This is a genomic window from Ruegeria sp. HKCCD7251 (assembly GCF_013031165.1).
Classification (GTDB): Bacteria; Pseudomonadota; Alphaproteobacteria; order Rhodobacterales; family Rhodobacteraceae; genus Ruegeria.
In genome coordinates, this window is record NZ_WPZC01000002.1 from 115,344 (window position 1) to 171,799 (window position 56,456).

Sequence of the window (56,456 nt, forward strand, 5' to 3'; positions counted from 1 at the left end):
CCAGAACTTATGGCGAGATCGCGAAAGAGTTGGGGCAACCACCTCAACCGGTTGGGCAAGCCTGCGGTGCGAACCCGATTCCGGTGATCATCCCCTGTCATCGTGTGCTGGCGGCAAACGGGCTTGGTGGGTTCTCAGGTGAGGGTGGAGTTGAGACCAAGGTCGCTTTGCTGCGCCATGAACGGGCCGCCGGTTTGCTGATCTAAGGGACGGATTTCTGTTGCAATCCCGGTGCTTGAGGCCCAACTTGTATCAGATAGAGATTCAAAGGACCGAATGGTATGACTGCTCAATCAGACTCGGCTGCCCGCAAGAAGGCAATTATCGACCGCCTGATGTCGCTGGAAGCGCAGGAGCTTGCGACTGCGCAGGCGCATTATGACGCGTTTCTGAAAGATTCGCAGTTGGACGACCGCGAAGGGCACGACAAGGATGATATTGCGGCATCGCGAGAGAATGCGGACTTGGCCGCGGCTTTTGACGCGCCGGTGCATGCCCATCATGCCAAGATTGATGTGATCGAAAATACCGATTTCAGCGTGACGGATACGGTGCAACCCGGCGCTGTTGTCAAATTCAACAACCGTCGTTTCGTGGTGTGTGTCTCAACCACTCGTTTTGATGTCGATGGCAAGACTTATATGGGGATTTCGACCCAAAGCCCGATTTATCTGGCAATGACCGGGCTTCAGCAGGGCGATGTGTTCACCCATAACGGGACTGAATTCGAGGTTCAGGAAGTCTTGTAGTCTCGACTTCTGCGCGGCGGGACCACCTGCTGCGCAATGCCTGCTGAGACCAGATATAAACTTGTTACGACCAGCCCCCAGTGCGCCCAGCTTTCGGGGTGGAAGTCTACCCATGCGGCCCAGCCGGCAAAAAACGTCCATGCAAAGGCCATTGGCAGGGTCACGCCGCGCCAGCGCTCGGTCCTTACGGGGTGTACGAATTTGAGCGGCAGGAACATGGCCAGTGACAGCAGCGAAACCATGAGAAGGATGACCCAGAAATTGGGTTCGAGCGCGAAGATCACGATGACGAACATGTTCCAGCAGCCGGGGAAGCCGGAGAACGAATTGTCCTTGGTCTTCATCCGCGTATCTGCAAAATACATGGCGCTGGCAAAGGTTATGACAATGATCGCGAACCAGCCGGTCCAGCCGTCCATCAGACCGGATTTGAACAAGGCAAAGGCCGGGATGAATACGTAAGTCAGGTAGTCGATGATCAAATCCAGCAGCACGCCGTCAAACTCGGGGGCGTTTTTCTTGACGTGGTAGTGACGTGCCAGTGGGCCGTCGATGCCATCGACGATGAAGGACACCACAAGCCACAGATACATCAGGCTCCATTTTTCTTCGACGGCGGCCAACATGGCCAACATTGCGAAAACGGCGCCGGTCGCAGTGAACAGATGGACGGAGAGAGCTTTGAATCTGAGTGTCATGCGCGTGTCATGTACGATGCGTGGACAAGATGCAAAGCAAAACGCCCCATTTGTTGAAATTGCATTTGTGTCAGGCTTGGGGATGCGTGCGGTCGTAGACTTCCATCAACCGGGCGGTGTCAACTGCCGTATAGGTCTGTGTGGTCGATAACGAGGCGTGCCCCAGCAATTCCTGTATTGCCCGGAGATCGCCGCCCGCTGACAGCAGGTGGGTTGCGAAGCTGTGGCGCAGCGCATGAGGGGTAGCGGTCGCGGGCAGGCCCAGTTGTTGGCGGGCCTTGGCCATGACCGCCTGAATGGCGCGCGGGTTCAGTGCCCCGCCGCGCACGCCACGAAACAGCGGCTTGTCTTTGGCGCGCGGATGGGGGCAGAGCGTCAGGTAACGATCAACGGCGGCGCGGGCGGCGGGCAGGACTGGGACGATGCGTTCCTTATTGCCTTTGCCGACGATCCGCAGGGATTGCGGCAAGGGCGCATCTGCGCCGGTTAGTGAAAGCGCCTCGGATATCCGCAGCCCGCAGCCATAAAGCAATGTCACCACGGCGACGTCGCGGGCCGAAACCCAATCATTGGTCGATTGCAGGTCAACCGTTTCTATCAGGGCGCGCGCAGCGTCTTCGGCGACTGGGCGCGGGAGTTTCTTGGTGAATTTGGGCGCGCGGGTTGACAGGACTGCGGTCGGTTCGAAGCCTTCCCGCTCGGCCAGCCAACGGTAGAAGCTTTTTACCGCCGACAATTTTCGTGCCAGAGATCGCGCGCCGACACCAGAACCGCGTTGATCCGCCATCCAGGCCCGCATGTCCGACACACTGATACGTGCCAGTGCCGTCAGCCCCTGAGGCTGATTATGGTGCAGGGTCATGAAGGACAGGAATTCGGTCACGTCGCTGCGATAGGCGGCCTGAGTGTTTTCTGAACGCCCTGAGAGCGCCACGAGACCCTCCAGCCAGTGCTGCAACGCGTCGCGGCAGGCTGGAGAGATCAGGCTCATGACAGCCAGTTGCGCATGGACCGTTCAAAAACACCGGCGAAGAATGTCAGCAGATCGGTGCCCAGTTGTGGCGAGAAATGGTTTGGGTCCTTGGCGCTCATGATGATCATGCCGGGTAGTCGGCCTTCGCCCAAATCCAGCCTTAGACATGCCTCGGATCGCAGGTGGTCGGCTTGTTCGCCAAAAATGCGGTGCGTGGGATGAATGATCTCACGCAGGACCACTTCGCGGGCAGGGCCGCTGCGATCGAAGGTTAGGTAATTGTCGACAAAGCCGGGTTCAACGACAGTGAGAACGCCCCCTAGCTTTTCGATTGCCGGGTCTTGCTGGACCACGGTGGTTTCCAAAATCAAGGTGATGCGATCAACGCGCAATATCTCGGCGACTTCGGTGCCAAGCGCCTTGAGAAAATCCTCGAAATCCACTGGCTCCAGAAGGCGCAGGATGGCGCGGTGAACCTGATTGGTGCCTGCCAGATTTTCATAGGCTGCGGCGATAACAGACCTGTGCGTGTCCTCAAGCCTGTCCAGTCGGGCCTCAAGCCTTTGCATGGCAATGCCGCGCAGGTCGATGATGTTGTCTCCGCGCGCTTCCTCGTTGGCGGCGACGAGGGCCTGCATCAGGTCCTTGTCATCCAGCACGGCGTAAGGCTCGGCCAGAATCGCCTCGCGGAGAGTGTCCTTGAGTTTGGTGTTACTGCTCATGTCCTGTCCGGTCGTTTTTTATGTTTTGCCGCGTTATAACACGGCTTGGCGAATTTGCCTTGGGAAAAATGCCAACGTGACCGGATTTCGTGTGTTTGGGGAGAGAGCTCCCGCCTGCCGGGTCCTGATCAAAGATCAGGTCCAAGGCAGTTGGGCCGGGCGCGGCGCCTGTCGGCACCGCGCGGTCGCGCAAAGGATCAGAGGATTTTCTGACCGGTTTTAGCCCAGTCAGCAAGGAATGTTTCAAGGCCCTTGTCGGTCAGCGGGTGATCCGCCAACTTCTTGATCACGCCCGGAGGCGCGGTAATCACGTCGGCACCGATGCGGGCGCTGTCGGTCACGTGGTTCACCGTGCGGATCGAGGCAGCGAGGATTTCGGTCTCAAACCCGTAATTGTCATAGATCTGGCGGATATCCGCGATCAGGTCCATGCCATCAAGGTTGATATCGTCCAGACGTCCAATGAAGGGCGAAATGAAGGTTGCGCCCGCTTTGGCGGCCAGCAGCGCCTGATTGGCCGAAAAGCAGAGGGTCACGTTGACCATCTGGCCTTCGTCGCTGAGGGTTTTGCAGGTTTTCAGGCCGGCCCAGGTCAACGGAACCTTGACGGCGATGTTGGGGGCAATCTTGGCCAGCTTGCGGCCTTCGGCGATCATGTCGTCGGCCTCGGTGGCGACAACTTCGGCGGATACCGGGCCGTCGACCAGATCACAGATCTCTTTGGTGACTTCCAGAATATCGCGGCCCGATTTCAGGATCAGCGAGGGGTTGGTGGTCACACCGTCCACCATGCCCAGATCGTTCAGTTCGGCGATGGCGTCGATCTCGGCTGTGTCTACGAAGAATTTCATGAGGGCAGTCCTTTGATGGGTTGGCCTTGGTCGCGGATGCCTTTACCCCAATAACACCGATGCTGAAACCCCCGACCCGAGGAGATGCGGTGAGCGCGCAGGAGTATTTCGACCACGGTGAGCTGGTGGCGGTTCTGACCACGCAGCCCTTGGACCGGACGCTGGATTACAAAGCGCCCGAGGGCGGGTGTTTTCTGGGTGCGTTTGTCGAAGTGCCTTTAGGCCCGCGCAAGGTTCTGGGTGTGGTCTGGGGACCGGGGCAGGGCGGATTTGATCTGGCCAAGGCGCGATCGGTGATCCGGGTGCTTGAGGTTGCGCCGATGCGCGAAGAGATGCGGCTGTTTCTGGGCAAGGTGGCCGATTATACGCTGACGCCGATGCCCGCGATGTTGCGGCTGGCAACCCGCGCGCCGGGGCTGGGCGATCCGCCGTCGATGCGCAAGGTGTATCGGTTGGGCAGTGCAGAGCCCGACCGCATGACCGATGCGCGGTCCCGCGTGTTGGAGGTGCTGCGGGAATACGGTGGCTTGGCTTTTACCCTGAAGGAATTGGCCGAGCAGGCGGGGGTCACGTCCTCGGTCGTCAAAGGGCTGGTCAAGCAAGGCGCTGTGCGCGAGGAGGACAGCCCGCGTGATCTGCCCTATCCGCGTTTGGACCCTGACCTGCCGGGCAAGCAACTGACCGGGGATCAGGCGGCGGCGGTGGCGCGGTTGCAGGCCGGGCAGTGGACCGGGGATTATGGGACCACGCTGCTGAAAGGTGTGACCGGCTCAGGCAAGACCGAGGTCTATCTGGAAGCCGTGGCTGAGGCGTTGCGCTTGGGGCGGCAAGCGCTGGTTCTGCTGCCCGAGATCGCTCTGACAGCCGAATTCCTGACGCGGGTTGAGGCGCGTTTTGGAGCGCGCCCGGCGGAATGGCATTCGGGCGCGACAATGACCGAGCGTCGCCGTGTTTGGCGGATGGTTGGGCAGGGGGAGGCGCAATTGGTCGTCGGCGCGCGCTCGGCCTTGTTTCTGCCGTTCCGCGATCTGGGGCTGGTGGTGGTCGATGAGGAACACGATACGTCCTACAAACAAGAAGATGGCGTGCATTACAGCGCGCGGGATATGGCAGTGCTTCGCGCGTCGATCTGTGGCGCAAAGGTGATTCTGGCCAGCGCGACGCCCTCGCTGGAAAGCTGGGCCAATGCCGAGGCCGGGAAGTATGAGCGGGTGGACCTGACAGCGCGCTTTGGATCGGCGGTGCTGCCCGAGATGAAGCCCATCGACATGCGGGCCGAACAGATGCAGCCGGGGACATGGATTTCGCCGTCGCTGCGACAGGCGGTGCGACAGCGGATCGAACGCGGGGAACAGTCGCTGTTGTTCATCAACCGCCGCGGCTATGCGCCAGTGACGCTGTGCCGCGCGTGTGGCGAGCAGATTGCCTGTGACCATTGCGATGCGCGGATGGTCGAACACCGGTTTCTCAAGCGCCTGATGTGCCATCAATGTGGCGAGACGAAGCCGATGCCCGATACCTGCCCGTCCTGCGGGGTCGAAGGCAAGCTGGCTCCGGTCGGCCCCGGGATCGAACGTCTGGCGGAAGAGGCCGAGGCGACTTTCCCTGAGGCCAAGATCGCCATGCTCAGTTCCGACCTGTTCGGCTCGGCCCGCGCGCTGAAAGCGAAGATCGAGGAGATTGCGGAAGGCGATGCCGATATCGTCATCGGCACGCAGCTGGTGGCCAAGGGGCACAATTTCCCCAAGCTGACGCTGGTGGGGGTGATTGATGCGGACCTGTCGCTGCACGGGGCCGACCTGCGGGCAGCGGAGCGCACATTCCAGCTTATGCGGCAGGTTGCAGGCCGGGCGGGACGGGCGGACAAGCCGGGGCAGGCGCTGCTGCAGACGTTTCAGCCCGAACACCCGGTGATCCGCGCCATTCTGGCGGGCGATGAGGAAGGGTTCTGGAAGGCCGAGGCCGCTGGGCGTCAGGCCGCAGGTGTCCCGCCCTATGGGCGCATGGCCGGCATTGTGCTGTCAGGCCCCGAGGTTGGGCCGGTCTTTGACATCGGAAACGCGATGGCGCGCAACGATGCGCCTTTGCGCGCAATAGGCGCGCAGGTCTTTGGCCCTGCACCAGCCCCCATTGCGCGCATCAGGGGGCGGCATCGCATTCGCCTGCTGGTCAAGGCGCCCAAGGGCGCGCCGATTCAGGATGCTATCGCCCGGTGGATCGCGCCGTTGCGTCTAAAGGGGGATATCCGCCTGACTGTCGACATCGACCCCCAGAGTTTTTACTGACTTCTGCATTCGTGCAGGTCGGTTGTGCATCTGCCCCCTCGCCAAACGCTCAAAATGGGCGTAGAGCGATCCTATGCTGAAACCCATGCCGCTATCCGAGGCGCAGAAACTTCCGTTCTGGCGCCGCCCGATAACCCTGTTGTTCATGATGGCACTGACCATGCCCATCGCGTTCAACGGGTGGAGCGCGCTGCTCAACAACTTCGTCATCGAAGTGGCCGATTTCGACGGCGCGGATATCGGACTGCTGCACACAGTCCGTGAAATCCCCGGCTTCCTGGCCGTGGGGGTGATTGCGGTGATCATTTTCGTCCGCGAGCAGGTTCTGGCAATGATCTCATTGATCATGTTGGGTGTTGCGACCGCGGTGACAGCGTGGTTCCCCAGCCTTGGCGGGTTGCTGTTCGTGACGCTGTTCAGCTCAATCGGGTTTCATTATTACGAAACGGTCAACCAGTCGCTACAACTGCAATGGCTGCCAAAGGACCGCGCTCCGCAAATCCTGGGCTGGCTTGTGGCAATGGGGTCGGCGGCCACAGCCGTTGTTTATGGGCTGATCGTTCTGACGTGGGATCGGCTCGGGCTGTCCTACAACATGGTTTTCATGGCGACTGGGGGGGTAACCGCATTGTTGGCGGCGTTCTGTCTGTTCGCTTACCCGCAGTTCGATGCGCCCACACCGCAAACCAAGAAGTTGATACTGCGCCGCCGTTATTGGTTGTATTATGCCCTGCAATTCATGGCGGGCGCCCGCCGTCAGATTTTTGTTGTCTTTGCAGGCTTCATGATGGTTGAGAAGTTCGGGTTTGAAGTTCACGAACTCACAGGGCTTTATCTGATTAACCTGATGATCAACATGGCCGCCGCGCCGATGCTGGGCAAAGCGGTGTCGGTTTTCGGCGAACGCCGCACGCTTATTTTTGAGTATGCGGGCCTCGCCATCGTTTTTGCGGCATATGGCGGTATCTACTGGTTTGGGTGGGGCGTGGTGCTGGCCGCGATCCTCTATGTGATCGACCATGTTCTGTTCGCTCTGGCGCTTGCGTTGAAGACCTATTTCCAAAAAATCGCAGACCCGGCAGACATTGCGCCCACTGCTGCGGTGGCCTTTACGATCAACCATATCGCGGCGGTGTTTCTGCCCGCGCTTCTGGGACTGCTGTGGGTTGTCTCGCCCGGTGCCGTGTTCGGGCTGGCGGCTGCGATGGCCATGATCTCGCTTGCGTTGTCATTGTTGATCCCACGCCACCCGGAACCCGGAAACGAAACGATCCTGTCGAAATACGCTCCGGCCCCGGCGGAATAAGCCGGCGCTTGACCTTGGCGGCCTGTCGCCCTAGGCGCTGTGGCAACTGACACAGGAGGCTAAGATGCCCACATTCACCGCGCTGACCACTCTGACGGGAAAGAAAGCTGCCGAAGGTTTGGGCGAAGCCATGGAGCGTCTGGTGCCAGAACCCACCGGCGTCGGCGTGTTTGAGGTCGAAGACGGTTCGGGCCTGTGGGAAGTCGGCGGTTACTTCACCGAAACCCCGGATGAAACCGCACTGGCCGTGCTCGCCGCCGCGTTCGAAGCCAAGCCGTTCGTGGTTTCAGAATTACCGGAAACCGATTGGGTTGCCCACGTGCGCCGCGAATTGGCCCCCGTCGAGGCCGGACGTTTCTTTGTCTATGGAAGCCACGACGCAGACAAGCTGCCCGAAGGCCGCATCCCGCTGTTGATCGAGGCGGCAATGGCGTTTGGCACTGGTCATCACGGAACCACTCTGGGCTGTCTCAAGGCTTTGGACTACCTGCTGGACAATGGTTTTTCGGCAGACAAAGTGGCGGATATCGGATGTGGTACGGCAGTCTTGGCCATGGCCGCCGCGCGGGTTTGGGACGGGCAAATCATCGCAAGTGATATTGATCAGGTCGCCGTAGACGTCGCCGAGGCCAACCTGAAGGCAAATGGCATGTCCGGACAGTTTCAATGTGTCGAAGCGGCTGGTTTCGACCATCCCGATCTGAATTCCCTTGCGCCGTACGATTTGATTTTTGCGAATATTCTAAAAGGACCGTTGGTCGCCCTGTCGCCGGAAATCGCCGCGAATCTGCGCGTCGGCGGCTATGCAATCCTTTCGGGAATCCTCAACGAACAGGCGGATGACGTTGTTACTGTTTATCTCCAAAACGGATTTAATCTGGCCAATCGTTCGGAATTTGGTGAGTGGACGACGCTAATCTTAAGCAAACAGGGCTAAATTCGGGCCATTTACAGGAGTTTTCTAGATTTTCGCCACTTTTTTGGCGCAATCTCTTTCTACCTTGAAAAGATGCAACCTGGGGGCGGTTTTTGGAGGCTGCCATGACTGGAAAACAACTTGAATTTGATCAGCGCATTCATCGCCTGAGCAAAAAACATGCCAAGCTCAGCCGCGGCTATCGCGCGACCATGCGTAAGGATGGTCTTGTCGTGATGCGGCCGCAGCGCGTGCAGTCCGCCGTACCTGCAAAGGTTCTGCTGCTGTGTCTTGTGGGCTTGTTTGCCTTCAAAACATTCTTGCTGACCAGCCTGGGCGCGTCTGCTTATCAATATCGGGTCGATAGCCTGGCTGAAGGCACAGCGGTTGAAAAAGCCGGTGCCTGGGTGATGCAAATCGATCCCATCTCGGAACGTCTCTCTGCCCAGTTGGGTAAGTACCTGCACTGAGCATTTGTCCGCTTTGACGAGAAACGCCGCGCATTGAAAGATGCGCGGCGTTTTTTTTGCCCCCGAGGGAGGAGGAAGGGGCGAGTGAGTGGCAGGGTTGTGCTAATCCCTACCGGCGACCCTCCGCGACGACGTCAATGTCGCCCCGGCAAAGACCAATGTCTTCGAGTTCGCGGTTCGTCAGACGATTCAGCACGTTACGAGTAACGCGGGCATCGTTCCATTCGACAACGGCGGTCACTGCCGATGCAAAAAATGCGCCGATACGGCCAGCAAGGCCGAACGAGCCAGTGGTGGCGCGGGTGGTATCCAGTGCAGCCATATCCTGTTTCCTTCTGGTTAAATTTCATGTCTCGATCATTCGATCTGATCGGCATTTAGTTAGGGTGATCGGGTTCCGCAAGCGCAGAAATTGCATGTGTCCTATGCGTTTTTTGCAAGGCTATTGAATTATGAAAAACCCTTAATTTTAAGGCCATTAACCGGTAATTTCTGTGTCGAAAATAGACGCTTTGGCGTCGCAAACTGGCAGGTTTGTCGGCCCCAGAACATAAGTGTCGTTTTTAGACTTTCGGTCAATTCGCTTGGAAAATGTTCACGCTTCGTGCTAATCGAAGGAAAAGAGCATAAAAACCCGAGCAGGCCGAGGCAAAAAGATGCGGATATTGGGCATTGATCCGGGGCTCAGGACCCTGGGATGGGGCGTCATCGAATCGCGTGGCAGCCGCCTGAGCCACGTCGCCAATGGTTTGTGCAAGTCAGATGGCGATGATCTGGGCGAACGGCTGCTGTCTTTGCACAATCAGATTGTCGAGGTCATCGCGGAATACCGGCCCGAACAGGCGGCAATCGAACAGACTTTTGTGAACAAGGACGGTGCGGGCACGCTTAAGCTGGGTCAGGCGCGCGGGGTGGCTTTGCTGACCCTTGCGCAGGCTGGGCTTGCAGTGGGTGAATATGCGCCCAACAGGGTGAAGAAAACGGTGGTGGGCGTTGGCCACGCCGAGAAAGAGCAAGTTCTGCATATGGTCAAACTTCAACTGCCGGGGTGCGAACCCAAAGGCGCGGATGCGGCGGATGCACTGGCTATTGCGATCTGTCACTCATATTACGGCGCAGCGCCACAGGCGCGGATGAAAGAGGTTCGGGCATGATCGGCAAACTGACAGGGCGCTTGGACTACCGCGCGGCGGATCACGTTCTGATCGACGTGCGCGGGGTGGGGTATATCGTCTATTGCTCGGATCGAACAATGGCGGCGCTGCCCGGAGTGGGCGAGGCGGTGTCGATCTACACTGACATGGTCGTGCGCGAGGACCTGATGCAGCTTTACGGGTTTCTGTCGCTGGTCGAGAAGGAATGGCATCGCCTGCTGTGCTCGGTTCAGGGGGTCGGGGCCAAGGTGTCGTTGGCTATCCTGTCGGCGCTGGGGCCTGATGGCGTCAGCCGGGCCATTGCGCTGGGTGATTGGGGCGCAGTCAAATCCGCCAAAGGTGTCGGCCCGAAGACGGCGCAGCGCGTCGTTCTGGACCTCAAGGACAAAGCGCCCGGTGTGATGGCGATGGGCGGTACGGTGACGGAGGCGATGGACGGCCCTGATCTTGAGATTGTTGAGGCGGTCGAACCTGCGCCCAAACGGGTTGTTAAACCTGCATCGGGTAACGCCGCGGCCTCTGCCGGTGCGTTGTCGGCTTTGTCAAACTTAGGGTACGGCCCGTCCGAAGCTGCGTCCGCTGTGGCCGAAGCTGCAGCCAGTCAGCCCGAAGCTGGCGAGGCGGAACTGATCCGTGCAGCGCTGAAACTGCTGGCCCCGAAAGGCTGAGTGAATGGTAGACGCCGATCCCACCCTGCGCCCTGATCCTCTGCCCGAGGATAACGACCGTGCCCTGCGTCCGCAGGGGTTGGATGAATTCATCGGTCAGGCCGAGGCGCGCGCGAACCTGCGTGTGTTCATTCAGTCGGCCCGGCAGCGGGGCGAGGCGATGGACCACACGCTGTTCCATGGCCCTCCGGGGTTGGGGAAGACGACGCTTGCGCAGATCATGGCACGCGAGTTGGGGGTGAATTTCCGCATGACCTCTGGCCCCGTGCTGGCCAAGGCTGGTGATTTGGCGGCCATCCTGACCAATCTGGAATCGCGCGATGTGCTGTTCATTGACGAGATTCACCGCCTGAACCCGGCAGTCGAAGAGGTTCTGTACCCCGCGATGGAGGATTTCGAACTGGATCTGGTAATCGGCGAAGGCCCAGCGGCGCGCACGGTTCGGATCGAGCTTCAACCCTTTACCCTGGTCGGTGCGACAACACGGATGGGCCTGCTGACCACACCGCTGCGTGACAGGTTTGGTATTCCGACGCGGTTGCAGTTCTACACAGTGGATGAATTGCACGAGATCGTCACCCGAAATGCTCGCAAACTGGGCGCCCCTGCTGATGACGACGGCGCGCGGGAAATCGCCCGAAGGTCACGAGGAACACCGCGTATTGCAGGTCGGTTGCTGCGGCGCGTTGTGGACTTTGCCATTGTCGAAGGTGACGGTCACATTACGCGCGACCTGGCGGACGGTGCTTTGACCCGGCTGGGGGTCGATAATCTTGGATTGGATGGTGCGGACCGGCGATACCTGACGCTGATTGCCGAGAATTACGCAGGTGGACCCGTTGGCATCGAAACCCTGTCCGCGGCGCTGTCGGAAAGCCGCGACTCGCTTGAGGAAGTCATCGAGCCCTATCTGCTGCAACAGGGTTTGATCCAACGCACGCCACGTGGTCGAATGCTGGCGCGGAAGGCGTGGACTCATCTTGGGATGGCGGCGCCCAAGGGGCAAAGCGATCTGTTTGGTTGAAGCTGGGCGTCATAGCTTTTAAGGGTTCGAACGACCCTTTTGTGACCACCGAGGATTGCGCGTGACACCCGAAGATATCCAAGCGTTGTTCACCCGCGAAAGCGGCGAGTTCCTGTTTGCACGCTGGGGTCGCCCTATCGTACCCATTGTTTTCGGCGTGGAAGACGAAACGCTGGCGACCGTCAAAGGTGCGTTTGAAGCGGTCGTCACGCTTGCCGGTCACAACATGGCCGAAACCGACCCGGAGTTGGGTGCAAACTGCATGGTCTTCTTCTTCCGTGATTGGAAGGAATTGCTCGAGGTTCCGGATCTGGACCGTTTGGTGCCCGATCTGGCCCCGTTGGTCGAGCGGCTGGTTGCGGCAGATGCCAATCAGTACCGTATCTTCAGGTTTGAAGAGGACGGGTCGATCAGGGCGGCGTTTGTGTTTCTCCGGATGGACAAGGAACTGTCCAAGGTTCCGGCAGAAACTTTGGCGCTAAGTCAGGTGGTGCAGACGATCTTGCTGTGGTCTGACGCCGCTTTTCGCAGTGCGTCGCCGCTGGCGATTGCGGGTGGCGCGACGATTCTGCGGCCGGGTATTGCCGGGCTGATCCGTGCGGCCTACGATCCGGTCCTGCCGGGCGTCGCACAGGACCCATCTCACGCTCTGCGATTGTTTGCGAGGATGGAGCAGCCGCAATGAAACACGTGTATCCTGTTCAGGTTTTCTACGAAGACACCGATATGGGCGGTGTCGTTTATCACGCAAACTACCTGAAGTTCATCGAGCGTGCGCGATCCGATTATGTGCGTAAACTCGGCAACGACCAGAACGCCATGCGCGATGCTGGTATTGTCTGGGTCGTCCGCAGGATCGAGGCGGACTATCTGGCACCAGCCAAGTTTGAAGACGACCTGATCGTCGAAACCACGGTTGCTTCTGTGTCGGGCGTGCGCCTGACCATGGATCAGATCGTAAAACGGGATGAGACCGAGGTTTTTCGCGCCACGGTGACCGCCGTTTGCATGAATGCGCAGGGCAAGCCGGTGCGGCTTCCGGCAGAGATTCGCGCATTGTTGTAACAATTTGCGGGGTAGGGGTGGTTCTGTTGGCTTTTCATAACCAACTGCGTTAGCGTTTGGCAAAACAAGGCCAAAAGAACGGCCGTCAGGCAAAAACAAAGAGCAGGTTCATGGAAGCTGAAACGCTGGCGCTGGCGCAGGAGATCGACTTCTCCATGTGGGGGCTGTATGCCCGCGCGACCTTTGTCGTAAAACTGGTGATGCTGATGTTGATCGGGGCATCTATCTGGTCATGGGGCATCATTATCCAGAAAATCATCAACTATCGGGCGGCACGGCGCGAGGCGCAGGTTTTTGATGAATCCTTCTGGTCAGGCAATCCGCTGGATGAGCTGTTCGAACAGATTGGCACGCAGCCGGACGGAAGCTCGGAAAAGATTTTCGCGGCTGGCATGATCGAATGGCGCAGGTCCCATCGCACCGATGGAGGGCTAATTGCCGGGGCAACTGCGCGTATCGACCGGTCGATGGATGTGGCGATCGCGAAAGAAGCTGAAACGCTGCAAAAGGGGCTGCCGATCCTTGCGACGGTTGGCTCGACCGCGCCGTTTATCGGTTTGTTCGGCACCGTCTGGGGCATCATGAACGCCTTTATCGAGATTGCCGAGCAGCAGAACACCAACCTTGCCGTTGTTGCCCCCGGTATTGCCGAGGCGTTGCTGGCCACGGGTCTGGGTCTGTTGGCCGCGATCCCGGCGGTTATTTTCTATAACAAACTCAGCGCCGATAGTGACCGGATCGTCGGCGGGTACGAGGCGTTCGCTGACGAATTCGCGACCATCCTGTCGCGCCAATTGGATAGCTGACATGGGGGCTGCGGTTCAGCAATCCTCGGGGGGGAACGGGCGTCGGCGCGGGCGGCGTCGGGGCCGCGCCCAGCCGATGGCCGAGATCAACGTGACGCCCTTTGTCGACGTCATGCTGGTGTTGCTGATCATCTTCATGGTGGCGGCCCCTTTGTTGACTGTTGGCGTTCCGGTTGATCTGCCCAAAACTGCGGCCAGCGCTTTGCCCGGTGACAACGAAGAACCGCTAACAGTGACGCTGACGGCTGACGGGCGGGTACAAATCCAGACCACGGATGTCTTGCGCGAAGAGTTGATTGGCAAACTGCGCGCGATCGCGGCAGAACGGAGCAGTGACCGCGTGTTCTTGCGCGCAGATGGCGCAATCCCTTACGCGCAAGTGATGCAGGTCATGGGCGCGCTAAATGCGGGCGGTTTTTCCAATGTCGGGCTGGTGACGGATACCGGCGGCCCGACACTGGACGAAGGTGGAGAGTGAGGCCGCGCGGTGGATACCGGCACCAAGATCTCGGCGATCGCCCACGTATCTCTGATCGGATGGGCCTTGTTCGGCGGCACATTTCGGTCCGAGCCTTTGCCTATGGCCGTTCAGGATGTTTCCGTGATCTCGGCTGAGCAGTTCGCGGCGATGACCGCCCAACGCGAAGCGCCAGAGGTGCCGACACCCTCGTCCTTACAGCAGCCTGAAGAACCGCAAGATAACACGGCCCCCCCGGAACCTGTGGAAGAGGAACAGCCAACTTCGGAAGTTTCGGAGGCGGTTGAGCCTGAACCCGACGCCGCGCCAGAGGCGGTCGAGCCGTTGCCTGAGCCTTTTGAAGTGGAACAGCCCCCTGCGCTGGACCCTCCGCCTGACACTGAAATTGCGGCATTGCCGGTCCCGCCCGGCCCCGAGGCGCAGCCGCGCCCCGCGGACAAGGTCGCGCCCGAGCCGGTTGCCCCACCGCCGCCCGAAGCAGCTCCGGATGATATCGAAACACCGGCTGTGTCACTGGACGAAGGCGCAGAAATCCAGCAAGAGCAGCAAGATCAAACCGCCCCGGAGGAAGCCACGGATGAGATCGTGACCGAGGCTGAAGAGGCCAAGGAATACGCGCCCCGGTCGTCCCCGCGCCCTCAGGTCCGTCCAAGAAGGCCAACACCGCCAGCACAGACCGAAGTCGCTGAAACCGAAGAGCCAGAGCCACCGGCAGCCGACGAAAGCGCCATTCAGGACGCTCTGGCCGAGGCATTGGGTCAAGGCAACGAACCCTCTGGCCCCCCATTGACCAGTGGCGAGAAGGACGCGATGCGATTGGCCGTTTCGCGGTGCTGGAATGTTGGCTCTTTGTCAACAGATGCGCTGCAGACTGTTGTTGTCGTGGCGTTTTCACTGACGCCGGATGGTAAGGTGGTGGGCGGCAGTTTACGCATGATCGACAGTTCCGGCGGGTCTGCCGGGTCTGCGAGCCAGGCATATGAGGCCGCCAGACGCGCAATTCTGCGCTGTGGGGCAAAAGGATACGACCTGCCTGCTGACAAATACGCGCAATGGCAGGATATTGAGATTACATTCAATCCCGAGAGGATGCGGATCAAATGATGAGATTTCTGACCAGCTTGTTGCTGGGCCTGACGATACTGACGGCGCCTGCATATGCCCAGAACGGACCGCTGCGTCTGGAACTGGATCAGGGGATCATCGAGCCTTTGCCCTTTGCCGTGCCCAGTTTTGTCCCCGACAACGCGGCTGCGGCCCAATTCGCGCAGGACATCTCGCGGGTTGTTGCTGCTGATTTGACGGGAACCGGTCTGTTCCGTGAGATTTCATCGGATGCGTTCATCAGCCGGGTCAGCAGTTTTGATGCCCCGGTTCAGTTTGCCGACTGGAAGGCCATCAACGCCGAGGCGCTGGTAACCGGCGCTGTGAATGTGTCGGGCAATCGCCTGACAGTTCGGTTTCGGGTGTGGGATGTATTTTCGGGTCAGGAACTGGGTAATGGCCTACAGTTTGCAGGCACCACCGACGGCTGGCGGCGAATGGCGCACAAGGTGGCGGATCAGGTTTACAGCAGGGTGACTGGTGAGGGCGCCTATTTTGATAGCCGTGTCGCCTTTGTGTCCGAGAGCGGGCCCAAGGACCAGCGACTGAAACGGCTGGCGATCATGGACTATGATGGCGCGAATGTGCAGTACTTGACCGACAGCGCAGCCATCGTGCTTGCCCCGCGTTTTTCGCCCACGGGCGACCGGCTGCTTTATACCAGCTATGAAACTGGCCAGCCACGCATCTATGTGCTGGACGTGGACCGCGTTCGCAGGACCGAGCTGAATACACCGGGCGGCACCATGAGCTTTTCGCCCCGTTTCTCGCCCGATGGACGCTCGATCGTGTATTCGCTGATTCAGGGTGGCAACACGGACCTGTGGAAGATGGATCTGGCGTCAGGGCAAAGTGTCCGACTGACGAACACACCTGCCATCGAAACCGCACCCAGCTATTCGCCCGATGGGTCGCAGATCGTGTTCGAAAGCGACCGCTCAGGTACGCCGCAGCTTTATATCATGCCCGCCAATGGTGGCGAAGCGACGCGGATCAGCTTTGGTCAGGGGCGCTATGGCACACCTGTCTGGTCGCCGCGTGGGGATCTGGTTGCTTTCACTAAGCAGAACAAGGGCCGTTTTCATATCGGTGTGATGCGCACGGACGGCAGCGAAGAACGCCTGCTGACCTCGTCCTTCCTTGACGAGGGGCCGACATGGTCGCCCAACGGTCGGGTCATCATGTTTACCCGCGAAACGCAGGGCGCAAGTGGTCGGGCGACGCTGTACTCGGTGGATATTTCGGGACGGAATCTGCGCCCGGTACGGACCCCAGATGGCGGAAGTGACCCGTCATGGGGGCCATTGCAGAATTGATCAGGGCAGGGGGTTGGAAAAGTTCACAAAAAACCTGCACTGTGATACAGAGACGGCAATAAACAGATAATATGACGAGGCACCTGAAATGAACGTATTGAGCAAAGTTTTGGCTTTGGGCGCGCTGAGTGTGATGGCCGCCTGTACCAGCAACGATCCTTCCGCACTGGGCGGTGGATTTGGCAGCGGCGCGAACGGGGCCATCGCGCCCGGTTCGCCAAGCGATCCGCGATCCCCGGCGTATTTCCAGCAAACCGTGGGCGACCGCGTGCTGTTCTCGGTTGACCAGTCTACGCTGACACCGCAGGCACAAACAGTCCTGCAAGGGCAGGCGGACTGGCTTTTGGCAAATCCCGATTTTGTCGCAACCATCGAAGGACATGCGGACGAACAGGGCACGCGTGAATACAACCTTGCCCTTGGAGCGCGCCGCGCAAACGCGGCCCGCGAGTATCTGATTTCGCGGGGTGTTGCGGGTAATCGCCTAACGACGGTGAGCTTCGGCAAGGAACGCCCGATCGAGATTTGCAGCACCGAGGATTGCTATTCCAAGAACCGCCGCGCGGTGACGGTGCTGACCGGTTCAACCTTGGGGTAAGACGATGAGAATTGCAGGATGGGTTCTGGCCGCGGTGGTAGCGACCGCCGGAGTGGCACAAGCGCAGGATCAGCAGACTTTGGCCGATATCCGGCAAGAGCTAACGGTGCTGCACGTGGAAATTCAGCGCCTCAAGCGCGAGTTTTCCACAACGGGCTCCCCCGCGCCAAACCTGTCTGGCAGTTCAATTCTGGAACGCGTCGACGCGATCGAGGCTGAATTGCAACGCCTGACGCGGCAGACCGAGCAATTGAATCAACGGGTCCAGAATGTCGTCACCGACGGTACCAACCGGATTGGTGATCTTGAGTTTCGTCTGGTTGAACTTGAAGGCGGCGATCTGAGTACGCTGGGCGAAACATCGACCCTTGGCGGGGACACCGAGATCACCGCAGCGGCTCCGACCGTGACAACAGAGACACCGCTGATCGCCGAACAAGGCGAACTTGCCATTGGTGAACGCGCTGATTTTGACGCCGCTGCACAATCTCTGGCCGACGGTAATTTTCAGGCGGCGGCCGATCAATTTGCGCTGTTTGAAACGTCCTACCCCGGAAGCCCCCTCGCACCAGAGGCCCACCTGAAGCGTGGACATGCGTTGCAGGGGCTGGGTGACACCCGCGAGGCTGCGCGCGCGTTTCTGGCCAGCTTTACGGGCGATTCCGAAGGCACGTTTGCGCCCGAAGCCCTGTTCGAACTGGGGGCGGCCCTGGGGCGGTTGGAGCAGATTGATCAGGCCTGCATAACTCTTAGCGAGGTTGGCGTGCGTTTTCCGGGTTCGGCTGCGGCCTCGGCTGCGACGCAGGAAATGGCTTCGCTGGGCTGTTCTTGACCGAAATTTCAGACATTTTGCTATCTGAGATCAGGGCGCGGCTGGGAGCAGATTTTCCAGCCCGTTTGGGCATTGCGGTATCGGGCGGTGGCGACTCGGTCGCGTTGCTGCATCTATTGAAGGATATCGCCGGGCAAAAGCAGGTGGCGTTGTTTGTTGCGACGGTTGACCATGGACTTCGCCCCGAGTCCTCAACAGAGGCGGACTGGGTGGCACAGCAGGCAAAATCGCTTGGCGTGCCGCACGAAACTCTGATCTGGAACAACTGGGATGGCCGGGGAAACCTTCAGGACCGCGCGCGACAGGAGCGTTACGGGTTGCTGGCGGACTGGGCCCGCAGAAACGACTTGGGCGCGATTGCGCTGGGCCATACTGCAGATGATCAAGCCGAAACCATTCTGATGCGTCTGGGGCGGGCCGCGGGTGTGACGGGCTTGTCTGGAATGGCTGATTCAATCAAGCGGAACGGCGCGACTTTCCTGCGTCCGATGCTGGGCGTTACGGGCCTTCAGTTGCGCGACTATCTGACGGAAATCGGTGTGGACTGGATAGAAGACCCATCGAATCACGACATGAGATTCGACCGGATCAAGGCGCGGGACGCGCTGAAATCGCTTGGGGGCTTGGGAATTTCGGCCCAGTCTCTGACACGTGTTGCGCAAAATCTGGCGCGGGCGGATGAAGCTTTGGCGCTATATACGCAAGACTCGGCACGGCAGGTTCTTGTTGCGGATACGGGGGCTGTGTGCTGCGACCAAGCCGGATTCGCGGCTTTGCCTGCTGAGGTTCAGCGCCGGTTGGTGCTGGGCAGTTTGGCGTGGATTGCCGGACCCGGCTATCCCCCACGACACACAGCCACCGAACAAGCAATCGAGGCGATTGAGCTTGCAAAACCGGGCACGATTGGGGGCTGCATTCTGATCCCAAAGGGCAATAAAACGTGGATTTGCAGAGAGCTAAACGCCGTGAAGGAAATGCGCTGCGAAATTGGACAAGACTGGGATGACCGTTGGGTTTTGACCGGCCCTTCTGCGCCCAATGCAACGATTGCGCCATTGGGCGACGCAGGGCTACGTTCAGTGTCAGAGTGGAGGGCTCTTGGAAAACCCCGCGAGGTGCTGGTATCATCACCCGCAGTATGGGACGGCGAAACCCTTTTGTCCGCGCCTTTGGCAGGTTTTACGAACGGTTGGCAGGCAGAATTGACGGCGGAAAGGTCCGACTTTCATTCTTCGTTTTTATCGCATTGAACCTGCTTGAATCATCTCTATTTTATAGAGCAACCCGGCAGACCCCCACCTGCCGAAATCTTTTGGGAGATTTTCCTTGGGCAACGCTCGTAACATCGCCTTCTGGGTCGTTCTGTTTCTGCTGATCCTTGCACTGTTCAATTTGTTCAGCGGACCAGGCGGAACGCTTCAGAGCAATGAAAGAACTTATTCCGATTTCGTGACCGCTGTTGAAGGCGGCGAGGTCAAGAATGTGACGCTGGATGGTGAACAGATTCGCTATACCACGCAAAGCGGCGCAAATTATGTGACGATCAAACCGGGTGACGCCGAAGTCACCAAGCTGTTGATCGACGAAAATATTCCGGTGCGCGCTGAAAAGCAGCAGCAATCCGGGTTCCAGTCCTTCCTGATCACGCTTTTGCCATTCCTGCTTCTGATCGGTGTCTGGGTCTATTTCATGAACCGGATGCAAGGCGGCGGCAAAGGTGGCGCGATGGGCTTTGGCAAGTCCAAGGCCAAGATGCTGACCGAAAAGCATGGGCGTGTGACCTTTGACGACGTGGCCGGCATTGACGAGGCCAAGGAAGAGCTGGAAGAGATCGTCGAATTCCTGCGCAACCCGCAGAAATTCAGCCGTCTGGGTGGTAAAATCCCCAAAGGCGCGCTGCTGGTTGGCCCTCCGGGCACTGGTAAGACGCTGCTGGCCCGCGCGATTGCCGGTGAGGCTGGCGTGCCCTTCTTCACCATCTCAGGCTCAGACTTCGTCGAGATGTTTGTGGGTGTGGGTGCGTCTCGTGTACGCGACATGTTCGAACAGGCCAAGAAAAACGCACCGTGCATCGTGTTCATTGACGAGATCGACGCCGTGGGTCGCCATCGTGGTGCCGGCTATGGCGGCGGCAACGACGAACGCGAACAAACGCTCAACCAGTTGCTGGTTGAGATGGACGGGTTCGAAGCCAACGAAGGCGTGATCATTCTGGCCGCGACCAACCGTAAGGACGTTCTGGACCCTGCGCTGCTGCGTCCGGGCCGGTTTGACCGTAACGTGACGGTCGGCAACCCCGACATCAAAGGCCGTGAGAAGATCTTGGGTGTGCATGCGCGCAAGACGCCTCTGGGCCCTGACGTTGACCTGCGCATCATCGCGCGCGGTACTCCGGGCTTCTCGGGTGCGGACTTGGCGAACCTAGTGAACGAGGCCGCGCTGATGGCGGCGCGTGTAGGCCGTCGCTTTGTCACCATGGAAGACTTTGAGAACGCCAAGGACAAGGTGATGATGGGGGCCGAGCGCCGCTCGATGGTGCTGACCCAGGATCAAAAGGAAAAGACCGCCTATCACGAGGCCGGCCACGCCGTAGTTGGTCTGGAGCTGCCGCTGTGCGACCCAGTCTATAAAGCAACGATTATTCCGCGCGGCGGTGCGCTGGGTATGGTTGTGTCTTTGCCTGAAATGGATCGCCTGAACTATCACCGGGACGAATGTGAGCAAAAGCTGGCCATGACCATGGCAGGTAAGGCTGCCGAAGTCATCAAATACGGTGAAGACCATGTGTCGAACGGCCCCGCCGGTGACATCATGCAAGCCAGCCAGCTTGCGCGCGCCATGGTTATGCGCTGGGGCATGTCGGACAAGGTTGGCAATATTGACTATGCTGAAGCGCATGAGGGCTATCAGGGCAACACCGCTGGTTTCTCGGTCTCGGCCCATACAAAAGAGCTGATCGAAGAAGAGGTGAAACGCCTGATCCAGCAAGGATATGAGCGTGCGCACAAGATCCTCACCGACAAGAACGAGGCGTGGGAACGTCTGGCGCAAGGTCTGCTGGAATATGAGACGCTGACCGGCGACGAGATCAAGCGCGTTATGAACGGTGAATCGCCCAGCGAAGGTGACGACGAAGGCGGCAGCCCGGATGAGGGCGGTGCGCCAAGCGTCACGGCGATCCCGAAAACCAAGGTTAAGAAATCTCCGCCCGATGGTGGCATGGAGCCGGAACCGACCACTTAACGCTAAAACCCGAGCCAAGGCTCGGGTTTTTCTTTTCTTTCCGGCAAACCTGCCGTCTAGTTGCCCGAAGATTGTGGCGGTTATAGGGGGCAGAACATGCCGGTCCTGCGAGAAACAGAATTCACGGGTGAAATCGTTTGGCTGGGTCACGTTCAGGCGGGGCAGTCGATCCGAGCATCTGCCGTCCCTGAGATGTCTTTGGGTTTTGCAGGTGCAGCGGGCGAGCGGCATGAGGGGGTGAACCGTTCCTCTTGCGTGCGGATGAAGAATCTCTACCCACAGGGCACTGAGATCCGCAATGTGCGGCAATTGTCCGTGTTGTCCGAAGATGAGATGCAGGCGACGGCGGCTGAGATGGGGCTGGACGCGCTGTACCCCTCTTATCTGGGGGTCAGCATCCTGTTGCGTGGAATACCGGACTTTACGCATGTACCGCCATCCTCGCGGCTTCAGGGGCCCGATGGCGTCACGATCACGGTAGATATGGAAAACCGCCCCTGCGTGATTCCTGGTCGCGAGGTCGAGTCCGATCTGCCCGGTCACGGTGCGGCGTTCAAGCCCGCAGCGAAGGGGAGGCGGGGTGTGACCGCATGGGTCGAGCGGCCCGGTGTGTTGAAGCTGGGCGATCGTATGAAGCTGTTCGTTCCCGATCAGCGCGCCTGGGCACCTTAAGTCACAGGTTTTCCGATGGGAAACGATCAAAGTTACGTGACGCCATCCTGTAAGTGACGCTACGCCGTTTCGGGGCTTGATTATGTCGGAATCCACATTCATTGCCGGGGTTCACAACTGTATGGGTTGATCAGCGCCGACGCCCTGCGTTGGTTTTGCACGGCATTCAATCAGGGACCCTGCCCAATGAGCTACAAATCCGACATCGAAATCGCCCGCGAAGCGAACAAGAAGCCGATTCAGGAAATCGGCGCCAAGATCGGCATCGAGTCCGCCGATCTGCTGCCCTATGGCCACGACAAGGCGAAAGTCAGCCAAGACTTCATCAACTCGGTTCAGGACCGGGAAGACGGCAAGCTGATCCTTGTTACCGCGATCAACCCGACCCCTGCGGGTGAAGGCAAGACCACCACAACCGTTGGTCTGGGCGACGGCCTGAACCGCATTGGCAAGAACGCGATGATCTGTATCCGCGAAGCTTCGCTTGGCCCCAACTTTGGCATGAAGGGCGGCGCTGCAGGTGGCGGTTACGCGCAGGTTGTTCCGATGGAGGAAATGAACCTGCACTTCACAGGCGATTTCCACGCCATCACCTCGGCCCACTCTCTACTGTCGGCGATGATTGATAACCACATCTATTGGGGCAACGAGTGCGACATCGACATCCGTCGCGTTGCATGGCGTCGTGTGGTCGACATGAACGACCGTGCGCTGCGTCAGATCACTGCTTCGCTGGGCGGTGTGTCGAACGGCTTTCCGCGTGAGGCAGGCTTTGACATCACTGTTGCGTCCGAAGTCATGGCGATCCTGTGCCTGGCCAACGACCTGAAAGATCTGGAACAGCGACTGGGTGATATCATCGTGGCCTATCGCCGCGACAGGACTCCGGTCTATTGCCGCGATATCAAGGCCGAGGGCGCAATGACCGTTCTGCTGAAGGACGCGATGCAGCCGAATCTGGTGCAAACGCTGGAAAACAACCCGGCCTTTGTACACGGTGGTCCGTTTGCGAATATTGCACACGGCTGTAACTCGGTCATCGCAACCAAGACCGCGCTGAAAGTGGCCGACTATGTCGTGACCGAAGCGGGTTTTGGGGCCGATCTGGGTGCCGAAAAGTTCATGAACATCAAGTGCCGCAAGGCGGGCATCGCTCCGTCGGCTGTGGTGCTGGTCGCCACCGTGCGTGCGATGAAGATGAACGGCGGCGTGGCCAAGGCCGATCTGGGTGCCGAAAACGTCGACGCGGTTCAGGCGGGCTGTGCCAACCTGGGTCGTCACATCGAGAATGTGAAGTCGTTCGGTGTGCCTGTTGTGGTTGCCATCAACCACTTTGTCACCGACACCGATGCTGAAGTGCAGGCCGTCAAAGACTATTGCGGTGAACACGGTGTCGAAGCGATCCTGTCACGTCACTGGGAACTGGGTTCGGAAGGCTCTGCCCCGCTGGCTGAAAAAGTTGTCGAGATCGTCGAAGGCGGTTCCGCGAACTTCGCGCCGATCTATCCCGATGAAATGCCTTTGTTCGAAAAGATCGAAACCATCGCCAAGCGCATTTACCGCGCGGACGAGGTTCTGGCCGACAACAAGATCCGCAACCAGCTTCGCGATTGGGAAGAGGCGGGTTATGGCAATTTGCCGGTCTGCATGGCGAAAACGCAATATTCCTTCTCGACCGATCCGACCCTGCGCGGCGCGCCCAACGGTCACTCGGTCCCGGTGCGTGAGGTTCGCCTGTCCGCAGGTGCCGGCTTCATCGTGGTTGTCTGCGGCGAGATCATGACCATGCCCGGTCTGCCCCGCAAACCGGCTGCGGAAACCATCTGCCTAAACGACGCAGGTGAGATCGAGGGCTTGTTCTAAGCCCCCAAATGAGACATCTCGTGGTCCGGGGACATCCCCGGGCCATGAGGAGACGAACATGCCCACTCTGACACCACCGCAGGACTGCAATTCAATGCAGGAATTGCGGGCTCAGATCGACAAGCTGGACCGTCAACTGATCGAGAAGTTGGTGGCACGCGCGGGATATATCGACCGTGCCTCGCAGTTGAAACCGGCCGAGGGGCTGCCCGCCCGCATTCCGGACCGCGTCGAAGAAGTGGTGCAGCGCGTGCGCGCAAGTTCGGACGATCTGGGCATGGACCCGGACCTGGCCGAGCAGATGTGGCGCATACTGATAGAGTGGTCGATTGCACGCGAGGAACGTGTTCTCGGCTCTGACTGACCGGGCGTTTCAAGCGCCCGCTCCGTTTTCAAGGAAGGGATGACAGGATGGTAGCCCAGGTTATTGACGGTAAAGTGTTCGCAGCAAAGGTTCGCGCGCAGGTGGCTGATCAGGTCACTAAGTTGAAAGAGGAAAACGGAATCACGCCCGGTCTGGCGGTGGTTCTTGTGGGTGAAGATCCCGCCAGCCAGGTTTATGTCCGTTCGAAAGGCAAGCAGACGGTCGAGGTCGGCATGAACTCGTACGAGCATAAGCTGGACGCCGAAACCTCGGAAGACGACCTGCTGGCGCTGATCGACAAGCTGAACACCGACCCGGCGGTGCATGGCATTCTGGTGCAGTTGCCGCTTCCCAAACATCTGAACGAAGACTTGGTGATCAACTCGATCGACCCGGCCAAAGACGTCGATGGGTTTCACATTTCGAATGTGGGTCTGTTGGGCACAGGCCAGAAGTCGATGGTGCCTTGTACCCCGCTGGGATGCCTGATGATGCTGCGCGACCATCATGGTTCATTGACCGGAATGGACGCTGTGGTGATTGGCCGTTCGAACATCGTGGGCAAACCGATGGCGCAACTGTTGCTGGGAGATAGCTGCACCGTGACCATTGCGCATTCGCGCACCAAGGACCTTCCGGACGTTGTCCGCCGCGCCGATATCGTTGTGGCCGCCGTGGGACGCCCCGAGATGGTGCCGGGCGATTGGATCAAGGAAGGCGCAACCGTCATCGACGTGGGCATCAACCGGATCGAACGTGACGGCAAGAACAAGCTGGTGGGTGACGTGGATTATGCCAGCGCCGCGGAACGCGCGGGTGCGATCACTCCGGTTCCAGGCGGTGTCGGCCCAATGACGATTGCCTGCCTGCTGGCCAACACGGTGACGGCCTGCTGCCGTGCCAATGGTTTGTCGGAACCCGAAGGCCTGACGGCCTGACGGTCGGGCCTCGGTAGTTTATAAGCTATACATTTAGGCCGGTGAGCATGACGCTCATCGGCTTAAATGTTTCATTAGGATAAATTAAGTTTGTTCCCTCGGGGTTTGAATGTTCTTCGATCGGTGATATTTCATTTTTCCCAGCCAGTTACGATCTGATCTTGTTGTGGCTTGGTGTGTTGTGAAATGTGACTGTAGGTTTTGTTCGAACAAGCATGAAGACGACGCTTCGCTCAATTCTGGCCGAATTTACCTTGCAACGGGGCGTGGCAGGTTTGGTGTTCCTGCCCTTGTTGGCGATCGCGTTTCAACCGTTTCCGGGCATATCCCTGTCTTTCTTGCCGCGCCTCCTGTTTTGGTGTGGTGCTATGGCCCTTGCGTTGGCGTTGACGTGGTTCGTTAGAAAGCTGTTTTTCGAATACCTTTCATTTGTCGAGTTCCGAGGGCGTGATGTTGCCCAAGTCGCCTTGGTCTTCGCCCTGTTCGTGCCGTCAGTCTGGTTGTTCGCCTGGCTTCTGCTTGCTGCCCAAGGGGAACAGGCGCCGGGAATTCTTTCGGTTGCGTCTTATGGCGGTTTGTTCGCAACCGGCCTTGTTTTGGTGCGAAGCAAACCTTTGGAAACCAGCCCGGATCAGGCCCCAGAACCTCAGAAACCACGGCTGCTGAACAGGTTGCCACATTCTTTCCAAGGTCAGGTGTTTCGGCTGGCGGTTAGGGATCACTCGGTTGACGTCGTAACGTCCGAGGGCACATTTACTATTCGGTCCCGGTTTACTGACGCAATTGCCGAAATGGAGCCCGTAAATGGCCATTGCACGCATCGCTCGCATTGGGTGGTCGACGCGGCCGTGTCCGGTGTTGAACGGCAGGGCGGCAAGATTTTCCTGCGGCTCAAGAACGGCGAGCTTGTTCCAGTAAGCAGGAAATATAAGCCTGAGTTGGAATGTGACGGTATCATCCAATAGGACGTCACCGTGGCATCGGGATCATCCGCGCGTGGGTGCCTGTCAAAATCGCTATCGCATCATCTTGCATCAGGTCGCATAGAACCTCGGCAGTACTGTAAAGCCCACCCGTATACGTTCCGTAAGCGGGTAAAATCAGCCGCTCACTGTCGGTCAGAAAGGCTGGTCTGGTGATGGAACTACCGCGCGCCCGAAGACGCGCTTTGGGGTGGTAGTGGCCGGAAACTTCGGCCTTGGCGTTGGGCTGCGCGATGTGGCGAAAGATCAAAGGCTCAACCTCAAACTCGGCCAGATGGCTACCGCCCAGTTCGACGGGGCCGGGGTCGTGATTTCCTTCGATCCAAATCCAGCGCCGCCCCGCCTGCAACGTTGTAATCCGGATCTTTTCCTCTGGGTCCAAACCAATTAGAGACTCCAGATCGTCAAAGCTGTCGCCTAGGCAGATGACAGTTTGGGCATTGGTCCGCGCGATATCTGCGGCCAAACGTGACAGTGTGTCCCGGCTGTCATAAGGCGGCAGCGATGGCCCGCCCAGACGCGCTAAACGCTCTGATTTACCAAGATGCAGGTCAGAGACACATAACAGGCCTTGATCCGGCCACCACAATGCCCCGGATCCCATCGCACAAAGGCTTTGACCGGCGAAGGAAAATGTCAGGTCGTTCATGCTGTGTTCTTTGCGAGTTTAAACCTGTTGTGCAAGAGGGTTTATGCAGGGTCCAACCCTGCCTCTTGTAACAGGCGCAGGCTTTCTTCCTCCAACAATCGTTCTTCGGCGGCTCCTTTGACGGGTACTTTTCCAACCTCCAGAAACAAAGGCGCGGCCAGAGGCGAAACACGCTCCAGACGCAAAAGGTCGATCCGGTTGCCGATGCGCTCGATCATCGCTTCGATCCGTCCAAAATCCACCAAACCACGCATGGCCTCTTCCCGAGTGATTTGCATTAACAGGTGCTCAGGATCGTATTTCAGAAGCGTGTCATAGAGGATATCCGAGGAAAACGTCGCCTGCCGCCCGCTTTTGCGCTGGCCGCCTGTGTTGCGTTCGATCAGCCCCGCAATTGTTGCTGACGCTCGAAAGGTTCGTTTCATCACGGCGTTTCCGGCCAACCAGACGTCTAGCCCTTCTCGCAAGGCCTCAATTTGGAACAAGGGGCTGGGGTCGGTCACCGCTTCCAGCCCCCAAATCAACGTCGCGTAGTCAGTGGCGACAAAACCCAGTGGGGCGAGGCCCGTTTCCTCCATCCTTTTTGTCAGCAGTAGCCCAAGCGTCTGTTGTGCGTTTCGGCCCGCAAACCCGTAGACACAAAGATGTTCGCGCCCGTCACTGGGAAAGCTTTCGATCAACAGCCTGTCGCGTTGCGGCAATCGGGATATGTCGCGCTGCAGGGCCAACCAGTCGGCGGTATGCGCAGGCAATTGCGGCCAGTCCGCTTGGGCGAACAAGCGCAGAATGCGGTCGCTCAACTGCGTGGAGGTGGCAAATTTGGTTCCGGAAAATGTTGCGATCTTTGGCTTGCGGTTTGCTTGTCGGCTGACCTCGACCGTCATGTCGCGTAACCCTTCGTATCGCACGATCTGTCCACCGATCAGGAACGTATCACCGGGGGTCAATGAGGCGGCAAAAGCCTCTTCAACCTCACCCAGTGGTTTTCCGCCGCGATTGCGCCTGAGCCGTACTTTCAGCGTGTCGGTGTCCTGAATCGTCCCGAGATTCATGCGAATACGCTGCGCGGCACGCGGGTCACGCAGTTGCCATTTGCCATCAGGTCTTTGTTGCAGGCGTTGCCAGCGATCGTACGCGCGCAGGGCATAGCCTCCGGTCGCGCAGAAATCCAAACAGGCATCGAACTCAGTCCTTGCAAGTCGAGCGTAGGGGCCAGCCGTCGTCAGTTCCTGAAACAACGCGTCCGCCTCAAATGGGGCAGCAGCCGCAGCGATCAGGATATGCTGGCACAACACGTCCCGCGGCCCTGCCCCCTGCGGCTCTCCATCCAGATCGTGCGCTTTGGCGGCTTCCAGCGCAGCGATGCATTCGACCACTTCAAAGCGGTTGGCGGGTACAAGCAGGGCCTTGGACGGTGCGTTATACCGGTGATTGGCCCGCCCGATCCGCTGCACCAGCCGTTTGACGTTCTTGGGTGCACCGATCTGGATCACCAAATCGACATCCCCCCAGTCGATCCCCAGATCAAGGCTGCCCGTGCAGACAATTGCGCGCAGATCGCCGCGTACCATCGCAGCCTCCACCCGTTCACGCTGTTGCCGGTCAAGGCTGCCGTGGTGAATGCCAATTGGCAAGCCGTCTTCGTTGGCGAGCCACAGGTTGTGGAAGAAAATTTCGGCCTGCGCGCGGGTGTTGTGAAAGATCAGCGTCGTCTTGTGCTGTTTGATCTGCTCAAGCACAGCCGGGATGGAATAGGCAGCACCACCGCCTGACCACGGTGGCATTTCCTGCGTTTTAAGCATTCGGATGTCAGGATCCGGGCCGGGGTCAGCCTGAACAACAGGGCAGGGGTCAGGGTGACGGGCCAGAAATCGCGCGATGGCGTCAGGGTCTTCAACGGTGGCGGACAGTCCCACGCGGCGCAATTTTGGGCAGAAGCTTTGCAGTCGCGCCAACGCCAACATCAACTGGTCCCCGCGCTTGCTTTCGGCCAACGCGTGGATTTCGTCAACGATTACGCGCTGCACGCCTTGGAACATCCTTGGCGCATCTTCATAGGACGTCAGCAGCGCCAGACTTTCCGGGGTGGTCAGCAGAATATGCGGCGGGTCGACACGCTGGCGCTTTTTCTGTGTGGCCGAGGTGTCTCCCGTCCGGTCTTCGATGCGAATTTTCAACCCGATGTCATCCGCCGGGCCGCGCAGGTTGCGCCGGATATCAGCGGCCAGCGCCTTGAGGGGCGAGACATAAATCGTGTGAAGTCCGGCATGATCCCGCGCCGCCAAATCGGACAGGGTCGGCAGGAAGCCAGCCATGGTCTTGCCACCACCCGTGGGCGCAATTAGCAGGGTTGCCGGATCAGCGGCCCGGTCGAACATTTCTTGCTGATGCGGATGGATGGACCAGCCTTTGGCGGTGAACCAGTCGGTGATCCGGGCGGGAATCTGCGTCATACGCGCAGATTACTCGGCTCGGCCCCGAAATGGCACGGCGTTATTTGACGATTTTCTCGTCCTTGACGAACATGTTGGCCCAGGCGCGGTCGATCAGGTCGGGGCTCATCTGATAGGGGATGCCCTCGAATTCACAGATTGAGATCATCTGATCGATCAAGAAGATGGGCTGATAGTTCGCGTAGATATTGTTGATGGTCGGGTATCTGACTTTTAGCAGATGTACCAAGGCGGCCTCATCCAACGGCATACCGCGTTTACGGGCAACCATGGCAAAGATTTTCAAGAAGTTCTCCTGGTTTGGACCGTCGATCTTGATCTTGAAGAAAATCCGGCGCAGGGCCGCTTGGTCGAAGATTTCATTCGGGTGGAAGTTGGTCGAGAAGATAACCAGCGTGTCAAAGGGGACTTCGAATTTCTCACCCGATTGCAGGCCGAGGATGTCCTTGTTTTCTTCCAATGGAACAATCCAGCGGTTGATCAGCGCCTGTGGCGGTTCAGCCTGACGCCCAAGATCGTCCACGATAAAGATGCCACCAGTCGATTTAAGCTGCAGCGGGGCCTGATAGGTCCGCGCGGTGGGGTTGTAGACCAGGTCCAGCATGCTGAGCGAGAGTTCACCGCCCGTGACAACAGTCGGGCGTTCGCATTGAACATAGCGCGTGTCGAACCGTTTGCGGCGGCGCAGGCTATTTGGATCGTCGGCCTCTTGTTCGATCGCGGTGTGCACGATCGGGTCGTAGACGGTGATCACCTGACCGGCATATTCAATGGCGCGCGGGACATACACGCTGTCCCCCAAAGCATCACGAATACCGTTCGAGATTGACGACTTACCGTTACCGGGGGGGCCATACATGAGGATCGACCGACCCGCGCTGACCGCAGGGCCCAGATGATCCAGAAGGCTGTCGGGAAGAACCAGATGCCCCATGGCTCCGATCAGTTGATCACGCGTGACCTGAATGTTCCGGATCGACTGGCGCTTGACCTGTTCGCGGTACACATCCAGCGGGACCGGCATTGCGCCAAAATATTCCGACTGGCTTAGCGCGTCCAAGGCACGTGCCTTGCCAGCATCCGTCAGTTGGTATCCCATTTCGTTGCCACTGTTCGCGTTCAGCGTACCGGTTGCCTCAAGAAGCTTTTGTTCGCGCGCGATGTCGATCAATTCCTGCGTTACCGAACCGGGCAAACACACTGCCGCGGCAACCTCGGACACAGTATCCACGTTTTTGCGGAAAATTGTCTTCAGCAGGATGTCCCGCATCATGACGATGGGAAGCTGCATTTCACCCAACCCTTTGGGGGCAGGAGGGGCCATTACCGTAGTCGTCTGCATATTCATGAGCGTCGCCCGTCTTATCCAGTATTCACGCCAATTGCCCGATGCCGGGCCACTTGCGGAAAATCTGGTCCTGCTTTGTGTCATCACCAAGGCAGGGAAAAGGCGGTCTGATGATAGTTTACGACCCGTAAACAGTCCCCAACATCAAATAGATGGCCAATCCGCCGCCCAGCGAAAAGCCCATTGGGAACTGCTTGGCGCGGTTCCAACTCTCCCAATCAGGAGCAATGGCTCTAAGGGCTGTGTTTCTGGCAAGCCGGTGGGTTACAAACGCGGCCAGTGTCGTGGATACTAGGATCATGGTCGCTGTCATGTAATCCCCCGGCCAGATAAATGCAGAAGCCGCCGCCAGAAATTTGGCGTCGCCGGCCCCCATAAGGCCCGCCGCGTTGAAGAAGATTCCAAGGATCAGGACAACCACGATATGCAGCAATTGCCAAACATACGGGGGCAACGTGATGGTAAACGGGCCGACCCAACCAGTGGTCCATTCGGTTGACCAAGGCGGCAGAACAAACAGACCTACGACAACAAAAACCAAGGCCAGCGTGATCACCGCGTGGTTCTTGATCAGCATGTCACGCAAGTCTGTGAAGGCCACGTAAAAGCAGATCGGCAGAACAAACGGTAAGAACCAGCCCGCGGCAAGTGCGGGAATGCTCATCAATCAGGCTTCCTCGAGCGCCCGGAGCGAGCGGACAGCTTCTTCGAAATGCTGTGGATGCGTCGCGATCGCTTCACGGAACAGGTTCTTGGCCGTCGTGACGTCACCCTGCTTGACCGCAGAAATCCCCATCGTATTCAGCAACATAGCACGTTCCGCCTGCGTCAGGGGGACAACAGGCATGCTGTAGTTTCCCTGTGCCGCACGCGCCAGAACAAGGTTGTTCTTGGCAGTAAACAAAGTGTTGTCCTGACGAATGGCTTCTGTGAACAGACGCTCGGCCTCCTCGAATTCGCCACGAGACAGCTTGGAGTATCCCCAGTTGTTCATGACGCTTCCGGGGCGCGTGGTCAGCCCGACAGCAGTTTCATAGAAATGATCCGCACGCTTCCAATCTTGTTTGGAATCCGCAACGACAGCCTCGAGGCGGTAGCGCTTGAAGCTTTCGTACGTTGGCGGGATGGAATCCAGAACCGTTTTTGCCTGTGTCCAGTTGCCCGAACGCACAAGCGCGTCGGCATATTCGACCTTGTCGACGTTGGCCGCACCTTTCATGGTTGTCACTTTTTTCCATGCGGCGGCTGCTTCGGTCGTGCGTTTGGCGCGTGCCAGCGAAATTGCCAAACCGCGCTGCAGGTCGATACGGCCGGGATTTTTGGCAGCCGCACCTTGGAAATAGGTCACAGCCTCATTCGGGTCGGCCGCCGTCAGCAGAACTTCGTTCAGGTTTGTCTCGTCGATGACGTTCACTTCCTGAAACGTCTTCGCGACCTTTTCCTCTTCGGTTTCTTTTTCACAGGCAGACAGGGTCAGCCCGCACAGAACCATTGCCGGAATCAAGAATTGTTGGCGCATTTTGCGTCCCTTACTGCTCTTGCCTAAGTTACGGGAGCTTGCGCAGCTTGAATTGCCCGTCGCCTTGCTGCTCCAGTGTGTATTCTTGTTCTTCGGGTGTAGTATTAACAGGATTTTCCATTTTTGCGAGTGCTAAGCGAAGATTGTCGCGAATTGCGTCACTTTCGCCATTGTCCAATGCAAAGGCGCGCCGAAAGACCTGCGCTGCTTCGGGGTATTCGCCTTTTTCCACCAGAATAACGCCCAGATTATTCCACGCCACCGGCCAGTCTGGTTCATCGGCGACGGCACGACGCAGCAGGGTTTCAGCCGGCTTGAGCTGCCTGAGGCCAAGGTTTGCGGTGCCCATCGCCGCCATGATTTCCGGTGTCATACCTTGATCCAAGGCCGCGCGGGCAAATGAATCTAGCGCCAGGTCATATTCTCCGGCCACCAAAAGGCGATTGCCCACGACCAACGGGTCTTCAACTTGCCCCTTCGGATCAATACCCGGTGGATCCAACTGGTCCGAAACGCTGGTTTCCGTGCAAGAGGCCACCATGGTCATCACCATAGCGGCCCCTAGTGCGCGGCGAATCCCGAGTTGGACGCACCTGCTTGTTGAAATCATAGGGCTGAAGGCTCCCCTAGTTGCCACCTGCGAAGTCTGCGATGCCCTTTGCCGAAGGTCCAACAAGAATGACCAGCAACGGCGGCACCGTCAGCATCATTGTGGCAAGTGTCATTTTGGTTGGCAACTTGTTAGCGGCCTCTTCAGCGCGCATCACGCGTTTGTCACGCATTTCGCTGGCGTAAACCCGCAAAGCCTCGGCAATTGACGTACCAAAGGTTGCCGATTGGATCATCACCGTAACAAAAGAGCTGACATCCTGCACCCCACAGCGCGTGCCAAAGTCGCGCAGGACGGTGTCTTTATCCTTACCTGCCTTAAGCTCGTAGGCAACGACTTCGAATTCCTGTGCAATATCAGGGTAGGAAGCTTTCATTTCAGTTGCCACTCGGACGATGGCCTGGTCCAGAGACTGCCCGGCCTCAACGCAAACCAGCATGAGGTCCAGCGTATCGGGGAAACCGGCAACGATCGCCTCTTCCCGCTCGGCTACGCGGCGTGTGATCCAGTAGCGCGGCAGGAAATAGGCTGCGGTTGCCGGAATGATCACACGAATTGCCATTTGCGAGGGTGTGAATTCCTCGTCCCCGGCCAGCACTGTCACCAACATCACACCGATCAGGATACCGACGATCCCCAGCGCGAATTGGGCAAAGTGAAAGAATCGGACGGCATCCTTTGAGTGATATCCGGCCTGACGCAGCTTAAGCTGCATGGCCGACAGTTCTTCTTCGTTTTGCGGTTCAAGAAATGTCGCAAACTTTTCAAGCTGTTCGTTGCGACTTGCATTACGCAACTTGTCCCGCTTTTCCTTTTTGCCCTTCTTCGGAGCCGCGTTAGATCGCTGAAGTTTTTTAAGAGGATCTTCAGGCTGATTGATCATCAGCGGAACCGCAACCAGGATCATAAAGACCCCCAGCACGCCGACGACGATCAAGGGCCCGAATTCACCCAGGTTATCTTTCAGCAGGTCGTTAATTTGAGCCAAGAACTCCATGATACTTACCTCAGACCTTAATGTTTGTGAGAATGCGCATGACGATCAGGTTCAGCGTCAGCATGATCCCAACGAAGAAACAGCCGGGAATGAACCATGCGTGGTCCAGAACATCGTCATAGTAACCCGGGTCTTTCACCAGAATGAAAATCAGACAGAAGACCGGGAAACCGGATAGGAACTTGCCGGACCATTTTGCCTCGGCAGTGATTGCCTTAACGCGGCGGAACAGCCGAAAGCGCGCCCGGATCACCTGGGCCAGACCAGCCAGAATTTCGGCAAGGTTACCACCTGATTGCTGCTGAATTCCCACGGCCACAGACAAGAAGCGCAAGTCCTGCATATCCAGACGCTCGGCCAGGTCCTTCAGGGCTTCGCCGACGTCTCGACCATAGGCACACTCGTCTGCAATCACGCCGAATTCGGTGGCCAGAGGATCCTGAACTTCGTTTGCAACGATCTGGATCGTAGACACAAAAGGGTTACCAACGCGCAGCGAACGTACCATCAATTCCACGGCGTCAGGCAACTGCTCTTCCAGCAGGGCCATCCGTTTCGACGCCTTGTGGTTCACCCATGCATAGACGCCACCGACACCGATTGCGATCGAGATTGCAATGCGAAGGTAAGTGTCTGTTGCTGTGCCGATACTCAGCCCAACAAACGCAAACCCCGACAACAATGCCATTATCACGATCAGCTGATGGGGTGAAAATGCAATCGCAGCTTTCTGCGCCTTGTCAGCCAGCAGAGAGTAGAGCGGGATGCTCTGGGTTTTCATGTGCTGCTGCATTTCTTTCCGCAGCTGCTCTAGAACCTGTTCGCGCCCGACACCTTTGTCCAGCATGTCGAGGCGCCGGTTGACCCGGCTGTTCAGACTGATGGATTTGCCGAATGCGACAAGATAGATACCTTCGACCAACGCCAGAACAGCGACGAAGATAACAACATAGATAAGGGCCTCTAACGGCAGTTGCATATCTGGCTCTCCTTACATCGTCGTTGGTTCGTAAATGGACGGGGGCAGGTCAAAGCCCCACAAACGGAAGCGTTCCGAAAAGTGGCTGCGAACGCCGGTTGCTGTGAAATGACCAATGATCTTGTTGTCTGGGGTCAATCCAACGCGTTGAAACTTAAAGATTTCCTGCATCGAGATCACATCGCCTTCCATGCCGGTGATCTCGGTGATCGAGGTCATCCGGCGCGAGCCGTCCTGTAGGCGGCTGGCCTGTACGATCAGGTTCACAGCAGATGAAATCTGGCTGCGGACCGCCTTGATGGGCATTTCGATACCGGCCATTGCGATCATGTTTTCCAAACGTGAAATACCGTCGCGGGCCGAGTTGGCGTGGATCGTAGTCATCGAGCCGTCGTGACCGGTGTTCATGGCCTGCAGCATGTCGATGACCTCGGCGCCACGCGTCTCGCCCACGATGATGCGGTCGGGGCGCATACGCAGGGCGTTTTTCAGACAGTCGCGCGGGCTGACTTCGCCTTTGCCTTCCACGTTCGGTGGGCGGCTTTCCATCCGGCCCACATGGGTCTGTTGCAACTGAAGTTCCGCGGTATCCTCGATGGTCAGGATACGTTCGGCATCGTCGATAAAGCTGGACAGGGCGTTCAGCGTTGTCGTTTTACCGGAACCCGTACCGCCAGAAACGATGACATTCAGGCGGGTTGAAACCGCTGCCTGCAGATAGGCGGCCATTTCTTCGGTGAACGCTCCGAAATTGACCAGATCGTCAATCCCCAGTTTGTCCTTTTTGAACTTACGAATGGAAACCAAAGAACCATCAACGGCAATCGGAGGAACCATTGCGTTGAAACGCGAACCATCGGCAAGACGGGCGTCAACATATGGGTTGGATTCATCTACGCGACGACCCACAGCGGACACGATCTTGTCGATAATCCGCATCAGGTGCTTTTCATCTTTGAACGTGATGTCGCTGATTTCCAGCTTGCCCGCACGCTCAACAAAAATCTGCTGAGGTCCGTTTACCAGGATATCGTTGACCGTATCGTCTTGCAGCAACGCCTCCAAAGGACCAAGTCCTGTAACTTCGTCGTACAGTTCCTTGTTAAGCTGCGATCTGTCCTCGCGGTTTAGAACGATGTTCTTGAGTTCCAGAACTTCGCTGGCAATTGCGCTAATTTCAGCGCGCAGTTCGGATTCGCCTGCGTTTTCAAGCGCCGCGAGGTTGAGGTTTTCAAGAAGTTCGCGGTGCAACTCGATCTTGATCTCGCCAAGGCGCTCTTTGCGTTTGCGCTCGCGATCAGAGGCTGCAGGCTCTGCTGCCTTCTTTTTCACAGGGCGACGCGCGATGGCATTCGCGGAAGGGACCTGTTCAGCAGCGGGTTTGGGCGCTGCGGCTTGCGCTTGTTCCGCCGGTTGAACCGGCTGCGCTTCGGGCTGTTTCTTGTATCTTGAAAACACGGCGGCTCTCCCTTTGGGATTGTGTTATGCGGCCTCGGCGCTGCTGCTGCCCAGGCTGTGAAGAGATTTCGCAAGCTTCGCAATTTCGCGACGTAGCGGGTTCTTGGCGGCAGAACTGGCCAGCGGCAGACCATGGTCGCCACTTTGCATCACCGGCTTTCCGCCATCGGGCAATTGCAGGTCGATCGAAATGCCAAGGCTCTCGCCCATGCGTTTGATCCTGCTTTTTCCGTTCAGATCCGTGAATTTAGGCGCACGGTTCATCGCAAAACGCAGCTTGTTGAATGGAAGCTCTTCGGCTTGAAGTGCCCGTTTCAGGCGCAAAGCGTTCTGCGCGGACCGCATATCCAGTTCAATTAATGCGAAATACACATGTGCAGCTTGCAGAACGGTTTCGGACCACTGGACCAGTGTTGTGGGCATGTCCACAACCACATAGTCAAAGTGCCGGCGAGCCGTATCAATGACGCGCTGAATATCCTCTGATGTGATCAGATCCAGCGGGACCATATCAGACGGTGCCGTCAGGACCTGCATTTTTTCTTCATAAGTTTGAAGGGCTTGCGAGAACACATCATCGTCCATTGACGCCGTGTCCGAGAGCATCTCAAAAACAGTTTCCCGGCGCGGCAGATCCAGATAGGTCGAAACAGTGCCGTATTGCAGGTCCAGGTCGATCAGGCAGACAGACGGGGCCTCTTTTTCCGAAATCGAAGCCAACTCCCAAGCCAGGTTTACCGCCAGAGTCGTCGAACCGACGCCACCGGCCAGACCGTGGGTCACAAACAAAGCGCCTTCTTTTGATTCGCCCTGCGCTAGCGAAACGGCCGCTTCCTGCGCCAAAACGACCGGGTCGGGCTTGTTCATACGCTCGATTGCTTCCTGCAACTCGCCTTCTGGCAAAGGGTAGGGGACAAATTCATCCGCGCCCTTGCGCAGCAACTGGTGCAATGAAGCTGGCGTCACGTCCTCGGCAATCAGGACAACTTTGATCTTCTTTTCCTTGGCCTGCGTGATGATCTCACCCATCAGGGTAAGGTTGTCTTCGTCTTCGCCGTCAATAGCTAGGGCAACGAACTCAAGGTGATCGGCTTCAGGCTGTCCAAAAAAGGCCAAAGCCTCGGCAAACCCCAAGTCGCCCCAACGCTCACCCAAAGCGGCTTCCATGTCTTCGATCAGAAGATCAAAATTCTGGACATCCCGGCTTATTGTGCAGGCCAGAATAGCGGTTTTATCATCTTGCGTCGTTGCGCTGGTCATTAACACAGTCCTCGTCGAGAGGGCAGCAACCTTCGCGAACCAAATGGTCCGGTCAGGCTTCTGTTGCCCTGTTGCGGCCTTATCCGGTCGCAGTTCACCCAATTGTTGAAAATGTGGCTTGGAACTTAGGCAAGAATTAGGCGCAAAAGAACCAATTGTTGGGAATTGGGCGACGATGTCGCCCAATTCAAAAGATTATTCAGAGATGTCTGTCGCGTCTACATCAGTGATGTAGCTCAGGTTGGTCGCGCTCTCGACATACTCGCGATAGATGACTTCTGCGTACTTGCCATCCAACAGCTGAGGTGCGCGATCAACAAAGCCTGAAACCTCTGTAACCGTACGCCGGTTGCGGCGGTCTCTGTTCGGCGTGTCGATCAAGGGTCGAGTTTTGCCAAAGGAAACAACGGCTTCCAGTCGCGACCGCGAGATGCCCTGACGTGTCAGGAAGGCAACCGCTGCGTCTGCACGACGCTGGCCGAGGCTTTGGTTGTAGGACTGGGATCCAACAGCATCCGTATGACCGTAAACGCGGAAGCGCGCTTCGGGGAACTGTTTGATCCAGTCTGCCTGCCGCAGCAGGATGCGCTGTGCGCTGGCATCCAACTGCGCGCTGTCAAAGGCAAAGTTGATCTGCGTCGGAACTTCGGCTGCGAACCTACGGCCCAGGATTTGGGCATATGTCAATTCGCCAGTCATGACTTGCGAATTGTTCAGGGTCGCATTTCCGAACGCACCTTGGTCAACTTCATATCCGGCCTCACGCGTACATGCGGCGACAGCGACCGAAAGACCCAGTGTGATGATCCACTTCTGCATTGGTCCTATCCTCCTTATCATTCCAGCACGTAGCCGTATGAGCTACCGAAGTCTTGCTTGGCGACTTCAGACGCACCACCGGAACCCAGACGTTCGGTTCTTGCGGTCCGGCCGTTGATGAACAGATCGAACTCGCTTGGCGGTTTGACCCGATCCGTCGGCAGAGCAAGAGCTTCACCGCGAGTCGGCGACACCAGGTGTGCGGTTACGATGACGACCAATTCGGTTTGCTGACGCTGATACTCGGCGCTGCGGAACAGGGCACCAAGAACGGGGACGTCGCCCAGCCACGGCACCTGGTTGTTCAGGTCCGCAAAGTCGTCTTGGATCAGGCCCGCGATTGCAAAGCTTTCACCGTCGCGCAGTTCGACCGTTGTTTTGGTCCGACGTGCAACGAACGAAGGAACATTGTTACCTGCAATCGTAAAGTCCGAGTTATTGTCGATACTTGAAACAGATGTGCCCATCTCAAGGTTGATCAGATCACCGTCCACAACGCGCGGAGTAAAGATAATCTGAACACCGAAGGCCCGATACTCGATCGCGATGTTGCCGTCATCGGCAGGGACCGGAATTGGTACTTCGCCACCCGCGAGGAACTCAGCTTCCTGCCCGGACAGGGCAGACAGGTTGGGTTCCGCCAGGCTGCGCGCCAGGCCCTTTGCCTCAAGTGCTTCCAACAACAGGCGAACTTGCGTCGAACCGGCACCAAAACCGAACAGGATCGCGCCTGTGTTGGTCTGAGACACCGGAATGTTGTTGTTGATCGCGTTTTGTAGCGACAAAGCGTTGTTCAAGGTGTTGAAACCACCCGTTACGTCGCTACCGCCAAAGCCCAGCGATGCTGTAAGGCTTTTTGCGATTGAACGGCTCATTTCGGCGAAGCGTACCTTCAGCATGACCTGCTGAACGCCGCCAACCGACATCAAGTTCGAAACACGCTCGGGCGCGTAGCGCTCTGCCAGTTCCAGTGCCCGGGCCAGTTTGGCCGAGCTGGAAACAGTGCCGGACAGCACGATCCCGTCATTTGCCGTGCGGACCTCGATCGGTTCGCTTGGCAGGATCTGCCGCAGACGCTCTTTAAACTCCGAAACGTCCGGAGATACGCGGACGCGAACGTTGGCAAGCAAGTTGCCCGCCCCGTCAAACAGCGTCAGGGTGGTCAAGCCGGGGGCTTTACCCAAAACATAAATCGTGCGGTCCGAAAGCGACGAAATATCAGCAATGCCGGCGTTGGCGATGCTGAGTTCGGCAAACGGTTCCTCACTCTCTACGACAATGGCGCGGTTCATTGGGACATCGAGCGTTTCCGCCGTACCCTTCTTAACCACGCGCAGACTTTGAGCCCAGGCGGCATCGCCGACGGAACTCATTACAAGCGCCAACCCCAAAAGGGTCGCGCTAATCCAAGATTGTATTTTCATGTGACCTGCCTCTCCGATCACGCCTCGTTGTAGGTCTAGTGCCTTATGCCAGTTAACACTGCGCGACTTGTGAATTTATTGCAATAATCAATGGTTTCTGGAATTTTCCTTATGTGGATAATGCGCAACATCCAAAGTAACACAAGCCGCGCAAGATGCGCGGCTTGTACGTCTAAATCGCTGTTTTGGCGTCAGTTTGTGCAGGGAATCACTGTTTTCACGATCTCTCCTCCGCGCCGGGTATTTACCGTGCAAACTTCTTCCTGGACTTGCACCGGAGCAGGGGCGGCTTCTTTGATTCCCAACAGCTTTCTCTGGTCCACTTCAACCGCGCTTGCGACGGTTTCGTCCTGAACTCCTACCAGTGCCAGAGACAGTCGACCTGTGTTCTGCGCCTGTGCCAGGGCAGCAATTTGTTCAGGCGTCGCCGCGACCGTGACGGTGCGCGCGATGGTTGCACCTGTTAGGTCGGAGCCCGCCTTTTGATCAACCGCAATAAGTTCAATGTTGGTTTGAATCAGCCGCGTGATTTCACCGCTGTTGCCAGCGATTGCACCACTCACCGATCCCGTCCAGTAAACGTCGACATTGTCACCCGGACGCAGGAAACCCGATACACCCGATGCAACATCAACACTGATTGCAAAAGCGCGTTTCCCTTTTTCAATACGCGAAGTCAGGCCAGCCGATTCTCCGGGCTTGGTCACCTTGACTTCCATCAGGGCTTCGTCCTTTTCCATTGCTCTCAGGACAAAGCGGTCGCCTTTTTTGTCTTCGGGAAACAATTCCGCCAATCCCAAAAAGGTGCCTTCGGGAATCGCATCTTCAGGCCATTGCACAACGCGGATGTCTTCCTCGGTCAGGCGCTCGCCGTATTTCAGCGCGCGGTTCGAGACCAAGACGTCAATTGTTGTGATTGTCTTTACATTCGCAAGCGCGTCCTGCGCGGCGCGCTTCTCTTTTTCAAGTTCAGCCTGAGTTTTGGAGATGTAGTCTTGTGCCAAATAGACTGCGCCACCGGCCAGAGCCACCCCGATAATCAGGACTAGTCCAAATACTGCACGCATTCGCGTCCCCTCGCTTATTCTGTTTACTCATGACGTCGCAACGAATGCGCGTCAGCTCATCCCTCGCTAATCGTGAATTGTGTCGAAAAGGGGGACAATCCTTGATTTTTTTTGCGTCCGTGGATTTTCGGTCGATCCAATCAAGCGTTACTCGGATACGGGTATCTGAAAACTGGGGTCTCGCACCTCGGCACCTCTGAGCGCATTGCCGGTTTGATTGTCCACGTGTTGAATGGATGGAGAAAGGTTTACGAAGATAATTGCGCCAAAGCCGACCAGACCCGCCGTCAAAAGAACCCAGTCGGCGGTGATGGCCCCATCTTCACCAAATAGATATTTTGCGATTCTGTTCATTTTTCAATCCAGCTTTTTGAGATAAAAAAAGGGTCGCAATCTGACGAACGCGACCCCTCTTAAAATGCTGTTCGGGCTATTAGTTGCTTGCTGCGCCGCCAATTGCCGGAACGCTTACGGATACACCCGACAGAGCCGTGTCGATTTCGCCGGCCAGGTCCGAAGTACCTGCGCCAACCTGGGTGTAAGCAACGGCTGCCAGGCCAACGATAGCTGCGGTCAGAACGACCCAGTCAACTGTTACGGCGCCGTCTTCGTCTTTGCGGAAGTTCTTGATGAACTTGATCATGTTACGTCCCTCCTAAAGGATCAAAATAGTCTGTTAAACCTCGGCGTCTTACAGAGCTTCGTCTCTCAGTCCGCTCTTGACCGTCTCGGTATGGCATTATGTTTGACTGGCGTGCGTGGCAGGAATTGGGCCAAAACCATTTTTTTTTCGCCGAATGTTAACTTTCCGGTAATTTTTTTGTCAAGCCACTGAAATATAAAGATAAAAAATGCGAAATTAGTTGAGGCGACCCATTCGCCCGATGCAAAATTGCGCCAAATGAGGCGAAAATGCCCCAATTCCGGTGGTTTTTCTGGTTTTGGGGCCGGTTCTGGGGTTCAAATCAATCAAAAGATAAATGCATGAGGCGGGCAAAATGAATCTCAGGGACGCAATATTCTGCGTCGGTGTTGTGGCTGCGTTGTTTTTCAGCCCTGCACCTGTTGTTGCGCAATCCGTAGAACCAAGAGGCGTATATAAACGAGTCAAAGCGCCAAAGCCGGGTACGCGCCCTAAGATCACGGTTCAAATCTCGCCCGAGGAACATGCCACAGCGCCTTTCGCTCCAAGTACTGGAACCGAGATCGCTGTTCCCGAGATTATTGCGCGGACTCGTGTTGCGCCCCCTAGCCTGCCGGGAGGGGCCGAAAAGCCCACCGGTTCCTACAAGGAGTTCTGGGAAAAGATTTCGCCCGACTTGGCGCGATCTGGCGCGGGACGCCTGGATGAGGCGATAAACGCGCTGGCTGCGATCAATGTCGCCTCGCCCCGATTGCAGACGCTTCAGAACATTGCGCAGCAGCAGGGGATTGAGATTCTTCGCTCCACCGTCGGCACGAATGTCTCACCCGCCTTGGTGCTGGCTGTGATTTCCGTGGAATCCGCGGGCCGTTCGGATGCGGTCAGTTCCGCCGGGGCGCAGGGCCTGATGCAATTGATGCCTGCGACGGCCAGACGGTTTGGCGTGAAAGACAGCTTCCACCCGGGCCAGAATATCTCTGGCGGTGTGAAATACCTGAACTGGTTGATGGAAGAGTTCGGGAACGATCCCATCCTCGTTCTTGCCGGATACAACGCCGGTGAAGGCGCGGTACGCAAACACGGTGGGGTCCCACCTTATTCCGAGACGCGCAATTACGTTCCCAAAGTGCTGGCCGCGTTTCAGATAGCACGGGCTTTGTGTTCCACGCCGCCTGAGCTGATCTCGGACGGGTGCGTGTTCCAGACGCAGAACTAAAAAAGGCCCGCCGTTCTGGTGGGCCTTTTCCTTGATGCTTGTCAGTTGACGATGGTTGCTTCGGTGGCGCTTCGAATTTCGTCTTCGGTAACGCCCTCGGCGGTCTCGACGATCTTTAGCCCACCGTCCACGACATCCAGAACGCCCAGATTGGTGATAATTCGGTTCACCACCTTTTTGCCGGTCAGGGGCAGGGTGCATTTCTTCAGCAGCTTGGACTTGCCGTGCTTGTTGGTGTGATCCATCACCACGATCACCCGGCCAACGCCGGCCACAAGGTCCATCGCGCCGCCCATGCCTTTGACCAGTACGCCGGGGATCATCCAGTTGGCCAGATCGCCCTCTTCGTCAACCTCCATCGCGCCCAGCACGGCAGCGGCGATTTTGCCACCCCGGATCATGCCAAAGGATGTGGCGCTGTCGAAATAAGATGTGCGGGACAGTTCGGTGATCGTCTGCTTGCCTGCGTTGATCAGGTCGGGGTCTTCTTCGCCCTCGAACGGGAAGGGGCCCATGCCCAGCATGCCATTTTCCGATTGCAGAGTGATGTCCTTGTCGCCGACATAGTTCGCCACCAGCGTCGGAATTCCGATCCCGAGGTTTACATACATGCCGTCTTCCAGCTCTTGCGCTGCGCGGGCGGCCATCTGATTTCGGTCCCAAGGCATTATGCGTCCTCCTTCTTGCGGGTGGTGCGCTGTTCTATGCGCTTTTCGTGGCTACCCTGAATGATGCGGTGCACATAAATGCCGGGCAGGTGGATGGCGTCGGGGTCCAAGGAACCACGTGGGACAATCTCTTCAACTTCGGCCACGCAGATCTTGCCGCAAGTCGCGGCGGGGACGTTAAAGTTACGCGCAGTCTTGCGGAAGATCAGGTTGCCAGTGTCGTCGGCCTTCCACGCCTTGACGATCGCGAGGTCGGCAAAGATGCCTTCCTCCATGATGTAAGTCTCGCCGTTGAAGTCTTTGTGCTCTTTCCCTTCGGCGATCACGGTGCCCACGCCGGTTTTGGTGTAGAAACCGGGGATACCAGCGCCACCAGCGCGCATACGCTCAGCCAGAGTGCCCTGCGGGTTGAACTCTAGCTCAAGCTCTCCGGCCAGGTACTGACGCATGAACTCGGCGTTTTCGCCAACGTAAGAGCTGATCATTTTCTTGACCTGCTTGGTTTGCAGTAGGATACCGATGCCGAAATCATCAACACCCGCGTTGTTTGACGCAAATGTCAGGTCCTGAGCGCCGGACTCTTTAATTGCTTCCAGCAGAAGCTCGGGAATGCCGCACAGGCCAAACCCGCCCGCCGCAATCAGCATGCCATCCGACAACACGCCATCAAGCGCATCGGTGGCATTGGCATAGACTTTTTTCATGAAGAAACTCCCCCAATGACATGGTGATGGGCAGGTTGTGCCGCCACGTCACGGGGAAGTCAACGAATCCAAGGGGGTGGTGGTATTTCTACCTATGAGGCCGCCTTTTTGGTCGTCTTCTTGGCCGTTGCCTTCTTCTTCGGCGCAGCTTTCTTTTTAGTGCCTTTCTTGGCGGCGCGCTCGTTGACCAGTTCGATGGCCATTTCCTGCGTCACGTCCTCGGGCTTGATGTCCTTGGGAATGGTTGCATTAACCTTTTCCCATTTCACATATGGCCCATAGCGCCCGTCCAGCACTTGCATTGCCCCGCCATCGGGGTGATCGCCCAGTTCCTTGAGCGGTTTTGCCGCCGCGCGCCGTCCGCGCCCCGGGTTTGCGCGTTTCTCGGCCAACAGTTCGACGGCACGGTTCATCCCGATCTCGAACACATCATTCGGATCCTTGAGATTGGCATAGACTGGTTTCGCCTCGTCCGGCAGTTGGTGCATGATATATGGCCCAAACCGTCCGAAATTCGTGCTGATCATGCCGCCGTCGGGGTGTTCGCCGATCTGGCGAGGCAAAGACAACAGTGTCAGCGCCTTGTCCAGATCCATGTCATCCTTGCTCCACCCACGGGGGAGGGACGCACGGGGGGGCTTTTTGTTCTCGGGCGTGGGTTCGCCGCGCTGTACATAAGGACCAAACCGACCGGATTTCAGCCAGATCTCATCGCCTGCATCTTCACCCAGCAGGCGCTCATCGCCCTCGGCCCCTTCGCCCGCGATGGGGCGGGTATAGGTGCATTCCGGATAGTTGCCGCAGCCCACAAACCCGCCTGTGCGCGAGGTTTTCAGGTGCAGCTGACCTACACCGCATTTCGGGCAGACACGGGGATCAGAGCCGTCTTCACGAGGTGGATAAAGCTGCGGGGCCAGCGCCTCGTCCAACTTGTCCAGCACTTCGGAAATGCGCAGTTCCGATGTCTCACCAATAGCGGCTGAAAAATCGCGCCAGAACTTGCCCAGCAGGTCTTTGTAGTCACGCTCGCCCGCGCTGACATCGTCCAGCTCACCTTCCAGATTGGCGGTGAATTCGTATCCCACATACTGCCGGAAAAAATTCAGCAAAAAGATCGTGACGATCCGGCCTTTTTCCTCGGGGATCAGCCGGTTCTTGTCCTTGCGCACATATTCACGGTCCTGAATCGTGGTCACGATGCTGGCATAGGTGGAGGGGCGCCCGATCCCCAGTTCTTCCATTCGTTTGACCAGGGTGGCCTCAGTATAGCGCGGGGGGGGCTGCGTGTGATGTTGCAGGGCCAGAACCGCCTCGTTTTCAGACAGAACCGCTGCTTTGTCTTCGGCCTTGGCGAACTGATCCTTGAGCGAGGCCTTTGCAAACCGCGCCGGATCGCCCTGCGTGATCTGTGGCAAGCGCTTGTCGTCGTCATCCGCTACGTCGTCGCGGCCTTCCTCATAGACGCGCATGAACCCGTCAAACATCACGACCTGACCGGTTGCGCGTAGGCCGACCTGACCATCATCGCTGCCGATCTCAACGGTGGTCCGCTCCAGCCGGGCAGCGGCCATCTGGCAGGCGATGGTGCGCTTCCAGATCAGATCATACAGCTTTCGCTGATCCTCATCCGTCACCTTCAAATCGTTGGCGTCGCGCGACATGTCGGTAGGGCGGATACATTCGTGCGCTTCCTGCGCGTTCTTGGCCTTATTCTTGTAAATGCGGGGGCTGTCAGGCACATATTCCGCGCCATAGCGGTCGGTGATGGTATCGCGGGTGGCGGCCACAGCCTCGGGGGCCATGTCGATGCCATCGGTCCGCATATAGGTAATGTAGCCCGCCTCATACAGCCGCTGCGCCACTTGCATTGCGTGGCGCGCGCCCATGCCGAATTTGCGACTGGCTTCCTGCTGCAGGGTCGAGGTCATGAACGGAGCGCTGGGGTTGCGCGCCGCAGGCTTCGCCTCGACCGAGGTCACGGTAAGAGCGCGGCTGGTGATTGCCTGAACGGCCAGTTCGGCCTGCGTGGTGTTCTTCAGGTCGTGCTTATCCAGTTTATTCCCGGCCAGAGTGACCAGACGCGCCTCATAGGTCTGACCACGCGGCGTTTCGAACAGCGCTTTGACCGACCAGTATTCAACCGGTTTGAACGCCTCGATCTCCATCTCGCGCTCGACGATCAGACGCAAACAGACGGATTGCACACGCCCCGCCGATTTCGCACCGGGCAGCTTACGCCACAGGACGGGGGACAGGTTGAAGCCCACCAAGTAATCCAGTGCGCGACGGGCCAGATAAGCCTCGACCAAAGGCATATCGACCTGACGGGGGTTCTGCATCGCTTCGGTCACGGCGTCCTTGGTGATCGCGTTGAAGGTCACGCGGCTGACCGGCGTGTCCTTTTTGATCGAGCGGCGCTTGGTCAGCGCCTCTTGCAGGTGCCAACTGATTGCCTCGCCCTCACGATCAGGGTCAGTGGCGAGGATCAGGGCGTTGTCCTCTTTCAGCGCGTCGGCGATCGCTTTGACATGCTTGCGGCTGTCATTGCCAACCTCCCATTTCATGTAGAATTCGTGGTCAGGATCGACCGATCCGTCCTTGGGCGGCAGGTCACGCACGTGACCATAAGACGCCAGAACCGTGTAGTCATCGCCAAGATATTTGTTGATCGTTTTGGCCTTGGCAGGGGATTCTACAACAACTACAGGCATTTAAGGGAAAACCTCGCTCGACGAATTTGGCGCCTTCTATGATGGTGCAAAATGTGGAGGGCAAGAGCGAATTGTCAATGCGTTCCTTTTGCCAAAGCGATTTGGCGGTGATTTCAAAGTGATACGGGTAGAACAATGGCGTATTCGTTCGATCAGGCCGATAACGATAGAAGTCCGCCGGGTTGTCTTTGGATGCGCCCGTCCAATTCCAGATCTACCAGCACCGGGCCGATTTCCCCGGCAGTGGCCGCAATATCGCGGATCAGTTGATCTTCGGCAATCGGGGACGGCCCGAGGCGCGTCAGGATCGCGGCGCGCAGCGATTCTACGTTAGCTTCAGAATTGTCTGTTCGGGGGGCTGTTCGGCTTGAACGGGTGAAGGTATTTCACGTTTGGGCAGCGCTTCGATAACGTCTTCCGCCGAGCGTACCAGAGTCGCGCCGTCGCGGATCAGCAGGTTGCACCCCGCGGCACGGGCGTCAAAGGGGTGGCCGGGCACGGCCAGAACTTCGCGCCCCTGATCCAATGCGTCGCGCGCAGTGATCAGGCTGCCGGACTTGGCCGCGGCCTCGACCACCACAACCGCCTGTGAAAGGCCTGAGATGATCCGGTTGCGGCGCGGGAAATGACGGGCCTGAGGCGTCACGCCCATGGGTTGTTCCGACACCCGCAATCCGTTTTCGGCGATTTTATGGGCCAGATCGGTGTTTTCTGACGGATAGATCACGTCGACCCCTACGGCCATGACAGCCACAGTGCCAACGTCCAGCGCCGCGATATGGGCCGCCGTGTCGATCCCGCGGGCAAGACCGGAGACAATCACATATCCATGCTTGCCCAGATCGGTAGCCAGCCCGCGCGCCATGCGCGCACCCAACGATGAACAATTACGTGCGCCGACCATTGCAACCGATGGGTTTTGCAGCAGTGATACATCACCGACTGCCCACAACATCGGCGGTGCATCATTCAGGTCATTCAAAGCGGTCGGGAAGTCAGCGGCCCCAAGGCACAAAAGCCGCGCGTTGGCGGCTTTTGCGGCCTTGAGTTCCGCCTCAATCACACCGGGCGGGCAGATTTCATACCCTTTTATTCCGGCAGCGCGCGCCATTTCAGGCAGCGCGGCCAGCGCATTCTGCGCCGAGCCATGTTCCCGCAGCAGTCGACGAAACGTCGCTGGACCAACCTTGCGCGAGCGCAACAGACGAAGCCAGGAAAACCGATCCTCTTCCGTGGTGGGTGGGAGTGTGGGGTGATTGGAAGAAAGCTGCTCCTCGGTCATCCGTTGCTCCGCCTGATTGCAGAACTGGTTTACGGCTGGAGTGGTTAACAGCTTCTGAATCCGTTCAAATTTTTCTGGTATTTTTGTAGGTTGAACTAGTGTTTTCGCGTAACAATCTGAAAATCAATGGAAAATATAAACGCGTCGCAAGCGTGGCCTGAGCGCCACTGGACAGCGCAAGCAGGAATCGAGGCGCAGTATTAACCCTGCGCCCCACAAAATTCGCCGCGATTCTAGTTTATGCCGCCGATCCGCCGACAGTCAGGCCGTCCATCAGAACAGTCGGCTGCCCGACGCCGACTGGCACCCATTGGCCGTCCTTGCCACATGTGCCCATGCCAGGATCTAGCGCCATGTCGTTGCCCAGCCCGCGGATACGCTTCAGGGCAGACGGGCCGTCCCCAATCAAGGTCGCGCCTTTGACCGGCGCACCGATCTTACCATTTTCGACCCGGTAGGCCTCGGTGCAGGAAAAGACGAATTTGCCGTTGGTGATATCCACCTGCCCGCCACCAAAGCCGACAGCCCAGATACCGTCCTTGATATCGGCCACCAGCGATGCGGGGTCCGCGTCGCCGCCCAGCATGACGGTGTTGGTCATACGCGGCATCGGTTTATGGGCATAGCTTTGTCGGCGGCCATTTCCGGTGGGCGCAACCCCCATCAAGCGCGCATTCTGGCGGTCCTGCATGTAACCAGTCAGGATACCGTCCTCGATCAGAACGGTGCGCGAGCTTGGCGTACCCTCGTCATCGACCGAGATCGAGCCGCGACGGTCCGGGATAGTGCCGTCATCCACCACGGTCACGCCTTTGGAGGCGATCTGCTGACCCATCAACCCTGCAAAGGCCGAGCTGCCCTTGCGGTTGAAATCCCCCTCTAACCCGTGTCCGATGGCTTCGTGCAGCAGAATACCGGGCCAGCCGGGGCCAAGCGCGACCTCCATCACACCCGCGGGCGCTGGGATGGCGTCCAGATTGACCAGTGCGATCCGCAGCGCCTCTTGTGCCTTGTCCTGCCAGTCGGAAGGGTCGATCAGCCCGTCCAGACCCACACGACCGCCCCCGCCTGCCGAGCCGCTTTCGCGCCGGCCATTCTGCTCGACGATCACCGATATGTTCAGGCGAGTCATCGGGCGTACATCACGGACGATCACGCCGTCTGGGCGCAGAATTTCGACCTCTTGCACGGCAGCCGCAATCGTTGCGCTGACCTGAACGACACGGGAATCAAGATCGCGGGCGAAGGCATCAATCTCGCGCAGGGTCTCGATCTTGACCGGGAAACTGGCGGATTCGATCGGGTCCTCGTCCGTATAAAGGCGTGTGTTGGTGGCGCGTGGCGCTCTGGCCAAGGTGCCGCCACCATCGCCGACGGCCAGGCGCGTTGTCTCTGCAGCACGTTTCAGCGCCGGGATCGAGACGTCGGTGGAATGTGCATAACCCGCCACCTCGCCCTGAACCGCGCGCAGGCCGAACCCTTCGGAGGCATCGTAAGACGCAGTGCGCAAACGCCCGTCGTCAAAGACCAGAGCTTCTGATTTTCGGCGTTCCACAAACAACTCTCCGTCCTCGGCCCCGGCGGTGGCAGATTGCAAAACCGCAAGCGCTTCGTCGTGGGGAAGGGCGCTTTCAAAGGGGCGAAACGGGTCATTCGTCATGGGTGGGACCTTTCGAGTTTGATCCAGATCAAAAATAGCGTCTGTTTGACGCAAGCATTTTGCTTTATCTACCACCCGGAATATGGTTTTTAACGCTGCCAAAGACAACGGGAGAGGTGCGACCGATTCACACCTTTTCGCCAGGGACGCAAAGATCAAACGATCAGGACAGAAAATGAAGAATGCTTTGATGCTTTCGGGGCTCATGACAGCCCTCTCCAGCCTGCCTGCCATGGCTCAGGAGCTTGAAATTATTGGCAAGCCGGTTGATGGCGGTTTGGGTTTCCAACCCGCAGCCACCAGCCTGGCCGAGGGGATTCACCGGCTGGACGGAATGATTTTGGTGATCATCACCGCCATCTGCCTGTTGGTTGCCGGACTGCTGGTCTACTGCATCGTGCGCTACAATAGCCGCGTAAACCCGACGCCGGCGCGATTCTCTCACTACACCCCAGTTGAGATCGCTTGGACCTTGGGCCCGATCCTGATTCTGGTCTTCATCGGCGCCTTCTCACTTCCGGTTCTGTTCAAGCAGCAGGAAATTCCCGAAGGTGACGTGGTTATCAAGGTCGTTGGCAACCAGTGGTACTGGACCTACGAATACGTTGACCATGACTTTGCCTTCGACAGCTATCTGCTGGGCCACCCGGCCACCTTGGACGAGGGTGCGCGCCCGGCTGACGCAGATGTCACGCCGTTCGTTCTGGATGATGCGATGCGGGCCAAGCTTGCAGATTCCGGCTATGGTGAAGACGAGTGGCTGCTGGCCACGGACACTGCCGTCGTTGTTCCGGTTGGCAAGATCGTTGTGATGCAGGTGACCGCGTCAGACGTGATCCATTCATGGACCATCCCGTCCTTCGGGGTAAAGCAGGACGGTGTTCCCGGTCGTCTGGCCGAGCTTTGGTTCCAGGCCGACAAAGAAGGCGTCTATTTCGGCCAGTGTTCGGAACTGTGCGGCAAGGACCACGCCTATATGCCGATCACCGTCAAAGTGGTTAGCGAAGAGGCCTATGAGGAATGGCTGCAGGGTGCTCTGGAAGAGTACGCGGGTCAGCCAGCCTCGTATCAGGTTGCCTCGAACTAAGCCGCAAACGGCCTAGATTGAAACAAGCAGGCTGCGCGGGGATCGCGCAGCTTTTGCCCCAAAAGGACCGGACATGAGCGACGCAAGCATCAATGCCAGCCAAGTGACCGCCACGGCGCACGCGGATGAGGCCAGCTTTGGCGACTATTTCGCTTTGCTGAAGCCACGTGTGATGTCTTTGGTGGTGTTCACGGCTTTGGTGGGGCTGGTGGCGGCGCCGGTATCGGTGCATCCGTTCGTCGGTTTCTGTGCAATCCTGTTCATCGCTATCGGTGGCGGCGCGTCTGGCGCGCTGAACATGTGGTGGGATGCGGATATCGACCGGGTGATGAAACGCACCAAGGGCCGCCCGATTCCGGCTGGAAAAGTGCAGGAACGCGAGGCGCTGTCGCTGGGGCTGGCGCTGTCGGGCCTGTCCGTCATCATGCTGGGGCTGGCAACCAATTGGTTCGCAGGGGCATTCCTTGCGTTCACGATCTTCTTTTATGTTGTCGTCTATACGATGTGGCTGAAACGCTTGACGCCCCAGAACATCGTAATCGGTGGCGCAGCAGGGGCGTTCCCGCCGGTAATCGGCTGGGTTGCTGCCACGGGCTCGATGTCGATCGAACCGTGGCTTATGTTCGCTCTGACCTTCATGTGGACGCCGCCGCATTTCTGGGCCCTGGCCTTGTTCATGCGCTCGGACTATGACGATGCCGGTGTGCCGATGCTGACCGTAACGCATGGTCGCCGTGCAACCCGCTGGCACATTTTGATCTATACTGCGCTTTTGGCGCTGCTGGCCGTAGGTACCGCGTTTTCGGGCATTGGCGGCCCGATCTATCTGACCGTAGCCGTCGTGATGAATGCCTTGTTCCTGCGGGGCGCATGGGCAATCGCGCGCCGGACCGAAGACGACTCGGAAGCTGACAACTTCAAGGTTGAGCGGAGCTTCTTCAAGTTGTCGCTGCTGTACCTTTTCCTGCATTTCGGCGCGATTCTGGTTGAGGCATTGCTGAGACCTTATGGGTTAGGAGGCTGGTCATGAGCTTGCGAAAAAGCCATGAACTGCATCAGCGCCGGTTCAGCCGCAATTTGGGTGTTGGCCTGACGTTGGCCGCGTTTATCGTGATCATCTTCGGTCTGACGATCGTCAAAGTCTCGGGCACCGACTTCAATATGGCCACGCAAGAGGTGCAGAACTGATGGCGCTGTCAGGTCCTCAGAAGACTGTTGCGCAGACCGTTGGCGTGGTGATCCTGATGGGAAGCCTCGCATGGGCTGCGGTGCCGTTTTATGACTGGTTCTGCCGCGTCACCGGGTTTGGCGGCACGACCGGTGTGGCCGAGGCCGCGCCCGAGGACATTCTCGACCATACTGTCACCGTCCGCTTTGATGCGTCCAAAGCCAAAGATATGGCGTGGGAATTCAAACCGGTCGAGCGCGAGATGGAAGTGCGCATCGGCGAGACCGGGTTGGCCTTTTATGAGGCATATAATCCGACCGATCGCCCGATTGCGGGGCAGGCGTCTTACAATGTCGCGCCGTATTCTGCGGGTGGCTATTTCCAGAAAATCGCTTGTTTCTGCTTTGAGGAACAGGTGCTTGAACCCGGCGAGCGGGTTCAGATGCCGGTAAGCTTTTTCGTCGACCCTGAAATGGTCGAGGATCTGGAAGCGAAATATGTGCATACGATCACTCTGTCGTATACATTCTACGAAATTGACCTGCCCGAGGGCTATGCCGCCCTAGATGCGCAGGCTGATACAACAACGAACTAATGCCTTTAGGTGAGGGACGCTGATGGCACACGCTAAAAACCATGATTATCACATTCTGGCCCCGTCGATCTGGCCGCTGATCGGCGCGATCGGTGGTTTTGTGATGCTTTTCGGAGCCGTCCTGTGGATGCACGGCGTTACGTCGTTCATGTTCTGGATGGGTCTGGTGGCCGTTCTTTACACCATGTTCGCCTGGTGGTCCGAAGTGGTGGCCGAAAGCCGTGCGGGCGATCACACGCCGGTTGTGCGTATCGGCCTGCGCTATGGCTTCATCCTGTTCGTAATGTCCGAGGTGATGTTCTTCTTTGCCTGGTTCTGGTCGTTCTTCAAGCATCGCATGTATCCGATGTACGACTATGCCGGCACCGAATACATTCAGCCGGATATCCACGCGGTTGATCCGTTCCACCTGCCGCTGATCAACACTCTGGTCCTGCTGCTGTCGGGTTGCGCGATTACCTGGGCGCACCACGCGTTGGTGCATGACAATGACCGCAAGGCTTTGATCAATGGCCTAGCGATCGGCATTGTACTGGGTATCGCATTTACCTTCCTACAAGCGTTTGAATACTATGAACTGCTGGCCCATGAAGGCTGGGAATTCGGCGGCGATCAGTTCTATTCGAACTTCTTCATGGCAACAGGTTTCCATGGCGCGCATGTCATCATCGGGACGATCTTCCTGACGGTCTGTTTGATCCGTGCCCTTCGCGGTGACTTTACCCCAGAAAAGCACGTGGGTTTCGAGGCCGCCGCATGGTACTGGCACTTCGTTGACGTTGTCTGGCTGTTCCTGTTCTTCGCTGTCTACATCTGGGGACAAGCCCCGTTGATGTGACGCTGATCAGGTGAACCAAATGCAAAAGCCGCCCGTTGGGGCGGCTTTTTCCTTACTTGGACGCAAGATTGCGCCCCATACAATTGCGTGGTTGCAATCGGGACCGCTCCGCCCTTAACAAGACGCCGGTTTCTGCAATAAGGTCACGACCCCGCCATGCGCCGCATTTTGTTCCTGCTGATCTTTGGTGTCGCCGGTCTGGGCGTGCTGATCTCGCTAGGCATCTGGCAGATGCAGCGGCTCGCCTGGAAAGAGGGTGTTCTGGCAGAGATCGACGCTCGCATTGCGGCTGAACCCGCAGACCTTCCGCAGACCGTTTCAGCAGATACCGACAAATACCTGCCAGTCACGATTTCGGGTGATATTGAGCCGGGTGAAATCCATATACTTGTTTCGGTCAAACAGGTCGGGGCGGGCTATCGGATTATACAGTCGTTCAGTACGCACGACCGCACCATTCTGGTGGATCGCGGTTTTGTGCCGACATCGGCAAAACAAGCCGAGCGTCGGATTGGGCCGATGACCGTGACCGGTAACCTACACTGGCCGGATGAGATCGACAGTTATACACCCGAAGCCGATATCGACGCCAACATCTGGTTCGCGCGCGACGTACCCAATCTGGCCGCTGCGCTTGGGGCAGAGCCGATTCTGCTGATCGCCCGATCGGAGACCGATCCCGGCATAACGCCCTTGCCAGTGGATACGGCGGGCATCCCGAACGATCATCTGCAATACGCAATCACATGGTTTGGTCTGGCTCTGGTCTGGGCCGCGATGACCGGTTATTTCCTGTGGCGCAACCGCGCCCCTGCAAAGAGTGAAACGCAATGAAATACATCTCGACCCGTGGCCAAGCGCCGGAACTGACCTTTGAGGAGGCGATGCTGACTGGATTGGCCCGCGATGGGGGCCTGTACCTGCCCGCCGAGATTCCGGTGATGAGCCATAATGAGATCGCGGCATTGGCCGGTCTGCCCTATGAAGAAATCGCGTTCCGCGTGATGTGGCCCTATGTCAGCGGCTCGTTCTCGGAAGATGAGTTCAAAGACATCATCGCGCGAGCCTATGAAGGCTTCGGTCACGACGCCCGCGCGCCGTTGAAACAGTTGAACGAAAACCACTTTCTGCTGGAATTGTTCCACGGGCCGACACTGGCCTTCAAGGACTTCGCTATGCAACTGATCGGTCAGTTGTTCCAAGTGGCCCTGAAACGGCGCAATGACCGCGTGACCATCGTGGGCGCGACCAGTGGTGATACCGGCTCAGCCGCGATTGAGGCGTTCCGGGGGCTGGACGCTGTGGACTTGTTCATCCTGTTCCCGCATGGCCGTGTGTCCGAGGTGCAGCGCCGTCAAATGACCACGCCTGCCGACAGCAATGTTCATGCGCTGGCTGTGGATGGTGACTTCGACGATTGTCAGGCGGCGCTGAAGGATATGTTCAACGATTTCGACTTCCGCGATGGGGTGAAACTGGCTGGGGTGAACTCGATCAACTTTGCGCGGGTACTGGCGCAGATCGTCTATTACTTCTCGGCCGCCGTCAGCCTTGGCGCGCCGCATCGCAAGGTCAGCTTTACCGTGCCCACCGGCAATTTCGGCGACATCTTTGCGGGCTATCTGGCCAAACGTATGGGCCTGCCCATCGACCGTCTGGTGGTGGCGACGAACCAGAACGACATCCTGCATCGCTGTCTCTCGGGTGAGGGGTATTTCAAAGGCGACACCATCCCTTCGATCAGCCCGTCGATGGATATTCAGGTCAGCTCGAACTTTGAACGGGCGCTGTACTATGCCTATGGCGAGGACGGCAGCGCCGTGGCGCAATTGATGGATGAACTGAAGACTGGCGGCTTTAACGTCAGCCAAGGCGCAATGGAGGCGCTGCGCGAAAGCTTTGACTCTGGCCGTGTGTCCGAGGATGAAACGCTTGAGACCATCAAGCAGACGCTGACCCATAGCGCTGAGCTGGTCTGCCCGCACTCGGCCATTGGTATCAAGGTCGGTGAGGAGCATCGCAAGGCAGAGGTTCCGATGATCACTTTGGCCACCGCACATCCGGCGAAATTCCCGGCGGCGGTCGAGAAGGCGAGCGGGGTACATCCGCCTCTTCCATCCCGCATGTCTGATCTGTATGAACGTCCGGAACGGGTAACGCGGATTGCCAATGATCTGGGTGCCCTCGAGGATCATATCAAAGGGCATATCGCCGAGTGACTGTCAGACAAGACCAGCTGAAGAACGGATTTCGGATCGTCAGTGAACATATGCCGGGGCTGCAATCTGCGGCCATCGGCATCTGGGTGACCGCCGGTGGGCGGCATGAGCGGATCGAACAGAACGGCATCGCGCATTTCCTTGAACATATGGCGTTCAAGGGAACCGAGCGGCGTTCCGCGCTGCAAATCGCCGAAGCGATCGAGGATGTGGGCGGATATATCAACGCCTATACCTCGCGCGAGGTGACGGCCTATTACGCGCGTGTTCTGAAAGATGACGTGGCGCTGGCCATGGACGTGATCGGCGACATCGTTCTGAACCCGGTTTTCGACCCGCGCGAGATCGAGGTTGAGCGCGGCGTGATCCTGCAGGAAATCGGTCAGGCATATGACACGCCCGACGATGTGATTTTCGACTGGCTGCAAGAGCAGAGCTATCACGACCAGCCTTTAGGCCGCACCATTTTGGGGCCGACCGAGCGGGTCTCTGCGTTTTCGCGTGAGGATCTGTCCGGTTTTGTGTCCGAGCACTATGGGCCGGAACAGATGATCTTGTCGGCGGCTGGTGCGGTGGACCACGACGCGTTGATGAAAATGGCCGAAGAGATGTTCGGCCATCTGCATCCGCGCAAAGGTTTGATTGCCGAAGCAGCCCGGTTCACAGGCGGGGAAGCCCGACAGCAAAAGGATTTGGAACAAGCCCATTTCGCGCTGGCTTTTGAAAGCCCGGGCTACCGTGATGATGCGATCTATACGGCCCAGATTTACTCGACAGCGCTGGGGGGTGGCATGTCCTCGCGGCTGTTTCAGGAAGTCCGAGAGACTCGGGGCCTGTGCTACACGATTTTCGCGCAGACCGGAGCCTATGCTGATACCGGGACCACGACGATTTATGCCGGAACTTCGGCTGATCAGGTTGGCGAACTGGCGACCATCACCATCGACGAGATGAAGCGCGCCGCCGATGACATGAACCCCGAAGAAGTTGCCCGTGCCCGCGCA

At 57.9% G+C, this 56,456-nt stretch carries 57 protein-coding genes and 1 pseudogene (2 of these 58 cut by a window edge); 33 read left to right on the forward strand and 25 right to left on the reverse strand.

Going from position 1 to position 56,456, the window contains the following annotated elements:
* Positions 1 to 206, forward strand: the 3' portion of a protein-coding gene (locus tag GOX75_RS06700) for a methylated-DNA--[protein]-cysteine S-methyltransferase (RefSeq protein ID WP_171121820.1). It extends 250 nt beyond the left edge of the window; the window shows 206 of its 456 coding nt (coding positions 251–456); its start codon lies beyond the left edge, outside the window; its stop codon occupies positions 204 to 206.
* Between the two features lie 75 nt (positions 207 to 281).
* Positions 282 to 749 (forward strand): hypothetical protein, encoded by a 468-nt coding sequence (locus GOX75_RS06705; RefSeq protein ID WP_170386204.1) that lies wholly within the window; start codon positions 282 to 284, stop codon positions 747 to 749.
* Here GOX75_RS06705 and GOX75_RS06710 read toward each other — a convergent pair.
* The 4 genes from GOX75_RS06710 to fsa all read right to left on the reverse strand — a co-directional run bounded on the left by GOX75_RS06710 (position 734) and on the right by fsa (position 3,993).
* Positions 734 to 1,447: a phosphatidylcholine/phosphatidylserine synthase gene (locus GOX75_RS06710; protein ID WP_171121821.1), complete on the reverse strand. Its 714-nt coding sequence runs from the start codon at positions 1,445 to 1,447 to the stop codon at positions 734 to 736. The genes GOX75_RS06705 and GOX75_RS06710 overlap by 16 nt on opposite strands.
* 70 nt (positions 1,448 to 1,517) lie before the next feature.
* Complete coding sequence (locus GOX75_RS06715; protein ID WP_171121822.1) at positions 1,518 to 2,438, reverse strand: tyrosine recombinase XerC; 921 nt, start codon at positions 2,436 to 2,438, stop codon at positions 1,518 to 1,520.
* A complete protein-coding gene (locus tag GOX75_RS06720) occupies positions 2,435 to 3,142 on the reverse strand; it encodes a DUF484 family protein (protein ID WP_171121823.1) in 708 nt (235 codons plus the stop codon). Before GOX75_RS06720 ends, GOX75_RS06715 begins: the two co-directional genes overlap by 4 nt.
* Positions 3,143 to 3,339: 197 nt before the next feature.
* Entirely contained in the window at positions 3,340 to 3,993 is a 654-nt protein-coding gene (gene fsa, locus GOX75_RS06725) for a fructose-6-phosphate aldolase (RefSeq protein WP_170332816.1), read from the reverse strand.
* A 59-nt stretch (positions 3,994 to 4,052) separates the two neighbouring features.
* Here fsa and GOX75_RS06730 point away from each other — a divergent pair, with 59 nt between their 5' ends.
* The 4 genes from GOX75_RS06730 (at position 4,053) to GOX75_RS06745 (ending at position 8,970) form a co-directional block, all read left to right on the forward strand.
* Positions 4,053 to 6,278 carry a primosomal protein N' gene (locus GOX75_RS06730; protein ID WP_171122327.1) on the forward strand — a complete coding sequence of 742 codons (2,226 nt, stop codon included), beginning with the start codon at positions 4,053 to 4,055 and terminating at the stop codon, positions 6,276 to 6,278.
* A 73-nt stretch (positions 6,279 to 6,351) separates the two neighbouring features.
* Entirely contained in the window at positions 6,352 to 7,584 is a 1,233-nt protein-coding gene (locus GOX75_RS06735) for an MFS transporter (RefSeq protein ID WP_171121824.1), read from the forward strand.
* Positions 7,585 to 7,648: 64 nt separating this feature from the next.
* Entirely contained in the window at positions 7,649 to 8,521 is an 873-nt protein-coding gene (locus tag GOX75_RS06740; RefSeq protein ID WP_171121825.1) for a 50S ribosomal protein L11 methyltransferase, read from the forward strand.
* A gap of 104 nt (positions 8,522 to 8,625) precedes the next feature.
* Positions 8,626 to 8,970, forward strand: a complete 345-nt coding sequence (locus GOX75_RS06745; protein WP_171121826.1) for a hypothetical protein — start codon at positions 8,626 to 8,628, stop codon at positions 8,968 to 8,970.
* Between the two features lie 109 nt (positions 8,971 to 9,079).
* On the opposite strand, the gene GOX75_RS06750 is transcribed toward GOX75_RS06745, so the two are convergent.
* Positions 9,080 to 9,292 (reverse strand): DUF1127 domain-containing protein, encoded by a 213-nt coding sequence (locus tag GOX75_RS06750; RefSeq protein WP_171121827.1) that lies wholly within the window; start codon positions 9,290 to 9,292, stop codon positions 9,080 to 9,082.
* A gap of 334 nt (positions 9,293 to 9,626) precedes the next feature.
* On the opposite strand from GOX75_RS06750, the gene ruvC reads away from it, so the two are divergent.
* From ruvC to GOX75_RS06840, 18 genes are all read left to right on the forward strand, one after another.
* Positions 9,627 to 10,124, forward strand: coding sequence for a crossover junction endodeoxyribonuclease RuvC (gene ruvC, locus GOX75_RS06755; protein WP_171121828.1), 498 nt, complete (start codon positions 9,627 to 9,629; stop codon positions 10,122 to 10,124).
* Complete coding sequence (gene ruvA / locus GOX75_RS06760) at positions 10,121 to 10,792, forward strand: Holliday junction branch migration protein RuvA (protein ID WP_171121829.1); 672 nt, start codon at positions 10,121 to 10,123, stop codon at positions 10,790 to 10,792. The genes ruvC and ruvA overlap by 4 nt, the downstream gene beginning before the upstream one ends.
* Positions 10,793 to 10,796: 4 nt before the next feature.
* Positions 10,797 to 11,816: a Holliday junction branch migration DNA helicase RuvB gene (ruvB, locus tag GOX75_RS06765; RefSeq protein ID WP_171121830.1), complete on the forward strand. Its 1,020-nt coding sequence runs from the start codon at positions 10,797 to 10,799 to the stop codon at positions 11,814 to 11,816.
* A 61-nt stretch (positions 11,817 to 11,877) separates the two neighbouring features.
* Positions 11,878 to 12,501, forward strand: coding sequence for a hypothetical protein (locus GOX75_RS06770; protein WP_171121831.1), 624 nt, complete (start codon positions 11,878 to 11,880; stop codon positions 12,499 to 12,501).
* Complete coding sequence (ybgC, locus tag GOX75_RS06775; protein WP_171121832.1) at positions 12,498 to 12,881, forward strand: tol-pal system-associated acyl-CoA thioesterase; 384 nt, start codon at positions 12,498 to 12,500, stop codon at positions 12,879 to 12,881. Before GOX75_RS06770 ends, ybgC begins: the two co-directional genes overlap by 4 nt.
* 110 nt (positions 12,882 to 12,991) lie before the next feature.
* Positions 12,992 to 13,687 (forward strand): protein TolQ, encoded by a 696-nt coding sequence (tolQ, locus tag GOX75_RS06780; RefSeq protein ID WP_171121833.1) that lies wholly within the window; start codon positions 12,992 to 12,994, stop codon positions 13,685 to 13,687.
* Position 13,688: 1 nt separating this feature from the next.
* The gene (gene tolR, locus GOX75_RS06785) at positions 13,689 to 14,165 is read left to right on the forward strand and encodes a protein TolR (protein WP_152457226.1); all 477 of its coding nucleotides are present in this window, start codon (positions 13,689 to 13,691) and stop codon (positions 14,163 to 14,165) included.
* 9 nt (positions 14,166 to 14,174) lie between these two features.
* On the forward strand, positions 14,175 to 15,269 hold the full coding sequence (locus GOX75_RS06790) for an energy transducer TonB (protein WP_171121834.1): 1,095 nt from the start codon (positions 14,175 to 14,177) through the stop codon (positions 15,267 to 15,269).
* Positions 15,266 to 16,585: a Tol-Pal system beta propeller repeat protein TolB gene (tolB, locus tag GOX75_RS06795; RefSeq protein WP_171121835.1), complete on the forward strand. Its 1,320-nt coding sequence runs from the start codon at positions 15,266 to 15,268 to the stop codon at positions 16,583 to 16,585. The genes GOX75_RS06790 and tolB overlap by 4 nt, the downstream gene beginning before the upstream one ends.
* Before the next feature lie 88 nt (positions 16,586 to 16,673).
* Positions 16,674 to 17,183: a peptidoglycan-associated lipoprotein Pal gene (gene pal / locus GOX75_RS06800; protein WP_171121836.1), complete on the forward strand. Its 510-nt coding sequence runs from the start codon at positions 16,674 to 16,676 to the stop codon at positions 17,181 to 17,183.
* A gap of 4 nt (positions 17,184 to 17,187) precedes the next feature.
* Complete coding sequence (gene ybgF, locus GOX75_RS06805; RefSeq protein ID WP_171121837.1) at positions 17,188 to 18,015, forward strand: tol-pal system protein YbgF; 828 nt, start codon at positions 17,188 to 17,190, stop codon at positions 18,013 to 18,015.
* A complete protein-coding gene (gene tilS / locus GOX75_RS06810) occupies positions 18,012 to 19,265 on the forward strand; it encodes a tRNA lysidine(34) synthetase TilS (RefSeq protein ID WP_171121838.1) in 1,254 nt (417 codons plus the stop codon). Before ybgF ends, tilS begins: the two co-directional genes overlap by 4 nt.
* A 76-nt stretch (positions 19,266 to 19,341) precedes the next feature.
* A complete protein-coding gene (gene ftsH / locus GOX75_RS06815) occupies positions 19,342 to 21,258 on the forward strand; it encodes an ATP-dependent zinc metalloprotease FtsH (protein ID WP_171121839.1) in 1,917 nt (638 codons plus the stop codon).
* A gap of 96 nt (positions 21,259 to 21,354) precedes the next feature.
* Entirely contained in the window at positions 21,355 to 21,930 is a 576-nt protein-coding gene (locus GOX75_RS06820) for an MOSC domain-containing protein (protein WP_171121840.1), read from the forward strand.
* Between the two features lie 186 nt (positions 21,931 to 22,116).
* Positions 22,117 to 23,793 carry a formate--tetrahydrofolate ligase gene (locus tag GOX75_RS06825; RefSeq protein WP_171121841.1) on the forward strand — a complete coding sequence of 559 codons (1,677 nt, stop codon included), beginning with the start codon at positions 22,117 to 22,119 and terminating at the stop codon, positions 23,791 to 23,793.
* A gap of 58 nt (positions 23,794 to 23,851) precedes the next feature.
* Positions 23,852 to 24,157, forward strand: a complete 306-nt coding sequence (locus GOX75_RS06830; protein WP_171121842.1) for a chorismate mutase — start codon at positions 23,852 to 23,854, stop codon at positions 24,155 to 24,157.
* 47 nt (positions 24,158 to 24,204) lie between these two features.
* Positions 24,205 to 25,095, forward strand: coding sequence for a bifunctional methylenetetrahydrofolate dehydrogenase/methenyltetrahydrofolate cyclohydrolase FolD (gene folD, locus GOX75_RS06835; protein ID WP_171121843.1), 891 nt, complete (start codon positions 24,205 to 24,207; stop codon positions 25,093 to 25,095).
* 215 nt (positions 25,096 to 25,310) lie between these two features.
* Positions 25,311 to 26,060 carry a LytTR family DNA-binding domain-containing protein gene (locus tag GOX75_RS06840; RefSeq protein ID WP_171121844.1) on the forward strand — a complete coding sequence of 250 codons (750 nt, stop codon included), beginning with the start codon at positions 25,311 to 25,313 and terminating at the stop codon, positions 26,058 to 26,060.
* A 4-nt stretch (positions 26,061 to 26,064) separates the two neighbouring features.
* On the opposite strand, the gene pdeM is transcribed toward GOX75_RS06840, so the two are convergent.
* The 15 genes from pdeM to GOX75_RS06915 all read right to left on the reverse strand — a co-directional run bounded on the left by pdeM (position 26,065) and on the right by GOX75_RS06915 (position 41,304).
* Entirely contained in the window at positions 26,065 to 26,727 is a 663-nt protein-coding gene (pdeM, locus tag GOX75_RS06845; protein WP_171121845.1) for a ligase-associated DNA damage response endonuclease PdeM, read from the reverse strand.
* Between the two features lie 41 nt (positions 26,728 to 26,768).
* A complete protein-coding gene (locus tag GOX75_RS06850; protein ID WP_171121846.1) occupies positions 26,769 to 29,180 on the reverse strand; it encodes a ligase-associated DNA damage response DEXH box helicase in 2,412 nt (803 codons plus the stop codon).
* A 40-nt stretch (positions 29,181 to 29,220) separates the two neighbouring features.
* Positions 29,221 to 30,528: an ATPase gene (locus GOX75_RS06855; protein ID WP_171121847.1), complete on the reverse strand. Its 1,308-nt coding sequence runs from the start codon at positions 30,526 to 30,528 to the stop codon at positions 29,221 to 29,223.
* 118 nt (positions 30,529 to 30,646) lie between these two features.
* Entirely contained in the window at positions 30,647 to 31,192 is a 546-nt protein-coding gene (locus tag GOX75_RS06860) for a prepilin peptidase (RefSeq protein ID WP_171121848.1), read from the reverse strand.
* 3 nt (positions 31,193 to 31,195) lie between these two features.
* Positions 31,196 to 32,047 carry a lipopolysaccharide assembly protein LapB gene (locus tag GOX75_RS06865; protein ID WP_171121849.1) on the reverse strand — a complete coding sequence of 284 codons (852 nt, stop codon included), beginning with the start codon at positions 32,045 to 32,047 and terminating at the stop codon, positions 31,196 to 31,198.
* Between the two features lie 28 nt (positions 32,048 to 32,075).
* Complete coding sequence (locus GOX75_RS06870; RefSeq protein ID WP_371808329.1) at positions 32,076 to 32,594, reverse strand: tetratricopeptide repeat protein; 519 nt, start codon at positions 32,592 to 32,594, stop codon at positions 32,076 to 32,078.
* 79 nt (positions 32,595 to 32,673) lie between these two features.
* On the reverse strand, positions 32,674 to 33,654 hold the full coding sequence (locus GOX75_RS06875) for a type II secretion system F family protein (protein WP_171121851.1): 981 nt from the start codon (positions 33,652 to 33,654) through the stop codon (positions 32,674 to 32,676).
* A gap of 10 nt (positions 33,655 to 33,664) precedes the next feature.
* Complete coding sequence (locus GOX75_RS06880) at positions 33,665 to 34,633, reverse strand: type II secretion system F family protein (RefSeq protein ID WP_171121852.1); 969 nt, start codon at positions 34,631 to 34,633, stop codon at positions 33,665 to 33,667.
* A gap of 12 nt (positions 34,634 to 34,645) precedes the next feature.
* Positions 34,646 to 36,091 (reverse strand): CpaF family protein, encoded by a 1,446-nt coding sequence (locus GOX75_RS06885; RefSeq protein ID WP_171121853.1) that lies wholly within the window; start codon positions 36,089 to 36,091, stop codon positions 34,646 to 34,648.
* 24 nt (positions 36,092 to 36,115) lie between these two features.
* Positions 36,116 to 37,351, reverse strand: coding sequence for an AAA family ATPase (locus GOX75_RS06890; RefSeq protein WP_171121854.1), 1,236 nt, complete (start codon positions 37,349 to 37,351; stop codon positions 36,116 to 36,118).
* 195 nt (positions 37,352 to 37,546) lie between these two features.
* On the reverse strand, positions 37,547 to 38,170 hold the full coding sequence (locus GOX75_RS06895) for an OmpA family protein (RefSeq protein ID WP_171121855.1): 624 nt from the start codon (positions 38,168 to 38,170) through the stop codon (positions 37,547 to 37,549).
* Between the two features lie 17 nt (positions 38,171 to 38,187).
* Complete coding sequence (locus GOX75_RS06900) at positions 38,188 to 39,594, reverse strand: type II and III secretion system protein family protein (protein WP_171121856.1); 1,407 nt, start codon at positions 39,592 to 39,594, stop codon at positions 38,188 to 38,190.
* A gap of 191 nt (positions 39,595 to 39,785) precedes the next feature.
* Positions 39,786 to 40,661, reverse strand: coding sequence for a Flp pilus assembly protein CpaB (cpaB, locus tag GOX75_RS06905; RefSeq protein ID WP_171121857.1), 876 nt, complete (start codon positions 40,659 to 40,661; stop codon positions 39,786 to 39,788).
* Positions 40,662 to 40,808: 147 nt separating this feature from the next.
* Positions 40,809 to 41,015, reverse strand: a complete 207-nt coding sequence (locus GOX75_RS06910) for a hypothetical protein (protein WP_171121858.1) — start codon at positions 41,013 to 41,015, stop codon at positions 40,809 to 40,811.
* Between the two features lie 79 nt (positions 41,016 to 41,094).
* The gene (locus tag GOX75_RS06915; protein WP_171121859.1) at positions 41,095 to 41,304 is read right to left on the reverse strand and encodes a Flp family type IVb pilin; all 210 of its coding nucleotides are present in this window, start codon (positions 41,302 to 41,304) and stop codon (positions 41,095 to 41,097) included.
* A gap of 355 nt (positions 41,305 to 41,659) precedes the next feature.
* Here GOX75_RS06915 and GOX75_RS06920 point away from each other — a divergent pair, with 355 nt between their 5' ends.
* On the forward strand, positions 41,660 to 42,520 hold the full coding sequence (locus GOX75_RS06920; protein ID WP_171121860.1) for a lytic transglycosylase domain-containing protein: 861 nt from the start codon (positions 41,660 to 41,662) through the stop codon (positions 42,518 to 42,520).
* Between the two features lie 41 nt (positions 42,521 to 42,561).
* Here the strand turns inward: GOX75_RS06920 and GOX75_RS06925 are convergent, their stop codons facing one another.
* The 5 genes and pseudogenes from GOX75_RS06925 to tldD all read right to left on the reverse strand — a co-directional run bounded on the left by GOX75_RS06925 (position 42,562) and on the right by tldD (position 49,545).
* Entirely contained in the window at positions 42,562 to 43,188 is a 627-nt protein-coding gene (locus GOX75_RS06925) for a CoA transferase subunit B (RefSeq protein WP_171121861.1), read from the reverse strand.
* Entirely contained in the window at positions 43,188 to 43,892 is a 705-nt protein-coding gene (locus GOX75_RS06930) for a CoA transferase subunit A (RefSeq protein ID WP_171121862.1), read from the reverse strand. The genes GOX75_RS06925 and GOX75_RS06930 overlap by 1 nt, the downstream gene beginning before the upstream one ends.
* A 92-nt stretch (positions 43,893 to 43,984) precedes the next feature.
* A complete protein-coding gene (topA, locus tag GOX75_RS06935) occupies positions 43,985 to 46,603 on the reverse strand; it encodes a type I DNA topoisomerase (protein WP_171121863.1) in 2,619 nt (872 codons plus the stop codon).
* A gap of 152 nt (positions 46,604 to 46,755) precedes the next feature.
* A pseudogene (dprA, locus tag GOX75_RS06940) lies at positions 46,756 to 47,885 on the reverse strand (DNA-processing protein DprA).
* A gap of 238 nt (positions 47,886 to 48,123) precedes the next feature.
* Positions 48,124 to 49,545, reverse strand: a complete 1,422-nt coding sequence (gene tldD / locus GOX75_RS06945; protein ID WP_171121864.1) for a metalloprotease TldD — start codon at positions 49,543 to 49,545, stop codon at positions 48,124 to 48,126.
* Between the two features lie 175 nt (positions 49,546 to 49,720).
* On the opposite strand from tldD, the gene coxB reads away from it, so the two are divergent.
* The 8 genes from coxB to GOX75_RS06985 all read left to right on the forward strand — a co-directional run.
* The gene (gene coxB, locus GOX75_RS06950) at positions 49,721 to 50,632 is read left to right on the forward strand and encodes a cytochrome c oxidase subunit II (protein WP_171121865.1); all 912 of its coding nucleotides are present in this window, start codon (positions 49,721 to 49,723) and stop codon (positions 50,630 to 50,632) included.
* A 73-nt stretch (positions 50,633 to 50,705) separates the two neighbouring features.
* Positions 50,706 to 51,662 carry a heme o synthase gene (gene cyoE / locus GOX75_RS06955; RefSeq protein WP_171121866.1) on the forward strand — a complete coding sequence of 319 codons (957 nt, stop codon included), beginning with the start codon at positions 50,706 to 50,708 and terminating at the stop codon, positions 51,660 to 51,662.
* Positions 51,659 to 51,820, forward strand: coding sequence for a hypothetical protein (locus GOX75_RS06960; RefSeq protein ID WP_162896804.1), 162 nt, complete (start codon positions 51,659 to 51,661; stop codon positions 51,818 to 51,820). The genes cyoE and GOX75_RS06960 overlap by 4 nt, the downstream gene beginning before the upstream one ends.
* Positions 51,820 to 52,395 carry a cytochrome c oxidase assembly protein gene (locus tag GOX75_RS06965; RefSeq protein ID WP_171121867.1) on the forward strand — a complete coding sequence of 192 codons (576 nt, stop codon included), beginning with the start codon at positions 51,820 to 51,822 and terminating at the stop codon, positions 52,393 to 52,395. The genes GOX75_RS06960 and GOX75_RS06965 overlap by 1 nt, the downstream gene beginning before the upstream one ends.
* Before the next feature lie 22 nt (positions 52,396 to 52,417).
* Positions 52,418 to 53,233 (forward strand): cytochrome c oxidase subunit 3, encoded by an 816-nt coding sequence (locus GOX75_RS06970; protein WP_171121868.1) that lies wholly within the window; start codon positions 52,418 to 52,420, stop codon positions 53,231 to 53,233.
* Positions 53,234 to 53,389: 156 nt separating this feature from the next.
* Positions 53,390 to 54,067, forward strand: a complete 678-nt coding sequence (locus GOX75_RS06975; RefSeq protein ID WP_171121869.1) for an SURF1 family protein — start codon at positions 53,390 to 53,392, stop codon at positions 54,065 to 54,067.
* Positions 54,064 to 55,452 carry a threonine synthase gene (gene thrC, locus GOX75_RS06980; RefSeq protein WP_171121870.1) on the forward strand — a complete coding sequence of 463 codons (1,389 nt, stop codon included), beginning with the start codon at positions 54,064 to 54,066 and terminating at the stop codon, positions 55,450 to 55,452. Before GOX75_RS06975 ends, thrC begins: the two co-directional genes overlap by 4 nt.
* Positions 55,449 to 56,456 carry the 5' portion of a pitrilysin family protein gene (locus GOX75_RS06985; protein WP_171121871.1) on the forward strand. Its footprint extends 255 nt past the window's final position, so 1,008 of the gene's 1,263 nt are visible here — the first part of the coding sequence; it begins with the start codon at positions 55,449 to 55,451; its stop codon lies beyond the right edge, outside the window. The genes thrC and GOX75_RS06985 overlap by 4 nt, the downstream gene beginning before the upstream one ends.

Excerpts from the sequence above, each read along its gene's own strand:
- GOX75_RS06975 (WP_171121869.1), top strand. The coding sequence starts at position 53,390 with ATGCGCCGCATTTTGTTCCTGCTGATCTTTGGTGTCGCCGGTCTGGGC.
- pal (WP_171121836.1), top strand. The coding sequence starts at position 16,674 with ATGAACGTATTGAGCAAAGTTTTGGCTTTGGGCGCGCTGAGTGTGATG.
- GOX75_RS06910 (WP_171121858.1), bottom strand. The coding sequence starts at position 41,015 with ATGAACAGAATCGCAAAATATCTATTTGGTGAAGATGGGGCCATCACC.
- fsa (WP_170332816.1), bottom strand. The coding sequence starts at position 3,993 with ATGAAATTCTTCGTAGACACAGCCGAGATCGACGCCATCGCCGAACTG.
- GOX75_RS06860 (WP_171121848.1), bottom strand. The coding sequence starts at position 31,192 with ATGAGCATTCCCGCACTTGCCGCGGGCTGGTTCTTACCGTTTGTTCTG.
- GOX75_RS06915 (WP_171121859.1), bottom strand. The coding sequence starts at position 41,304 with ATGATCAAGTTCATCAAGAACTTCCGCAAAGACGAAGACGGCGCCGTA.
- GOX75_RS06720 (WP_171121823.1), bottom strand. The coding sequence starts at position 3,142 with ATGAGCAGTAACACCAAACTCAAGGACACTCTCCGCGAGGCGATTCTG.
- folD (WP_171121843.1), top strand. The coding sequence starts at position 24,205 with ATGGTAGCCCAGGTTATTGACGGTAAAGTGTTCGCAGCAAAGGTTCGC.
- GOX75_RS06825 (WP_171121841.1), top strand. The coding sequence starts at position 22,117 with ATGAGCTACAAATCCGACATCGAAATCGCCCGCGAAGCGAACAAGAAG.
- ruvB (WP_171121830.1), top strand. The coding sequence starts at position 10,797 with ATGGTAGACGCCGATCCCACCCTGCGCCCTGATCCTCTGCCCGAGGAT.
- tldD (WP_171121864.1), bottom strand. The coding sequence starts at position 49,545 with ATGACGAATGACCCGTTTCGCCCCTTTGAAAGCGCCCTTCCCCACGAC.
- cpaB (WP_171121857.1), bottom strand. The coding sequence starts at position 40,661 with ATGCGTGCAGTATTTGGACTAGTCCTGATTATCGGGGTGGCTCTGGCC.
- GOX75_RS06880 (WP_171121852.1), bottom strand. The coding sequence starts at position 34,633 with ATGCAACTGCCGTTAGAGGCCCTTATCTATGTTGTTATCTTCGTCGCT.
- GOX75_RS06920 (WP_171121860.1), top strand. The coding sequence starts at position 41,660 with ATGAATCTCAGGGACGCAATATTCTGCGTCGGTGTTGTGGCTGCGTTG.
- GOX75_RS06820 (WP_171121840.1), top strand. The coding sequence starts at position 21,355 with ATGCCGGTCCTGCGAGAAACAGAATTCACGGGTGAAATCGTTTGGCTG.
- GOX75_RS06930 (WP_171121862.1), bottom strand. The coding sequence starts at position 43,892 with ATGAAAAAAGTCTATGCCAATGCCACCGATGCGCTTGATGGCGTGTTG.
- tolR (WP_152457226.1), top strand. The coding sequence starts at position 13,689 with ATGGGGGCTGCGGTTCAGCAATCCTCGGGGGGGAACGGGCGTCGGCGC.
- GOX75_RS06715 (WP_171121822.1), bottom strand. The coding sequence starts at position 2,438 with ATGAGCCTGATCTCTCCAGCCTGCCGCGACGCGTTGCAGCACTGGCTG.
- GOX75_RS06960 (WP_162896804.1), top strand. The coding sequence starts at position 51,659 with ATGAGCTTGCGAAAAAGCCATGAACTGCATCAGCGCCGGTTCAGCCGC.
- ruvA (WP_171121829.1), top strand. The coding sequence starts at position 10,121 with ATGATCGGCAAACTGACAGGGCGCTTGGACTACCGCGCGGCGGATCAC.
- tolB (WP_171121835.1), top strand. The coding sequence starts at position 15,266 with ATGATGAGATTTCTGACCAGCTTGTTGCTGGGCCTGACGATACTGACG.
- thrC (WP_171121870.1), top strand. The coding sequence starts at position 54,064 with ATGAAATACATCTCGACCCGTGGCCAAGCGCCGGAACTGACCTTTGAG.
- GOX75_RS06830 (WP_171121842.1), top strand. The coding sequence starts at position 23,852 with ATGCCCACTCTGACACCACCGCAGGACTGCAATTCAATGCAGGAATTG.
- GOX75_RS06840 (WP_171121844.1), top strand. The coding sequence starts at position 25,311 with ATGAAGACGACGCTTCGCTCAATTCTGGCCGAATTTACCTTGCAACGG.
- GOX75_RS06890 (WP_171121854.1), bottom strand. The coding sequence starts at position 37,351 with ATGACCAGCGCAACGACGCAAGATGATAAAACCGCTATTCTGGCCTGC.
- ybgF (WP_171121837.1), top strand. The coding sequence starts at position 17,188 with ATGAGAATTGCAGGATGGGTTCTGGCCGCGGTGGTAGCGACCGCCGGA.
- topA (WP_171121863.1), bottom strand. The coding sequence starts at position 46,603 with ATGCCTGTAGTTGTTGTAGAATCCCCTGCCAAGGCCAAAACGATCAAC.
- GOX75_RS06925 (WP_171121861.1), bottom strand. The coding sequence starts at position 43,188 with ATGCCTTGGGACCGAAATCAGATGGCCGCCCGCGCAGCGCAAGAGCTG.
- GOX75_RS06875 (WP_171121851.1), bottom strand. The coding sequence starts at position 33,654 with ATGGAGTTCTTGGCTCAAATTAACGACCTGCTGAAAGATAACCTGGGT.
- GOX75_RS06870 (WP_371808329.1), bottom strand. The coding sequence starts at position 32,594 with ATGACCATGGTGGCCTCTTGCACGGAAACCAGCGTTTCGGACCAGTTG.
- ruvC (WP_171121828.1), top strand. The coding sequence starts at position 9,627 with ATGCGGATATTGGGCATTGATCCGGGGCTCAGGACCCTGGGATGGGGC.
- GOX75_RS06970 (WP_171121868.1), top strand. The coding sequence starts at position 52,418 with ATGGCACACGCTAAAAACCATGATTATCACATTCTGGCCCCGTCGATC.
- cyoE (WP_171121866.1), top strand. The coding sequence starts at position 50,706 with ATGAGCGACGCAAGCATCAATGCCAGCCAAGTGACCGCCACGGCGCAC.
- GOX75_RS06865 (WP_171121849.1), bottom strand. The coding sequence starts at position 32,047 with ATGCGCCAACAATTCTTGATTCCGGCAATGGTTCTGTGCGGGCTGACC.
- GOX75_RS06705 (WP_170386204.1), top strand. The coding sequence starts at position 282 with ATGACTGCTCAATCAGACTCGGCTGCCCGCAAGAAGGCAATTATCGAC.
- coxB (WP_171121865.1), top strand. The coding sequence starts at position 49,721 with ATGAAGAATGCTTTGATGCTTTCGGGGCTCATGACAGCCCTCTCCAGC.
- pdeM (WP_171121845.1), bottom strand. The coding sequence starts at position 26,727 with ATGAACGACCTGACATTTTCCTTCGCCGGTCAAAGCCTTTGTGCGATG.
- GOX75_RS06730 (WP_171122327.1), top strand. The coding sequence starts at position 4,053 with ATGCTGAAACCCCCGACCCGAGGAGATGCGGTGAGCGCGCAGGAGTAT.
- tolQ (WP_171121833.1), top strand. The coding sequence starts at position 12,992 with ATGGAAGCTGAAACGCTGGCGCTGGCGCAGGAGATCGACTTCTCCATG.
- GOX75_RS06745 (WP_171121826.1), top strand. The coding sequence starts at position 8,626 with ATGACTGGAAAACAACTTGAATTTGATCAGCGCATTCATCGCCTGAGC.
- GOX75_RS06740 (WP_171121825.1), top strand. The coding sequence starts at position 7,649 with ATGCCCACATTCACCGCGCTGACCACTCTGACGGGAAAGAAAGCTGCC.
- GOX75_RS06855 (WP_171121847.1), bottom strand. The coding sequence starts at position 30,528 with ATGAATATGCAGACGACTACGGTAATGGCCCCTCCTGCCCCCAAAGGG.
- GOX75_RS06735 (WP_171121824.1), top strand. The coding sequence starts at position 6,352 with ATGCTGAAACCCATGCCGCTATCCGAGGCGCAGAAACTTCCGTTCTGG.
- GOX75_RS06895 (WP_171121855.1), bottom strand. The coding sequence starts at position 38,170 with ATGCAGAAGTGGATCATCACACTGGGTCTTTCGGTCGCTGTCGCCGCA.
- GOX75_RS06900 (WP_171121856.1), bottom strand. The coding sequence starts at position 39,594 with ATGAAAATACAATCTTGGATTAGCGCGACCCTTTTGGGGTTGGCGCTT.
- ybgC (WP_171121832.1), top strand. The coding sequence starts at position 12,498 with ATGAAACACGTGTATCCTGTTCAGGTTTTCTACGAAGACACCGATATG.
- GOX75_RS06850 (WP_171121846.1), bottom strand. The coding sequence starts at position 29,180 with ATGACGCAGATTCCCGCCCGGATCACCGACTGGTTCACCGCCAAAGGC.
- GOX75_RS06965 (WP_171121867.1), top strand. The coding sequence starts at position 51,820 with ATGGCGCTGTCAGGTCCTCAGAAGACTGTTGCGCAGACCGTTGGCGTG.
- GOX75_RS06710 (WP_171121821.1), bottom strand. The coding sequence starts at position 1,447 with ATGACACTCAGATTCAAAGCTCTCTCCGTCCATCTGTTCACTGCGACC.
- GOX75_RS06750 (WP_171121827.1), bottom strand. The coding sequence starts at position 9,292 with ATGGCTGCACTGGATACCACCCGCGCCACCACTGGCTCGTTCGGCCTT.